The organism is Streptomyces sp. NPDC029956 (assembly GCF_055574655.1).
The window spans coordinates 55,616-96,278 of sequence record NZ_JBVHZJ010000019.1 but is presented as its reverse complement, the minus strand read 5'-3'; the positions used below and the strand labels follow the sequence as shown (position 1 = coordinate 96,278).

The 40,663-nt window shown below is 71.3% G+C and carries 36 protein-coding genes, 8 tRNA genes and 1 other RNA gene; 21 read left to right on the top strand and 24 right to left on the bottom strand.

Going from position 1 to position 40,663, the window contains the following annotated elements; genetic code table 11:
* The 3 genes from ACZ4XX_RS17875 to ACZ4XX_RS17865 form a co-directional block, all read right to left on the bottom strand.
* Nucleotides 1–1,907: DEAD/DEAH box helicase (locus ACZ4XX_RS17875; RefSeq protein ID WP_468508825.1), on the bottom strand; the 1,907-nt coding region annotated here is incomplete at its 3' end.
* Between the two features lie 197 nt (nucleotides 1,908–2,104).
* Nucleotides 2,105–2,812: a hypothetical protein gene (locus ACZ4XX_RS17870; protein ID WP_468508824.1), complete on the bottom strand. Its 708-nt coding sequence runs from the start codon at nucleotides 2,810–2,812 to the stop codon at nucleotides 2,105–2,107.
* A 112-nt stretch (nucleotides 2,813–2,924) separates the two neighbouring features.
* A complete protein-coding gene (locus tag ACZ4XX_RS17865) occupies nucleotides 2,925–3,275 on the bottom strand; it encodes a metallopeptidase family protein (RefSeq protein ID WP_187622110.1) in 351 nt (116 codons plus the stop codon).
* 104 nt (nucleotides 3,276–3,379) lie between these two features.
* On the opposite strand from ACZ4XX_RS17865, the gene ACZ4XX_RS17860 reads away from it, so the two are divergent.
* The 3 genes from ACZ4XX_RS17860 (at nucleotide 3,380) to ACZ4XX_RS17850 (ending at nucleotide 3,662) form a co-directional block, all read left to right on the top strand.
* Nucleotides 3,380–3,452, top strand: a tRNA-Glu gene (locus ACZ4XX_RS17860).
* A 40-nt stretch (nucleotides 3,453–3,492) separates the two neighbouring features.
* Nucleotides 3,493–3,566, top strand: a tRNA-Asp gene (locus ACZ4XX_RS17855).
* 22 nt (nucleotides 3,567–3,588) lie between these two features.
* Nucleotides 3,589–3,662 (top strand) — tRNA-Phe (locus ACZ4XX_RS17850).
* 97 nt (nucleotides 3,663–3,759) lie between these two features.
* Here the strand turns inward: ACZ4XX_RS17850 and ACZ4XX_RS17845 are convergent.
* From ACZ4XX_RS17845 to ACZ4XX_RS17835, 3 genes are read right to left on the bottom strand one after another with little or no spacing between them, the layout of a single operon-like run.
* Nucleotides 3,760–4,602 carry a cytochrome c biogenesis CcdA family protein gene (locus ACZ4XX_RS17845; RefSeq protein ID WP_468508823.1) on the bottom strand — a complete coding sequence of 281 codons (843 nt, stop codon included), beginning with the start codon at nucleotides 4,600–4,602 and terminating at the stop codon, nucleotides 3,760–3,762.
* Nucleotides 4,599–5,399, bottom strand: coding sequence for a DsbA family protein (locus ACZ4XX_RS17840; RefSeq protein ID WP_468508822.1), 801 nt, complete (start codon nucleotides 5,397–5,399; stop codon nucleotides 4,599–4,601). The genes ACZ4XX_RS17845 and ACZ4XX_RS17840 overlap by 4 nt, the downstream gene beginning before the upstream one ends.
* 57 nt (nucleotides 5,400–5,456) lie before the next feature.
* Nucleotides 5,457–5,807 carry a hypothetical protein gene (locus ACZ4XX_RS17835; RefSeq protein ID WP_468508821.1) on the bottom strand — a complete coding sequence of 117 codons (351 nt, stop codon included), beginning with the start codon at nucleotides 5,805–5,807 and terminating at the stop codon, nucleotides 5,457–5,459.
* A 124-nt stretch (nucleotides 5,808–5,931) separates the two neighbouring features.
* Here ACZ4XX_RS17835 and hrpA point away from each other — a divergent pair, with 124 nt between their 5' ends.
* From hrpA to ACZ4XX_RS17820, 3 genes are all read left to right on the top strand, one after another.
* A complete protein-coding gene (gene hrpA / locus ACZ4XX_RS17830) occupies nucleotides 5,932–9,909 on the top strand; it encodes an ATP-dependent RNA helicase HrpA (RefSeq protein WP_468508820.1) in 3,978 nt (1,325 codons plus the stop codon).
* Between the two features lie 140 nt (nucleotides 9,910–10,049).
* A tRNA-Asp gene (locus ACZ4XX_RS17825) sits at nucleotides 10,050–10,123 on the top strand.
* 126 nt (nucleotides 10,124–10,249) lie between these two features.
* Nucleotides 10,250–10,534, top strand: a complete 285-nt coding sequence (locus tag ACZ4XX_RS17820) for a DUF6274 family protein (protein ID WP_468508819.1) — start codon at nucleotides 10,250–10,252, stop codon at nucleotides 10,532–10,534.
* Between the two features lie 340 nt (nucleotides 10,535–10,874).
* On the opposite strand, the gene bldC is transcribed toward ACZ4XX_RS17820, so the two are convergent.
* On the bottom strand, nucleotides 10,875–11,081 hold the full coding sequence (gene bldC / locus ACZ4XX_RS17815; RefSeq protein WP_003949541.1) for a developmental transcriptional regulator BldC: 207 nt from the start codon (nucleotides 11,079–11,081) through the stop codon (nucleotides 10,875–10,877).
* 385 nt (nucleotides 11,082–11,466) lie between these two features.
* On the opposite strand from bldC, the gene ACZ4XX_RS17810 reads away from it, so the two are divergent.
* Nucleotides 11,467–11,661, top strand: a complete 195-nt coding sequence (locus ACZ4XX_RS17810) for a hypothetical protein (RefSeq protein WP_468508818.1) — start codon at nucleotides 11,467–11,469, stop codon at nucleotides 11,659–11,661.
* Between the two features lie 2 nt (nucleotides 11,662–11,663).
* Here the strand turns inward: ACZ4XX_RS17810 and ACZ4XX_RS17805 are convergent, their stop codons facing one another.
* Complete coding sequence (locus ACZ4XX_RS17805) at nucleotides 11,664–12,587, bottom strand: DUF8083 family protein (protein ID WP_468508817.1); 924 nt, start codon at nucleotides 12,585–12,587, stop codon at nucleotides 11,664–11,666.
* A gap of 155 nt (nucleotides 12,588–12,742) precedes the next feature.
* On the opposite strand from ACZ4XX_RS17805, the gene ACZ4XX_RS17800 reads away from it, so the two are divergent.
* Both ACZ4XX_RS17800 and ACZ4XX_RS17795 read left to right on the top strand, forming a co-directional pair.
* Nucleotides 12,743–13,834 (top strand): Leu/Phe/Val dehydrogenase, encoded by a 1,092-nt coding sequence (locus ACZ4XX_RS17800; protein ID WP_468508816.1) that lies wholly within the window; start codon nucleotides 12,743–12,745, stop codon nucleotides 13,832–13,834.
* A 322-nt stretch (nucleotides 13,835–14,156) separates the two neighbouring features.
* Complete coding sequence (locus tag ACZ4XX_RS17795; protein WP_030318267.1) at nucleotides 14,157–14,411, top strand: DUF3073 domain-containing protein; 255 nt, start codon at nucleotides 14,157–14,159, stop codon at nucleotides 14,409–14,411.
* Nucleotides 14,412–14,579: 168 nt separating this feature from the next.
* On the opposite strand, the gene purM is transcribed toward ACZ4XX_RS17795, so the two are convergent.
* The 4 genes from purM to ACZ4XX_RS17775 form a co-directional block, all read right to left on the bottom strand.
* On the bottom strand, nucleotides 14,580–15,647 hold the full coding sequence (purM, locus tag ACZ4XX_RS17790; RefSeq protein WP_468508815.1) for a phosphoribosylformylglycinamidine cyclo-ligase: 1,068 nt from the start codon (nucleotides 15,645–15,647) through the stop codon (nucleotides 14,580–14,582).
* Between the two features lie 57 nt (nucleotides 15,648–15,704).
* On the bottom strand, nucleotides 15,705–17,231 hold the full coding sequence (purF, locus tag ACZ4XX_RS17785; protein ID WP_030318264.1) for an amidophosphoribosyltransferase: 1,527 nt from the start codon (nucleotides 17,229–17,231) through the stop codon (nucleotides 15,705–15,707).
* A 272-nt stretch (nucleotides 17,232–17,503) separates the two neighbouring features.
* A complete protein-coding gene (locus ACZ4XX_RS17780) occupies nucleotides 17,504–18,367 on the bottom strand; it encodes an META domain-containing protein (RefSeq protein ID WP_468508814.1) in 864 nt (287 codons plus the stop codon).
* Nucleotides 18,368–18,445: 78 nt separating this feature from the next.
* Entirely contained in the window at nucleotides 18,446–19,234 is a 789-nt protein-coding gene (locus tag ACZ4XX_RS17775) for a maleylpyruvate isomerase family mycothiol-dependent enzyme (RefSeq protein WP_468508813.1), read from the bottom strand.
* Nucleotides 19,235–19,313: 79 nt separating this feature from the next.
* Between ACZ4XX_RS17775 and ACZ4XX_RS17770 the strand changes: the two genes are divergently transcribed.
* Nucleotides 19,314–19,724, top strand: coding sequence for a nuclear transport factor 2 family protein (locus ACZ4XX_RS17770; RefSeq protein WP_468508812.1), 411 nt, complete (start codon nucleotides 19,314–19,316; stop codon nucleotides 19,722–19,724).
* Here the strand turns inward: ACZ4XX_RS17770 and ACZ4XX_RS17765 are convergent.
* The 5 genes from ACZ4XX_RS17765 to purS all read right to left on the bottom strand — a co-directional run bounded on the left by ACZ4XX_RS17765 (nucleotide 19,712) and on the right by purS (nucleotide 24,405).
* Nucleotides 19,712–20,542 carry a M23 family metallopeptidase gene (locus ACZ4XX_RS17765; RefSeq protein ID WP_468508811.1) on the bottom strand — a complete coding sequence of 277 codons (831 nt, stop codon included), beginning with the start codon at nucleotides 20,540–20,542 and terminating at the stop codon, nucleotides 19,712–19,714. The genes ACZ4XX_RS17770 and ACZ4XX_RS17765 overlap by 13 nt on opposite strands.
* Before the next feature lie 31 nt (nucleotides 20,543–20,573).
* The gene (locus ACZ4XX_RS17760) at nucleotides 20,574–21,131 is read right to left on the bottom strand and encodes an ArsR/SmtB family transcription factor (protein WP_468508810.1); all 558 of its coding nucleotides are present in this window, start codon (nucleotides 21,129–21,131) and stop codon (nucleotides 20,574–20,576) included.
* A 102-nt stretch (nucleotides 21,132–21,233) separates the two neighbouring features.
* Nucleotides 21,234–23,483 carry a phosphoribosylformylglycinamidine synthase subunit PurL gene (purL, locus tag ACZ4XX_RS17755; protein ID WP_468508809.1) on the bottom strand — a complete coding sequence of 750 codons (2,250 nt, stop codon included), beginning with the start codon at nucleotides 23,481–23,483 and terminating at the stop codon, nucleotides 21,234–21,236.
* Complete coding sequence (gene purQ, locus ACZ4XX_RS17750) at nucleotides 23,483–24,163, bottom strand: phosphoribosylformylglycinamidine synthase subunit PurQ (RefSeq protein WP_015035033.1); 681 nt, start codon at nucleotides 24,161–24,163, stop codon at nucleotides 23,483–23,485. The genes purL and purQ overlap by 1 nt, the downstream gene beginning before the upstream one ends.
* Nucleotides 24,160–24,405 (bottom strand): phosphoribosylformylglycinamidine synthase subunit PurS, encoded by a 246-nt coding sequence (gene purS, locus ACZ4XX_RS17745; RefSeq protein WP_017240564.1) that lies wholly within the window; start codon nucleotides 24,403–24,405, stop codon nucleotides 24,160–24,162. Before purS ends, purQ begins: the two co-directional genes overlap by 4 nt.
* 366 nt (nucleotides 24,406–24,771) lie before the next feature.
* Between purS and ACZ4XX_RS17740 the strand changes: the two genes are divergently transcribed.
* The 8 genes from ACZ4XX_RS17740 (at nucleotide 24,772) to ACZ4XX_RS17705 (ending at nucleotide 29,547) form a co-directional block, all read left to right on the top strand.
* Nucleotides 24,772–25,113, top strand: a complete 342-nt coding sequence (locus ACZ4XX_RS17740; RefSeq protein ID WP_030318247.1) for a histone-like nucleoid-structuring protein Lsr2 — start codon at nucleotides 24,772–24,774, stop codon at nucleotides 25,111–25,113.
* 123 nt (nucleotides 25,114–25,236) lie between these two features.
* Nucleotides 25,237–25,308, top strand: a tRNA-Gly gene (locus ACZ4XX_RS17735).
* Between the two features lie 80 nt (nucleotides 25,309–25,388).
* Nucleotides 25,389–25,464: transfer RNA gene (locus tag ACZ4XX_RS17730), tRNA-Gly, on the top strand.
* 155 nt (nucleotides 25,465–25,619) lie between these two features.
* Nucleotides 25,620–26,561: an ABC transporter ATP-binding protein gene (locus tag ACZ4XX_RS17725; RefSeq protein WP_468508808.1), complete on the top strand. Its 942-nt coding sequence runs from the start codon at nucleotides 25,620–25,622 to the stop codon at nucleotides 26,559–26,561.
* Entirely contained in the window at nucleotides 26,558–27,475 is a 918-nt protein-coding gene (locus tag ACZ4XX_RS17720) for an ABC transporter permease (protein ID WP_468508807.1), read from the top strand. The genes ACZ4XX_RS17725 and ACZ4XX_RS17720 overlap by 4 nt, the downstream gene beginning before the upstream one ends.
* A gap of 52 nt (nucleotides 27,476–27,527) precedes the next feature.
* Nucleotides 27,528–28,784 carry a sensor histidine kinase gene (locus ACZ4XX_RS17715; RefSeq protein WP_468508806.1) on the top strand — a complete coding sequence of 419 codons (1,257 nt, stop codon included), beginning with the start codon at nucleotides 27,528–27,530 and terminating at the stop codon, nucleotides 28,782–28,784.
* A complete protein-coding gene (locus ACZ4XX_RS17710) occupies nucleotides 28,781–29,449 on the top strand; it encodes a response regulator (protein ID WP_468508805.1) in 669 nt (222 codons plus the stop codon). The genes ACZ4XX_RS17715 and ACZ4XX_RS17710 overlap by 4 nt, the downstream gene beginning before the upstream one ends.
* A 22-nt stretch (nucleotides 29,450–29,471) precedes the next feature.
* Nucleotides 29,472–29,547: transfer RNA gene (locus ACZ4XX_RS17705), tRNA-Gly, on the top strand.
* A gap of 125 nt (nucleotides 29,548–29,672) precedes the next feature.
* Here the strand turns inward: ACZ4XX_RS17705 and ACZ4XX_RS17700 are convergent.
* From ACZ4XX_RS17700 to ffs, 6 genes are all read right to left on the bottom strand, one after another.
* Nucleotides 29,673–30,581, bottom strand: a complete 909-nt coding sequence (locus ACZ4XX_RS17700; RefSeq protein WP_468508804.1) for a phosphoribosylaminoimidazolesuccinocarboxamide synthase — start codon at nucleotides 30,579–30,581, stop codon at nucleotides 29,673–29,675.
* 88 nt (nucleotides 30,582–30,669) lie between these two features.
* Nucleotides 30,670–32,130 carry a N,N-dimethylformamidase beta subunit family domain-containing protein gene (locus ACZ4XX_RS17695; protein WP_468508803.1) on the bottom strand — a complete coding sequence of 487 codons (1,461 nt, stop codon included), beginning with the start codon at nucleotides 32,128–32,130 and terminating at the stop codon, nucleotides 30,670–30,672.
* 289 nt (nucleotides 32,131–32,419) lie between these two features.
* A complete protein-coding gene (locus tag ACZ4XX_RS17690) occupies nucleotides 32,420–34,504 on the bottom strand; it encodes a M48 family metalloprotease (protein ID WP_468508802.1) in 2,085 nt (694 codons plus the stop codon).
* Nucleotides 34,505–34,755: 251 nt separating this feature from the next.
* Complete coding sequence (gene purD / locus ACZ4XX_RS17685; protein ID WP_468508801.1) at nucleotides 34,756–36,006, bottom strand: phosphoribosylamine--glycine ligase; 1,251 nt, start codon at nucleotides 36,004–36,006, stop codon at nucleotides 34,756–34,758.
* 61 nt (nucleotides 36,007–36,067) lie between these two features.
* Nucleotides 36,068–38,221 (bottom strand): DNA polymerase III subunit gamma and tau, encoded by a 2,154-nt coding sequence (locus ACZ4XX_RS17680; RefSeq protein ID WP_468508800.1) that lies wholly within the window; start codon nucleotides 38,219–38,221, stop codon nucleotides 36,068–36,070.
* Between the two features lie 199 nt (nucleotides 38,222–38,420).
* An RNA gene (gene ffs, locus ACZ4XX_RS17675) (signal recognition particle sRNA small type) lies at nucleotides 38,421–38,519 on the bottom strand.
* A gap of 287 nt (nucleotides 38,520–38,806) precedes the next feature.
* Between ffs and ACZ4XX_RS17670 the strand changes: the two genes are divergently transcribed.
* Nucleotides 38,807–38,894: transfer RNA gene (locus tag ACZ4XX_RS17670), tRNA-Ser, on the top strand.
* A gap of 69 nt (nucleotides 38,895–38,963) precedes the next feature.
* Here ACZ4XX_RS17670 and ACZ4XX_RS17665 read toward each other — a convergent pair.
* Nucleotides 38,964–39,596, bottom strand: coding sequence for a TetR/AcrR family transcriptional regulator (locus tag ACZ4XX_RS17665; RefSeq protein ID WP_468508799.1), 633 nt, complete (start codon nucleotides 39,594–39,596; stop codon nucleotides 38,964–38,966).
* A gap of 132 nt (nucleotides 39,597–39,728) precedes the next feature.
* On the opposite strand from ACZ4XX_RS17665, the gene ACZ4XX_RS17660 reads away from it, so the two are divergent.
* Together ACZ4XX_RS17660 and ACZ4XX_RS17655 are read left to right on the top strand one after the other, a co-directional pair.
* A complete protein-coding gene (locus ACZ4XX_RS17660) occupies nucleotides 39,729–39,944 on the top strand; it encodes a hypothetical protein (protein WP_468508798.1) in 216 nt (71 codons plus the stop codon).
* Between the two features lie 130 nt (nucleotides 39,945–40,074).
* On the top strand, nucleotides 40,075–40,512 hold the full coding sequence (locus ACZ4XX_RS17655; RefSeq protein WP_468508797.1) for a VOC family protein: 438 nt from the start codon (nucleotides 40,075–40,077) through the stop codon (nucleotides 40,510–40,512).
* Nucleotides 40,513–40,663: the final 151 nt, after the last annotated feature.

Genomic DNA, 40,663 nt, shown 5'->3' with positions numbered 1-40,663 from the left:
CGGTTGAAGCCGCCCGAGGGGCGCTCGTCACGACGGAAGCCACCGGACGGACGGTCGTTGTCGCGGCGGAAGCCGCCACGGTCGCCACCACGGTCGTCGCGGTTGAAGCCGCCCGAGGGGCGCTCGTCACGACGGAAGCCACCGGACGGACGGTCGTTGTCGCGGCGGAAGCCGCCACGGTCGCCACCACGGTCACCGCCGCGGAAGCCACCACGGTCGCCACCGCGGTCGCCGCCACGGTCGTCGCGGTTGAAGCCGCCACGACGCTCGTAGTTGCCCCGCTCGTCGCGGGCCGGGCGCTCCTCGCGGCGCTGCTCCTCGACGCGGGCGGCACGCTCGGCCTCCGCGGCGGCGGCGACGACCTCGGCCTCGGCGGCCTCGGTCACCTCGGCGACAGCGGCCTCGGGGTCCTCGCCACGCTCACGGGCGGCGCGGGCCACCAGGCGGTCGGCCTCCTCGCGGAGCTCGACGGCGCGGCGCTGCAGGCGCTCCAGCTGCTTGGTCAGGTCGACGACCTCGCGCTCGGCCTGCTTGGCCGAGTTGTTCGCCGAGTCGGCCTGGACCTCGGTCAGCGAACGGGCGCCGGTGATCTCGGCGACCTCGGGGTCGAACGCGCCGGCACCACCGACGATGTGGCGCGAGGCGTCGACGCCCGCGTCCTCCATCAGACGGAAGATCTGACGACGCTGGTGCGGCAGGGCCAGGGAGACCACGACACCGGAGCGGCCGGCACGAGCGGTACGGCCCGAGCGGTGCAGGTAGTCCTTGTGGTCGCCGGCCGGGTCCACGTTGAGGACCAGGTCGATGCCGTCGACGTGGATGCCTCGGGCGGCGACGTCGGTCGCGACGAGCGCGTTGACGTAGCCGTCCTTGAAGTCGGCCAGGGTCCGCGTACGGGCGCCCTGGGTCATGCCGCCGTGCAGCGCGTCGGCCTTCACACCGGCGTCGCGCAGCTGCTCCGCGATGCGGTCCGCGCCCAGCTGGGTACGGACGAAGATGATCGTGCGGCCCTTGCGGGCGGCGATGGCCGCGGTGACCGGCGCCTTGTCCTTCGGCTTCACGACGAGGACGTGGTGGGTCATGGTCGTGACGTTGCCCTGGGCGCTGTCGACCTCGTGGGTGACGGGGTCGGTCAGGTAGCGCTTGACCAGGGTGCCGATCTCGTTCTCCATGGTGGCGGAGAAGAGCATGCGCTGGCCGCCGCCGGGGATCTGGTCGAGCAGCTCGGTGACCTCGGGCAGGAAGCCCAGGTCGGCCATCTGGTCGGCCTCGTCGAGGACGGCGATCTTGACGTTCTCGAGGGAGCAGGCGCCGCGGTTGATGATGTCGCGCAGGCGGCCCGGGGTGGCGACGAGGACGTCGACACCGCGCTCCAGGGCGTAGATCTGGTTGCCCATGGACGTACCGCCGCAGACGACCTTCATCTTGAGGCCGAGCACGTCGCCGTAGGGCTGGAGGGCGTCCGCGACCTGCATCGCGAGCTCACGGGTCGGCGTGAGGATGATGCCGCGGGGCTTCTTCTTGTCGGTGTGGCCGCCGGCCAGACCGGCCAGGAGCGGCAGACCGAAGGAGAGGGTCTTGCCGGAGCCGGTACGGCCACGGCCCAGGATGTCCTTGCCGGCCAGGGCGTCCGGGATGGTCGCGGCCTGGATCGGGAAGGGGGTGGTGACGCCGTTCTGCGCGAGCTTGCGCACGACGCCGTCCGGCAGACCGAGGTCGCCGAAGGTGATCGTGGGCTCAGCGGGCTCCTCGACGGAGTCGTCGTCGGAGTCGGTGTCGATGTCGAGGGCCTCTACGGCCTCGGCGAGGTCGTCGGTGTCGATCTCGACGATCGCGACAGCCTCGGCGGCGTCGACGATCTCGTCGTTCTCGGGCATGACGGCGTGGTCAGAACTGAAAATGGACATGCGAAATGCGAAACCTTCCGGAGTCTCGGCACGCGCCCGTCAACTCCGTGATTTCGCAAACGACCGCCTCAATGCGGTCAGCCACGGCTAGGGAGAGTACGCGCCACACGGCGCTCTTCTGTGTCGGCGCCGGGCAATGGGATCAAACGATCTACCACCATACGCACCCTCCCCCACCTATGGCAAATCGGACTCCCTCACGCCGGTCCGACCTGCGGAGATGCCACCGGCTCCGGGGGCGCTTCCGGCCCGTCCGCCGCGTGCATCGCACCCATCTGGGTGTCGGGTCCGGGCGACGGCGGATCGGTCGGGTTGGAGGTCGGCTCCGGCGTCGGCTCGGGCGTCGGCTCCACGGTCGGTTCGGGCGTCGGCTCGGGGGTGGGCTCGGGCGTCGGCTCCGGTGTGGGCGTGCCCCCGCCGCCCGGACCGCCGGAACCGCCGCCGTTCGACCCGCCGCCGTTGCCGCCGCCCCCGTTCACGCCGCCCTCGCTGCCGCCGTTCCCGGCGGAGCCGCCCGAGCCGCCGCCCGGGCCGTCCTGACCACCCGTCGGCTGCGGCTTCGACGGGCCGTCGGGACCTCCCGGACCCTCGACCGGCAGCACCGTGCCCGGGGAGGGCTTCGCCGTGCCCGAGGGAGTGCCGCTCCGCACCGGGGACTCCGTACCGGAGCCGGTCACGTCGGGGCCGCCGGCGTCCCGCCGGCCGTTCCACGAACCGCTGTCGCCGCCGGGCTCCCCGGCCGCGCCGCCACCGGACTCGGTCGAGACCCCCCGCTTCCCGCCGGACGCGCCGGGCGCCGGCTTCGCCCCCTCGTCACTCACACTCATACAGCCGCTCAGACCGGCACAGGCCGCGACGGCCAGCGCGGCGGCGGCCCAGCTGACACGGGTGGGCAAATGGCGCACGGGGGCACCTCCAGGACACAACAGGCAGGAACGGAACGCGTTGCACTGCCCAACTCCCCCGGCGCCACAAGGGACACGCCCAAAGGGCCCGGGCGTACGCCCGGGGGGCCGCTCAGCCGTAGCCCAGCGCGTGCAGCCGCTCGTCGTCGATGCCGAAGTGGTGGGCGATCTCGTGCACCACCGTGATCTCCGTCTCCGCGACCACGTCCTCGCGCGACTCGCACATCCGCAGCGTCGGCCCCCGGTAGATCGTGATCCGGTCCGGCAGCACACCGGCGTACCACTCGCCGCGCTCGGTCAGCGGCGTCCCCTCGTAGAGCCCGAGCAGGTCGGGATCGTCCGGGGCGGGCTCGTCCTCCACGAACACCGCGACGTTGTCCATCAGCCGCGTCAGCTCCGGCGGAATCCGGTCCAGGGCCTCGGCGACCAGCTCTTCGAACTCCTCGCGCGTCATCTCCAGCACGCGCCCATTGTCCCCCCGCCGGAAACCGTTTTGGCGATAGCGCCCGGCATCCCATATGCTTCTCACGTCCCCGACGCACTGAGAAGTGCGCAGGTGAGCCTCTAGCCCTCATCGTCTAGTGGCCCAGGACGCCGCCCTTTCAAGGCGGTAGCACGGGTTCGAATCCCGTTGGGGGCACGTATTACCGTGTGCGAGACTAGTGATCGCGCACAAGCTTGGCTCTGTGGAGCAGTTGGTTAGCTCGCCACCCTGTCAAGGTGGAGGTCGCGGGTTCAAGTCCCGTCAGAGTCGCTGAAGCCGGAAACGGCTTCGTGGCTGGGTAGCTCAGTTGGTACGAGCGATCGCCTGAAAAGCGATAGGTCGCCGGTTCGACCCCGGCCCCAGCCACAAACAGAAGGCCCCGTTCGAAAGAACGGGGCCTTCTTCGTGTGTCTGCACGCGGAGAAGCGTACGGGGAGGAGGCCGGCGCCCCCTCCCCGTACCGTCACATCTCCTCGCGCTCCCGCGAGCGGCTCCCCCGCCTGCCCCGCAACGCGAGCACCAGCGCCACCACGGCCACCACCGCGACGAGCAGCGCCCAGTCCGGGACCGCCCGGCCGAGCGAGGCCACCCGCTGCTCCACCGCGAACGAGTCGTCCACCGACAGCAGGCCCGGCAGCGCGGTCGTCCCGTCGAAGACCAGGAAGAGCGTCCCGAGGGCCACGAAGAACAGGCCCGAGAGCAGCGACGTCGAGTGGAGCGTGAGCGGGCCCACCCGGAGCGGCCGGCCGCGCAGCCAGGACCGGCGGCCCAGGTCGTACCGCTCCCAGAGCAGCGCGAGCACGAACAGCGGAACCGCCATGCCGAGCGCGTACACGGCGAGAAGGAGTCCCCCGTACGCCGGGCTGCCGCTCAGCGCCGCGACCGTCAGGACGCTGCCGAGGATCGGACCCGCGCAGAAGCCTGCGAGGCCGTAGACCAGCCCGAGGGCGTAGACGGAGAGCGCCGACGTGGGCCGGATCCGGCCGCTCGCCTCCGCGATCCGCCGGGAGGCGAAGCCCAGGCCGAGGATCTGCAGGACACCGAGGCCGACGATCAGCCAGCCGCCGACGGTGACGAGCAGCTCCCGGTGGCCGTAGAAGAGACGGCCCGCGAAGGAGCCGGCCGCGCCGAGCGGGACGAGAGTGGTGGCCAGACCCGCGTAGAGGATGCCGGTCCTGGCCACCAGCTTCGCGCGCGTGTCGATCGAATACGCGAAGAAGGCGGGCAGGAGCAGGGCACTGCACGGGCTGAGCAGGGCGAGCAGGCCGCCGAGGAAGGCGGCGAAATAGCCGATGCCGGAGGTCACCGCGCCGAGTCCGCCCCGGGCTTCGTGGCGCCGCCGGTCGGCTCGGCCGTCTTCGGTGCCTTGTCGTCCTTGGCGTCCTTGGCGTCCTTGGCGGCCTTCGCCGCCGCCTCGATCACCTCGGTGAAGGTCTCCAGCGGCTGCGCGCCGGCGATCGGCCGGCCGTTGATCAGGAAGGAGGGCGTGGAGGTGGCGCCGAGGGAGTAGCCCTGCTCCTGGTCGGCGCTCACGGCCGCGCGGGCCGCCGCCCCCTCGCTGTCCTTCTCGAACCGGGCCGCGTCGGGCACGCCCGCCTCCTTCGCCAGGGCCGCGATCCGGTCCTTGCCGAAGCCCTTCTCCTTGGCGCCCTCCGCGTAGGCGGCCTTGTGGAACTGCCAGAACCGGCCCTGCTGCCCGGCGGCCCAGGACGCGCGGGCGACCGCCTCCGACTCCTCGCCGAAGATCGGGAAGTTCCGCCACTCGATGCGCAGGGTCCCGTCCTCGACGTACTTCTTCATCAGGACCGGCTCGGTGTCCCGGGCGAACTTCCCGCAGTAGCCGCACTTGAAGTCGGCGTACTCGATGAGCACGACGGGCGCGTCGGCGCGGCCGAGGGCGAGCTTGTCGGAGGCGTCGCGGCGGGCGTACGCCTCCAGTTCGGCGTAGACGCCGGCGGACGGGTCGGCGGAGACCTCGGCGACGGAGGAGGAGCCGGACGCGCCGGGGGACGCGGGCTTGGTGGCGGTGTACGAGACGACCCCGAGCAGGGCGGCGGCGACGGCCACCCCGGCGACGATCACGAGCGGCTTGGACTTGGGCATGCGGAACTGCTCCTGAGGAGAAGGGAGGCGGGAGGGACGGCGGAGGCGGCCGTCCGTCTACACCCTCAGGACGGACAGCTCCACGGGAGACAGCGGTGCGCGCGCGGGGGGCTCCCGCCCCGGCGCCGCGCCCCGGCCGCCCGGATCCGGCTCCCGGGTCCCGCAGGGGGTCCGGTCGGCGGCGAGCGAGGGCAGCAGCTCCGCGAAACCGTGCGCACGCGGCGGTACGACGGGACCTGCGGCCCCCTCGTCGACGGGGTGGCCCGGGTCGCAGCCGGGGACGGCGGCGCCCAGGACGACCGGGGCCGTCCCCGCGGGCGTGGCCGTCGTCGCACCGCACGCCAGGAGTCCGAGGACCAGCGCCACGAGCGCGGCGAACGCCACCGGCACACGGGCGGTGCAGAACATGCGAAACCTCTCCGGTCCGGTCGACGTGTCCGAAATAGTACGCACCCCTCTTCACGGCCCCCGGGCGAGCCACTCGTAAATCGGTTCGCCGCTTCTCGGCCGCAGGTGCGATCCTGGATTCCGTATGTCTACTTCCTTCGCCGCCCTCCAGTCCGTCCTGGCCGAGGTCTCGCTGCGGGACTCCCACCGGCTCGGCCGCCGTCTCGAAGGCGCCCGCCGCATCCGCAAGCCCGAGGCCCGCGCGGCCGTCCTGGACGAGATCGCCGTCGAGGCGGCCAAGGCCAAGGAGCGCGTCGACGGGCGCGCCTCCCGCGTGCCCGCGGTCACGTATCCCGAACAGCTGCCCGTCTCGCAGAAGAAGGACGAGATCCTGGAGGCGATACGCGACCACCAGGTCGTGATCGTCGCCGGTGAGACCGGGTCGGGAAAGACGACCCAGATCCCGAAGATCTGTCTGGAACTCGGCCGGGGCGTCCGGGGCATGATCGGGCACACCCAGCCCCGCCGGATCGCCGCCCGCACGGTCGCCGAGCGGGTCGCCGAGGAGCTGAGGACCCCGCTCGGCGAGGCCGTCGGCTGGAAGGTCCGCTTCACCGACCAGGTGAACCCCGACGCGACCTTCGTGAAGCTGATGACGGACGGCATCCTGCTCGCCGAGATCCAGACGGACCGCGAGCTGCGCGCCTACGACACGATCATCATCGACGAGGCCCACGAGCGGTCCCTCAACATCGACTTCCTGCTCGGCTACCTGGCCCAGCTGCTCCCCAAGCGCCCCGACCTCAAGGTCGTGATCACCTCCGCGACCATCGACCCCGAGCGCTTCTCCCGCCACTTCGGCGAGGCACCGATCGTCGAGGTCAGCGGCCGTACGTACCCGGTGGAGGTCCGTTACCGGCCCCTCCTCGAAGAGGACTCCGAGGACAGCGACCGCGACCAGATCACCGCGATCTGCGAGGCCGTCGACGAACTCCAGTCCGAGGGCCCCGGCGACGTCCTGGTCTTCCTCTCCGGAGAGCGCGAGATCCGTGACACCGCGGACGCCCTCCTCAAGCGGCAGCTGCGCAACACCGAGGTCCTCCCGCTCTACGCGCGGCTGAGCCACGCCGAGCAGCACCGGGTCTTCCAGGCGCACTCCGGCCGCCGGATCGTCCTCGCGACGAACGTCGCCGAGACCTCGCTGACCGTCCCCGGCATCAAGTACGTGATCGATCCGGGCACCGCCCGCATCTCCCGCTACTCGCACCGGACCAAGGTGCAGAGACTGCCGATCGAGCCGGTCAGCCAGGCCAGCGCCAACCAGCGCAAGGGCCGCTGCGGCCGTACGTCCGACGGCATCTGCATCCGGCTGTACTCCGAGGACGACTTCGTCACCCGGCCGGAGTTCACGGACGCCGAGATCCTCCGTACGAACCTCGCCTCCGTCATCCTCCAGATGACCGCGGCCGGTCTCGGCGACATCGAGAAGTTCCCGTTCATCGACCCGCCGGACCACCGCAACATCCGGGACGGCGTGCAGCTCCTCCAGGAACTGGGGGCGATCGAACCGGAGGAGAAGTCCCCCCAGGAGGGGAAGCGGGGGCAGCGGCTCACGCAGCAGGGGCGGAAGCTCGCCCAGCTGCCCGTCGACCCGCGGCTCGCCCGGATGGTCCTGGAGGCCGACAAGAACGGCTGTGTCCGCGAGGTCATGGTGATCGCGGCCGCCCTCTCCATCCAGGACCCGCGCGAGCGGCCGGCGGAGAAGCAGGCGCAGGCCGACCAGCAGCACGCCCGGTTCAAGGACGAGACGAGCGACTTCCTCGCCTTCCTGAACATGTGGCGGTACGTCCGCGAGCAGCAGAAGGAGCGCGGCTCCAGCTCCTTCCGCCGGATGTGCAAGCAGGAGTACCTGAACTTCCTGCGCATCCGCGAGTGGCAGGACATCTACGCGCAGCTGCGGACGGTCGCGAAGCAGCTGGGCATCCATGTGAACGAGGAGGACGCGCCGGAGCAGTCCGTCCACGTCTCGCTCCTCGCCGGCCTCCTCAGCCACATCGGCATGAAGGACGTGAAGGACGCCGGGAAGGAGGGCGGGAAGAACACGGCGAAGAACGACTACCTGGGTGCCCGCAGCGCCAAGTTCGCGATCTTCCCCGGCTCCGCGCTCTTCAGGAAGCCCCCGCGCTTCGTCATGTCCGCCGAGCTGGTGGAGACCTCGCGCCTCTGGGCCCGGGTCAACGCGCGCGTGGAGCCCGAGTGGATCGAGCCGCTCGCCCAGCACCTGGTGAAGAAGACGTACAGCGAGCCGCACTGGGAGAAGGACCAGGCGGCCGTGATGGCCTTCGAGAAGGTGACGCTGTACGGCGTCCCGATCATCGCCGACCGCAAGGTCAACTACGGCCGGATCGACCCCGAGGTCTCCCGCGACCTGTTCATCAGGAACGCGCTCGTCGAGGGCGACTGGCGCACCCACCACAGGTTCTTCGCGGACAACCGCAAGCTCCTCACCGAGGTCGAGGAGCTGGAACACCGCGCGCGGCGCCGGGACATCCTGGTCGACGACGAGACGCTCTTCGACTTCTACGACAAGCGCGTCCCCGAACACGTCGTGTCCGGAGCCCACTTCGACTCCTGGTGGAAGCACAAGCGCCACGAGGAACCGGAGTTTCTCGACTTCGAGCGCGAGATGCTCATCAACGAGAAGGCCGCCGGGGTCACCAAGGACGACTACCCGGACTCCTGGCGGCAGGGTCCGCTGAAGTTCCGGGTGACGTACCAGTTCGAGCCCGGCGCGGACGCCGACGGTGTGACCGTCCACGTCCCGCTCCAGGTCCTGAACCAGGTCACCGACGACGGCTTCGAGTGGCAGATCCCCGGTCTGCGCGGCGAGGTCGTCACCGAGCTGATCCGCTCCCTGCCGAAGCCGATCCGCCGCCACTACGTGCCCGCGCCGAACTTCGCGTCCCGCTTCCTCGACGCGGTCGTGCCCGTGCAGGAGCCGCTGACGGGGGCGCTCGCCCGCGAGCTCCAGCGGATGGTCGGCGTGCCGGTGACGGCCGACGACTTCGACTGGGCGAAGGTCCCCGAGCACCTCAAGGTGACCTTCCGGATCGTCGACGAGCGGCGCAGGAAGCTCGCCGAGGACAAGGACCTGGAGACGCTGCGGCTGCAGCTGCGCCCGAAGGCCCGCAAAGCCCTCTCCCAGGCTGCCGCGGCGGCCACCGCGGGCCCGGACGGTTCCGGTCCCTCCCTGGAGCGCACGGGGCTCACGGACTGGACGATCGGGACGCTCACGAGGGTCTTCGAGACCAAGCGGGGCGGGCAGCCGGTCAAGGCGTACCCGGCGCTCGTGGACGAGGGCGCGACCGTCGCCGTACGGCTCTTCGACACGGAGGCCGAGCAGGCGCTCGCGATGTGGCGGGGCATCCGGAAGCTGATCATGCTGAACATCCCGGTGAACCCGGCGAAGTTCGCCTCGGACAAGCTGACCAACCAGCAGAAGCTGGCCCTGTCCTCGAACCCGCACGGCTCGATCCAGGCCCTCTTCGACGACTGCGCCACCGCGGCGGCCGACAAGCTGATCGCGGAGCACGGCGGCCCGGCGTGGGACGAGGAGTCGTTCAGGAAGCTGTTCGACAAGGTGCGCGCGGACCTGGTGGACACGACCGTGCGGACGGTGGGCCAGGTCCAGCAGATCCTGGCGGCCTGGCAGGCGTGCGAGCGCCGGCTGAAGTCGACGAACAGCCTGGCGCTGATCAACAACCTGACCGACGTGCGCGCCCAGCTGGCCTGGCTGATGCCGGCGGGCTTCGTCACCCGGACGGGTCTGAAGCGGCTCCCGGACCTGATGCGCTATCTGGTGGCGGTGGACCGGCGGCTCCAGCAGATGCCGACCGGGGTCCAGCGGGACACCACCCGGATGGAGAAGGTCCAGGAGATGCAGGACGAGTACGCCTGGCTGCTCGAACAGCTCCCCAAGGGCCGCCCGGTGCCGTCCGAGGTGACCGACATCCGCTGGATGATCGAGGAGCTGCGGGTGAGCTACTTCGCGCACGCGCTGGGCACGGCGTACCCGATCTCGGACAAGCGGATCGTGAAGGCGATCGACGCGGCGGCGCCCTAGGTCCGGTCGTCGAACTCCTGTCGCGGGGCAGACGGGAGTTCGACGGCAGGGCCTGGCGGGGCGCCCGTCGGTGAGTTCGACCGGACCGCTGACCTGCTGTACAGTGTTCCTCGCAGCCACTTACGAGGGGCAGCACGCAAGGACCTGTGGAGCAGTTGGTTAGCTCGCCACCCTGTCAAGGTGGAGGTCGCGGGTTCAAGTCCCGTCAGGTTCGCCTTCAAGAAAGGCCCGCATCGCGAGATGCGGGCCTTTCTTTGTGTTCCGTGTCTTGACGGGGCCACGCGCCCGCCGGTACCCCGGACATCAGGGATTCGGGGGCCCACACCGGAGGTGGTCGCGCATGGCCGCGGCATCCGCAGCACGGCACGAGACGAGAGCACTGCTGCGCGCCCATCTGGCGGCCGCGTCCCGGTACGGACACCTCACCCGCCATTGCGTGGTCTGCCATCGCCTTCTGCGGCTCTCCATGGACCTTCCGGAGCCCGAGGGGCCCGAGGAAGGACCGGAGGGGCCCTGCGATGGACCGCAGAGGCCCGGAGAAGGGCCCGAAGGGCAGGAAGGCCGGGCGGACGGGCCCGCGGCGCCGGCGGGCGGCAGTGGGGACGAAAGTCCCAGCGACCCATGACCAACGGCGGGCCGAGGCCGTTCCGCGAAGTGGGAGGCTGTTCTTTGGCAAGAGTTCGCCAGTGTGACGGGAGTCACTGAGGCAGTTTCAGAAACCGCTTCACTTACACCCTCCCTACACCGGTCCGATTTAATATGTGCAATTGCACCGCTCTCCGAAGAGTGGCGCCGGACACAAAAGAAGATCGCGCCAGACCCGGCGGAGTCCAGCGCGATCGTTGACGAAGGCCTGTTGGGGCAGGAATCCGTCGGCAGAGCTAGGTGTGGGCGACCGGATTGGGGGATCCGGACAGGCCCGGTGTTACGGGGTACTGCGGGTACTGCGGGGTGTTTGCGCGACCTCAGGCCTCGCTGCGCTGCTGCGGAATACCCGCCAGCAGAGCGCGAACCTCAGCTTCGCGGTACCGGCGATGCCCACCCAGGGTGCGGATGGACGTGAGCTTCCCGGCCTTCGCCCAACGGGTCACCGTCTTCGGGTCCACACGGAACATCGTGGCAACCTCGGCAGGGGTCAGCAGCGGCTCGGCATCAGGGGTGCGAGCGGTCATGAGCGGCCTCCTCGGGAGAACCGAACCATCTCGGTTCTTTCCTCTAAATTCTGCACCTTGACCCGCGTTGCCCGAAATGGCAGAAGCGGGCCGAGTCGGTTATAGGACGAACGGCTTGTCCTCGGCACTACAACTACACCATCCGTCCAGCCACGTCGGCCAAACCGATGGAATTGCCCTCGCAGGTGTTCATCAGCGGCGGAAGTCGATGGACCATGCCATAACGGACAGTCACGCCACTGTGACGATCAGTCACAGGGCGATCAGGAGTCCTCAGACCCCCCATAGAGTGCAATGCTGAGCGTTCCGCCCATAGATGGACGGAAGGAACCCTCCCCGGACTCCTTGTCCTATTTTGGCACGAGGGTGGGTGATGGACGCAAGGGTGCGTTACGTGCTGTCCGTCACGCTTGAGCCAAAGGCCCGGATCGGGACCAACGTCCCCGCCCAGCAGGTGCCGAAAGACCCGACACCGCTCGGCATTCAAAACCGGGCAGGCGGTATCCGGACAACCATGAAGATCATTTACACCCGTCGGACATGTCTTGTCGATACCGACCTGACGAAGATGCCCGGCTGATGTCAATTCGCGAAGCGAAGATCCCTGACCGCCCGCCAGCGCTCCGCGAGCCGCCCGTACGCGTCGCTCGCCCGCTCACCGTCGCCGGCCCGCAGCGCCGCGAACCCCTCGGCCAGCTGCGCCGCCGACCGGTCGGCCGCCAGCCACTCCTCCGGCAGCGCGTGCACCAGACCGCCGAAGTCCAGCTCCACGAGCGCCCGCGGATGGAACTCCTCCAGCCAGCGCCCCACGTCGATCAGGCCCTCCGTCATCGGACCGTCGTCGATCGACTCCCGCAGGGCCCGCAGCGCCCGCGCGAGACGGCGGCGCGCCTGCGCCATCGTCGTCCGGTAGCGCAGCACCGGAGCCTTCCCCACCCCGTTCGCGCCCGCACCGGCCACACCGGACACGCCGGCCGCACCGGCCCCGTCGGCGCCCGCGTCGGCGCCGGACGGCCGCTCTCCCGGCTCGTACTCCCGGTCCTCGTCCCCGAAGAGCGCGAACCAGCGCAGCGGCACCTGCCAGACCGCCGTACGGATCCACGGACGCGCGTCCGGGTTCCTGCTCAGCCAGCGCTCGTAGTCGCTCTCCACCTGGACGCGCACGACCGGCGGCAGCATCGCGTCGAGCACCGGCCCAGGGAACTGGCCGGCCAGTTCCTGGAGCGCCAGCCACCCCCGCAGCCGGGTCCGCCACGGACAGATCACCACCACCCCGCCCAGATGGGCGACGAAGGCCTCCCCGCTCTCGTGGACCGGCACCGGGACCGGTGGCGTCGGCAGCAGGTCGGCCAGCGAGCGCCGCAGCTCCTCCTGCGCCCCCGGAGTGCGCGGCCGGCGGGCGTACCCGGCCCAGTGGGTCCGCTCCGGCTCGGGGAACGCGGCCAGCGGCTCGTACACCCGCAGATAGGACGCGTAGGGAATGAGGACCGAGGAGGCGACCGACATGTCGCGAATCCTTCCACGGAGGTACTCCGGGAGGGGGTGATCCTGAGCACTGCTGCCGATCTACGCCCAGGTAGGACTTACTCTCTTGCCGAACTGGTCCTCCCCCACCCACAGGGAGGTCCGCAACCGCCGCTTCGTACTTGGGAGTCACCACCGTGACCGATGTGACCGGCGTTCCTGCTGATGTACTGCACACCTTGTTCCACTCGGAGCAGGGTGGCCACGAGCAAGTCGTGCTCTGCCAGGACCGCGCCACCGGCCTCAAGGCCGTCATCGCCCTCCACTCCACCGCCCTCGGCCCCGCCCTCGGCGGCACCCGCTTCTACCCGTACGCCACCGAGGCCGCGGCGATCGCCGACGCCCTCAACCTGGCCCGCGGCATGTCGTACAAGAACGCCATGGCCGGACTCGACCACGGTGGCGGCAAGGCCGTCATCATCGGCGACCCGGAGAAGATCAAGACGGAGGAGCTCCTCCTCGCCTACGGGCGCTTCGTCGCCTCCCTCGCCGGCCGGTACGTCACGGCCTGCGACGTCGGCACCTACGTCGCCGACATGGACGTCGTCGCCCGCGAGAACAAGTGGACCACCGGCCGCTCCCCCGAGAACGGCGGCGCCGGCGACTCCTCCGTCCTCACCGCCTTCGGCGTCTTCCAGGGCATGCGCGCCTCCGCGCAGACCCTCTGGGGCGACCCGACGCTCCGCGGCCGCAAGGTCGGCGTCGCCGGCGTCGGCAAGGTCGGCCACTACCTCGTCGAGCACCTCCTCGAGGACGGCGCCGAGGTCGTGATCACCGATGTGCGCGAGGAGTCGCTGCGCCGGATCACCGACAAGCACCCGCAGGTCACCGTGGTCGCCGACACCGAGGCGCTGATCCGCGTCGAGGGTCTCGACATCTACGCGCCGTGCGCGCTCGGCGGCGCGCTGAGCGAGGAGACCGTCCCGTTCATCACCGCGAGCATCGTCTGCGGAGCGGCGAACAACCAGCTCGCCCACCCGGGCATCGAGAAGGACCTCGTGGAGCGCGGGATCCTCTACGCGCCCGACTACGTGGTCAACGCCGGAGGCGTGATCCAGGTCGCCGACGAGCTGCACGGCTTCGACTTCGACCGCTGCAAGGCGAAGGCGACGAAGATCTTCGACACCACGCTCGAGATCTTCGCACGTGCGAAGGCTGACGGGATTCCGCCGGCCGCTGCGTCCGACCGGATCGCCGAGCAGCGCATGGCGGACGCGCGACGCGCCTGAGCCGTGCCGGGGGCCGACCCGCCGCAGGGTGACCGTGAGGCGTCCACGGGAGGGCCGTGAAGCGGCCACGGGGAGACTTCCCTCACGCCCCTCGGCGGGTCGGCCCTCAAGAAGAGGTTAAAATCGCGATTGACCAGCGAGGAAAGGGCGCCTCGATGGTTCTGTACCGGGGTATGTGATGCGCGCGGCGTACCGTAGACCCGCGGAAACAGGTACCGTTGAAGCCCTACGGACCGGTCTCTCTTTCGAGAGTCCGTTCCGAATCATGAACGCGTGTCAAGACTCTGGGGCCATCGAGCCCCGTCACCGAGGGGGTCGAGCCATGGGGCGCGGCCGGGCAAAGGCCAAGCAGACCAAGGTCGCCCGCCAGCTGAAGTACAGCAGCGGCGGGACAGACCTGACGCGTCTGGCCAATGAGCTGGGCGCTTCGACTTCGAACCAGCCGCCGAATGGCGAGCCGTTCGAGGACGACGACGAGGAAGACGACCCGTACGCCCAGTACGCGGATCTCTATAACGAGGACGACGAGGACGAGGACGACGAGTCCGGTCCGAGTGCGTCCCCGCGTCGCGCTTGACCTTCTGAATCGCATGGCAGAAACCCGGTCCGGGATCACCCGGCCGGGTTTCTGTGCTGTCCGCGTCCGGGCGCCGCAGGGCCCTGTACGACCCGTACGGGGGCGGCTCCCCCCGACGCGAACGGGGCACTCCCTCAGGAGCGCCCCGTCACCTCGTACCGCCGAGGACTACTTCGCGTAGTCCCCGACCAGCTCCGCGCCCGTGGTGTGCGCGCCGCGCTCGGTGATCTCGCCCGCGACCCAGGACTCGACGCCCCGGTCCCCCAGCGTCGTCAGGGCCGCGTCCACGAACTCGGCCGGCACGACCGCCATCATGCCGACACCCATGTTCAGGGTCTTCTCCAGCTCCAGGCGCTCCACCTGACCGGCCTTGCCGACCAGGTCGAAGATCGCGCCCGGCGCCCAGGTCGAACGGTCGACCGTGGCGTGCAGGCCGTCCGGGATCACCCGGGCCAGGTTGGCCGCCAGACCGCCGCCCGTGATGTGGCTGAACGCGTGGACGTCCGTCGTCCGGGTGAGGGCCAGGCAGTCCAGCGAGTAGATCTTCGTGGGCTCCAGGAGCTCCTCGCCGAGCGTCCGGCCGAGCTCGTCGACCCGCTGGTCGAGCGTCATGCCGGCGCGGTCGAAGACCACGTGCCGGACGAGCGAGTACCCGTTGGAGTGAAGACCCGAGGAGGCCATGGCGATGACCGCGTCCCCCGTACGGATGCGATCGGCGCCGAGCAGCCGGTCGTGCTCCACGACACCCGTGCCCGCGCCGGCGACGTCGAAGTCGTCCGGGCCGAGGAGGCCCGGGTGCTCCGCCGTCTCGCCGCCGACCAGCGCACAGCCGGCCAGGACACAGCCCTCGGCGATGCCCTTGACGATGGCGGCGACCCGCTCGGGGTGGACCTTGCCGACGCAGATGTAGTCGGTCATGAAGAGCGGCTCGGCGCCGCAGACGACGATGTCGTCCATGACCATCGCGACCAGGTCGTGGCCGATCGTGTCGTACACGCCCATCTGGCGGGCGATGTCGACCTTCGTACCCACGCCGTCGGTGGCGGAGGCGAGCAGCGGACGCTCGTAGCGCTTGAGGGCGGAGGCGTCGAAGAGGCCGGCGAAGCCCCCGAGGCCACCGAGGACCTCGGGGCGCTGCGTCTTCTTCACCCACTCCTTCATGAGCTCGACGGCGCGGTCACCCGCTTCGATGTCGACGCCCGCGGACGCGTAGCTGGCACCGGTGGTCTCAGGCATGGCTGGGAACTTTCGTGTCGTACTGCGGTTGCAGCGGGGTCTTACGGGCGACGGCGCTCACGGGCGGCGGAGCGCGTCGGAGGCCGCCGTGGCAGCGGGACCCGCGGCCAGTTCGGTCTCCAGGAGCTGCTTGCCGAGCAGCTCGGGGTCCGGCAGCTCCATCGGGTACTCGCCGTCGAAACAGGCACGGCAGAGGTTCGGCTTCTGGATCGTGGTCGCCTCGATCATCCCGTCGATCGAGATGTACGAGAGCGAGTCCGCGCCCAGCGACTTGCCGATCTCCTCGATCGACATGCCGTTGGCGATCAGCTCCGCGCGGGTCGCGAAGTCGATGCCGAAGAAGCAGGGCCACTTCACCGGCGGCGAGGAGATCCGGATGTGGATCTCGGCCGCGCCGGCCTCGCGGAGCATCTTGACGAGGGCGCGCTGGGTGTTGCCGCGGACGATCGAGTCGTCGACGACCACCAGGCGCTTGCCCTTGATGACGTCCTTGAGGGGGTTCAGCTTCAGCCGGATGCCGAGCTGGCGGATGGTCTGGGAGGGCTGGATGAAGGTGCGCCCGACGTAGGCGTTCTTCACCAGACCCGCGCCGAACGGGATGCCCGAGGCCTCGGCGTAGCCGATCGCGGCCGGGGTGCCGGACTCCGGAGTCGCTATCACCAGGTCGGCCTCGACGGGCGCCTCCTTCGCCAGGCGGCGGCCCATCTCCACGCGGGAGAGGTACACGTTCCGGCCGGCGATGTCGGTGTCCGGGCGAGCCAGGTACACGTACTCGAAGACACAGCCCTTGGGCTTCGCTTCCGCGAATCGCGAGGTGCGGATGCCGTTCTCGTCGATCGCGATCATCTCGCCCGGCTCGACCTCGCGGACGTAGCTGGCGCCGCAGATGTCGAGGGCGGCGGACTCGGAGGCGACCACCCAGCCACGCTCCAGGCGGCCGAGGACCAGCGGGCGGATGCCCTGCGGGTCACGGGCCGCGTAGAGCGTGTGCTCGTCCATGAAGACGAGGGAGAAGGCGCCCCGGACATCGGGAAGGACCTTGGCGGCACCCTCCTCGATGGTGAGCGGCTTGCCCTCGTCGTCGACCTGGGCGGCGAGGAGCGCCGTGAGCAGGTCGGTGTCGTTGGTGGCCGCGACACGGGTGCTGCGGCCTTCCTTCTTGGGCAGGTCGGCGACCATTTCGGCGAGCTGCGCCGTGTTCACCAGGTTGCCGTTGTGGCCGAGCGCGATCGAGCCGTGGGCGGTTGCCCTGAACGTCGGCTGCGCGTTCTCCCACACGGAGGCCCCGGTGGTCGAGTAGCGGGCGTGACCGACCGCGATATGACCTTGGAGGGAACCGAGAGAGGTCTCGTCGAAGACCTGGGACACGAGGCCCATGTCCTTGAAGACGAGGATCTGGGAGCCGTTGCTGACCGCGATTCCCGCGGATTCCTGGCCCCGATGCTGGAGGGCGTAGAGCCCGAAGTACGTGAGCTTTGCGACCTCTTCACCCGGAGCCCAGACACCGAAGACGCCACAAGCGTCCTGGGGGCCCTTCTCACCGGGAAGCAGGTCGTGATTGAGTCGACCGTCACCACGTGGCACGTTTCCGAGTGTAGACGGGCTCGACCACTGGTCCGAATTGAGGAAATGCGGGACCCCCCTCGCTCGTGCGATCGCACGAAATGATCATCTCCGGCTTGGAGAGGGCTACGAGGCAGGCGCGGTAAGGGATTCCCGGCCCGGACCCCTCCCGAGCGGACGCTCGTACCAGGACGGCAGTTCCGTCGCGATGTGACGGAGGGCACCCTGGAGAGGGTCGTTCACCGGGACGCCGGGGGCTCTTGGCCCTCCGTTCCGCCCGCACCCTCGGAGGATCAGCCAGTCGCGCCGGGGGTCGCCTTCGCCCCGCTGGCCGCTGTCGCCCCCAGGCCCTCGCCCTCGGCATTGGCGAGGGTCAGCGACCGGTGGTCCAGGCGATAGGTCAACGGACCGTCGAGGAGCTCGTACAACCGGGTCTCCAGCTGCATCTGCGGGCCGGTGCACATCATCCGGGTGGTCGCCGCCGGGCCCTCGATCGTGAGCGTCTTCCCCTCGACACGGGCGGTCGCGGAGAAGTTGTTGCAGCCCAGGTTCCCGGTGACCCGGCCGTCCGCGCCGAGCACGAGACGGGCCTTCTCGCCGCTGCCGGCGGGCAGCGAGGACGCGGTGTCCCCCGAGATCAGCCCGTCGATCTTCCAGGTGGTGCCGCGCAGCGGGAGGTCCGCCTCTGCGGTCAGCTCCAGGCCGTTGCGGCCGTCCGGGGAGGTCAGGGTGAGGGCCTCGCCCTTCTGCTTCCCCTTGAGCGGGCCGGTGAAGGCCTCCACCAGCGCCGTCTCGAAGCGCTGCCGGTCCCCGGGACAGCCCATCTCGGTGATCTCCTGCGGGGTGACGGTCAGGGTGTCCCCCTGCACGGCGACGGTCGCGCCGAAGGTGTTGCAGCCGCTGTTCCCGCGGGCGCGGCCGTCCGCGCCGAACTCGACGCGGGCGCCGTCCGGGGCGGCGGACCTGCGGCCGTCGAGCGTGACGGCGCCGATCGTCCAGTGGGTACCGGCGACGGGCAGGTCGGGGGAGACGGTGTCGGAACCGGAGCCGGAGCCCGCTCCCGTGGTGCCTCCCTCCGTGCCGCAGGCGGCGAGGAGGAGGGCCAGGGCGGCGGCGGATGCGGCGGATGCGAGGGTGCGCGGCGTCGGCGTCTGCATGACGGTGGGACGGGCCGCGGCGGAAGTCGGTTCCGCGGCCGGTTCCGGTTCCGCCGGAGCCGGTTCCGGCGGGTCGTCTCAGCCCATCAGGGGCAGGAGGTCCTTCAGGTCGGCCCGTTCGCCGCTCGCGCCGACCCGGGCCTCGTCCAGCTCCGTCGCCCATTCCGCCCGCCCGGTCGCGAGGCGGATCCAGGTCAGCGGGTCGGTCTCGACCACGTTCGGCGGGGTGCCCCGGGTGTGCCGGGGGCCCTCCACGCACTGCACCACCGCGTACGGCGGGATCCGCACCTCGACCGCCCCGCCCGGTGCCTTCGCCGCGAGGGCGTCGGCGAGCAGCCGGGTGCAGGCGGCGAGGGCCTGCCGGTCGTAGGGGACGCCGGCGCCGGTCGCGGCGTTGAGGTCGTCGGTGTGGACGACGAGCTCGACGGTCCTGGTGACGAGGAACTCGCCCACGGTCATCGCGCCGAAGCGGGTGGGGACCAGCCGCTCGTCGGAGACGCCCGCGAGCGCCGCCTCGTACCGCGCGGCCGTCTCCGCGAACAGCGCCGGCAGATCGGCCGTGTCGATCGCCCGGGTGTCCTCGTCGATGCTCGCCGCCTCCGTCGCCGTGGCCAGGGGCCAGTCGAGCAGGGTGAGCTCCCGGTGGGCCGGCTCGGGCTCCCCGAGCTTCCGGGCCATCGAGGCGAGCACCATCGTCAGATGCGCCGCCAGGTCCCGTACCGTCCACTCCCCCAGCCGGGTCGGCCGGTCGAGCTGCTCGGGCGTGAGCGCCGCGACCGCCTCCCGGACATGGGCGAACTGGGCGAGCACGGCTGCCCTGGTCCTGACGGGGTCGTAGCGACGGGTGCGCTTCTTGGCCGGTGGCATGGGGGCGAGGGTAGTCGGAGACTGGTAGGGGGAGGGCTTCCGGCAGCGCACCCGTTCGACCGAGAGGGGTCGATGAGCGATGGCTGAGCACCCTGACGCCGCCCTGATCCGCCGGGGCTTCGCCGCGTGGACCAAGGGAGACATGGAGGCCGTCGGCGAGCTGATGACGGCGGACTGTACGCACCACTCGCCCGGCGAGAGCCAGATATCCGGGCACATCAAGGGCCGGGACAACGTCCTCGACATGTACCGGAAGATGTTCGAACTCACCCGCGGCGAGATGCGGGTCGAGCTGCAGAGCGTCTCCGTCGACGGGCGCGGCCATGCCGTGGCGGCGAACCGGTTCTACGCCACGCGCGAGGACAAGGGCATGGGCATCGAGATGAACGGCGCTCTCGTCTTCACCATCATCGGCGGCAAGATCTCCGACATCGACGAGTGCGTCGAGGACATCGACGTCTCCGACGCCTTCTGGGGTCAGGCCGGGTAGACGGAGTCGCGCGGCACCTCGAACCGCTCGCCGTTCTTCGGTACGCCGACACCGCGCCAGGTGAACGGCACGCCGCTCGCCGTGTCCACGTCCGGGCCGTCCATCAGCTGGAAGTGCACGTGCGGCTCGGTGGAGTTGCCCGAGTTCCCGCACCGGGCGAGTTCCCGGCCGGCCGTGACCCGGTCGCCCGGGCGGACGGCGAGGGAGCCGCGCCTCAGATGCCCGTACATCGCGTACGTACCGTCGCCGAGGTCGAGGACGAGGTGGTTCCCGGTGATCCGGCGGGCTCCCCCGATGCTCCGCGCGCCGGACTCGATCAGCAGCAGATAGAGGACACCGAGGAGCGAACTGCGGCTGAGGTGGTCGCGCTGGCCGTCCTCGGCGTGCACGACGGTCCCGTCGGCGACCGCGAGCAGCGGCGCGTCGAACGCCGGGAAGTCCTCGCTTCGCCGGACCACCGGCCACAGCCACGCGAAGCCCGGGCGGGGCCGCGCCTCGTCCTCCCGGGTGATGTCGATCGCGTACGTCTGGCCCAGCTGGTGGGTGCCGTGACTGGGCGTCCGGTCCGCCGGGCTGTTCAGCGCCGACCAGAGGCCGGTGACCGGCGGGTCCACCTCGACCGTGGCGCGGGGCGTGGCCATGACCCGGCTGCGGGCGGTCCGGGAGAGACCGATGCCGAGGAGCATCGCGACGATCACGGGCAGCCAGCCCGCCCAGTACGGGTACGGCAGTTCGACGACGAACGAGGCGATCACCTGGACGACGAACGCCAGCCAGAGCACGCGGTGGAGAGCCGCCACCAGTTTGCGCGAGGACATCCGGATTTCCCCCTGTGGATCGTGGTGTGGGTTACGGGCGGGCCGCGGTGAGGACCACCAGGAGCGGGACGACCCGGGCTCCCGGGACCTCGTAGCGACCGCGTCCGACGGTCCTGAGCCATCCCGCGCCGGTCAGCTGGCGCAGGTGGTGGTAGATCTGGCCGGTCGTGCCGATCTCCTCCAGGTCCGCCAGTTCGGCGGCCGTGCGCCGGCCGCCGAGGATCTCCCGCAGCAGACGGAGCCGTACGGGATGACCGAGCGCGGCGAAGGACTCGGCGGCGTCCGCCCAGTCCTCCTCGAACAGCTGCCCGGTGAAGGCGCCGAACTGCCACTCGTACCGCTCCCGGGTCGGCAGCCCGACCGTTCCGGTGAAGACGACCGCACCGTCCTCGCCCCGGTCCCCCGGGTCCGCCGCGAGCTGCGCCTTGAGGCCTTCGAGGGCCCAGAGCGGGCTGTCGGTGGCCTCGGATGCGGGGCGCTCCGGGCTTTCGGCCGTGCATCCTGCCGCGCCTTCGGCCGTGCTTCCGGCCGCGTTCTCCAGGGCCGCGATACGCCGTTCCAGCGCGGCGACCCGCTCTTCCAGCTCCATACCGTTGAGATTACGTAATTACGTAATCACTCGCAAGAGGAGAACGCGAAAGCCCCCGCCCGGACCTTTCGGTCCGGACAGGGGCTTCCCCGGTGCTCCGTATCAGGCCAGCAGGGCCGGAATCGTCGCCTCGTGCGCCGTGCGCAGCTCCGTCAGGGAGAGCGCGAACTCACCCTGGACGTCGACGGCGTCTCCGTCGACGACACCGATCCGCGCCGCCGGCAGGCCCCGCGCACCGCACATGTCGGTGAAGCGGAGCTCCTCGCTGCGCGGAACGGCCACGACCGCACGGCCCGCCGACTCGCTGAAGAGGAACGTGAACGCGTCCAGGCCCTCCGGGACGACCAGGCGCGCGCCGTTCCCGCCCCGCAGGCAGGACTCGACGACCGCCTGGACGAGACCGCCGTCGGACAGGTCGTGCGCGGCGTCGATCATGCCGTCGCGCGAGGCCGAGATCAGGATCTCGCCGAGCAGCTTCTCCCGGTCGAGGTCCACGGCCGGCGGCAGACCGCCGAGGTGCTGGTGGACGACCTCGGACCAGGCCGAGCCGCCGAACTCCTCACGCGTGTCGCCGAGCAGGTAGAGGAGCTGGCCCTCTTCCGCGAAGGCGATCGGCGTACGGCGGTTGACGTCGTCGATCACACCGAGGACGGCCACGACCGGCGTCGGGTGGATCGCGACCTCACCGGTCTGGTTGTAGAGCGAGACGTTGCCGCCGGTCACCGGGGTGCCGAGCTGGAGGCAGCCGTCCGCGAGACCACGGGTGGCCTCGGCGAACTGCCACATCACGGCCGGGTCCTCGGGCGAACCGAAGTTCAGGCAGTCCGAGATGGCCAGCGGCTTCGCACCGGAGGCGGCGACGTTGCGGTACGCCTCCGCCAGCGCGAGCTGCGCCCCCGTGTACGGGTCGAGCTTGGCGTACCGGCCGTTGCCGTCGGTCGCCATGGCCACGCCGAGGTTGGTCTCCTCGTCGATACGGACCATGCCCGCGTCCTCGGGCTGTGCCAGGACCGTGTTGCCCTGCACGAACCGGTCGTACTGGTCCGTGATCCAGGACTTCGACGCCTGGTTCGGGGAGGAGACCAGCTTCAGGACCTGGTCCTTCAGCTCCTCGCCCGTCTGCGGCCGGGGCAGCTTGCCGGCGTCGTCGGCCTGCAGCGCGTCCTGCCAGTCCGGACGCGCGAACGGCCGGTGGTAGGTCGGGCCCTCGTGGGCGACGGAGCGCGGCGGCACGTCGACGATCTGCTCGCCGTGCCAGAAGATCTCCAGACGCTCGCCCTCGGTCACCTCACCGATGACGACCGCGATGACGTCCCACTTCTCGCAGATCTCCAGGAAGCGGTCGACGTGCTGCGGTTCGACGATCGCGCACATGCGCTCCTGCGACTCGCTCATGAGGATCTCCTCGGGCGAGAGCGTGGCGTCGCGCAGGTGGACCTTCTCGAGGTCGACGTGCATGCCGCCGGAGCCCGCGGAGGCCAGCTCGGACGTGGCACAGGAGAGCCCGGCGCCGCCGAGGTCCTGGATGCCCGCGACGAGCTTCTCCTTGAAGATCTCCAGGGTGCACTCGATGAGGAGCTTCTCCTGGAAGGGGTCGCCGACCTGGACCGCCGGACGCTTGGTCGGCTTGGTGTCGTCGAAGGTCTCGGACGCGAGGACCGAGACGCCGCCGATGCCGTCGCCGCCCGTGCGGGCGCCGTACAGGATCACCTTGTTGCCGGGGCCGGAGGCCTTGGCGAGGTGGATGTCCTCGTGCTTCATCACGCCGATGCAGCCGGCGTTGACCAGCGGGTTGCCCTGGTAGCACTCGTCGAAGACGACCTCGCCGCCGATGTTCGGCAGGCCGAGGCAGTTGCCGTAGCCGCCGATGCCGGCGACGACACCGGGCAGCACGCGCTTGGTGTCGGGGTGGTCGGCCGCGCCGAAGCGCAGCGGGTCGACGACCGCGACCGGACGGGCGCCCATGGCGAGGATGTCGCGGACGATGCCGCCGATGCCCGTGGCCGCGCCCTGGTAGGGCTCGATGTACGAGGGGTGGTTGTGCGACTCGACCTTGAAGGTGACCGCGTACCCCTGGCCGACGTCGACGACGCCGGCGTTCTCACCGATGCCGACGAGCATGGCGTCGTTCTCGGGGACCTTCTCGCCGAACTGCTTCAGGTGGACCTTGCTGCTCTTGTAGGAGCAGTGCTCGGACCACATGACGGAGTACATGGCGAGCTCGGCGCCGGTGGGTCGGCGGCCGAGGATCTCGCGGATGCGCGCGTACTCGTCCTCCTTGAGGCCGAGCTCCTTCCAGGGCTGCTCGCTGTCCGGCGTCTCGCTCGCGTGCTTGACGGTGTCGAGGCTCATCAGGCGTTGACCAGCTTCTTGAGGATCGAGGTGAAGAAACCGAGGCCGTCCGTCTTGCCCGTGCCGACGAGCGGCTCGACGGCGTGCTCGGGGTGCGGCATGAGGCCGACCACGTTGCCCGCGGCGTTGGTGATGCCCGCGATGTCACGCAGCGAGCCGTTGGGGTTCATGTCCAGGTAGCGGAAGGCGACCCGCCCCTCGGCCTCGAGCTCGTCGAGCACCCGCTCGTCGGCGACGTACCGGCCGTCCATGTTCTTGAGCGGGACCTCGATCTCCTGGCCCTCGGTGTAGTCCGAGGTCCAGGCGGTCTCCGCGTTCTCCACCCGCAGCTTCTGGTCGCGGCAGATGAAGTGGAGGTGGTTGTTGCGCAGCATCGCGCCCGGCAGCAGGTGCGCCTCGGTGAGGATCTGGAAGCCGTTGCAGATACCGAGGACGGGCATGCCCGCCTTCGCCTGCTCGATGATCGTCTCCATCACCGGCGAGAAGCGGGAGATGGCTCCGGCCCGCAGGTAGTCGCCGTAGGAGAAACCGCCGGCCAGGACCACGGCGTCGACCTGCTTGAGGTCCTTGTCGCGGTGCCAGAGCGATACGGGTTCGGCGCCCGCGAGGCGGGCGGCACGCAGCGCGTCCTGGTCGTCGAGCGTTCCGGGGAACGTGACGACGCCGATGCGTGCGGTCACGACTCCACCTTCACGATGAAGTCTTCGATCACGGTGTTGGCAAGGAAGGTCTCGGCCATCTCATGGATGCGGGCGAGGGCGGCGTCGTCGACGGGTCCCTCCACCTCCAGCTCGAAACGCTTCCCCTGACGGACGTCGGCGATTCCGGCGAATCCCAGGCGGGGCAGTGCACGCTGCACCGCCTGCCCCTGAGGGTCGAGGATCTCCGGCTTGAGCATGACGTCGACTACGACGCGTGCCACTGGCACTCCCGGTGGTGTGTTGCGTGGGCGGTTCCCTCAGCGTACCTGTCTCCAAATTCTACGCGGGTAGAGATCTGAAGGATCCTACAAAAGCCAGGCCAGGGCGGCGCCCCGCCAGGGATCGCGACCGACGCCCCCACGGGAGCACACCCACGCAAAATTCCAGTGAAATATTGCGGACCTCATTGCGGCGGGACACGCTGAAACAATTGCCAGGGCTTCACAATGCGACGCCCACCGCTGTACAAAGGAATCGAGAAGAAATCAGCATTGTCGCGGCACAGCCGTACGGTCGGCATCGCCGCACGTCAGAGGCGCCACAAGCGCCCCCTCTGCGGTACCGACCGCAGGAAAGGACCGATATCCGTGGCTCAGCGTGTGGTGGTCACAATCTCCGACGACATGGACGGCGGAGAAGCGGCTGAAACGGTCGCGTTCGGCCTCGACGGGAAGATGTACGAGATCGACCTGAATGCTGCCAATGCAAAGAAACTCCGCAAGGCACTCGCCCCGTACCTCGCCGCCGGACGCAAGTTGCCGGCGAAGGCCGTGACCGGCCGGAGCGCCTCCCTGGAGTCGTACACCCACACCTCCCTCGCGCCCGACCCGGCGGCGGTCCGCGCCTGGGCGCAGTCCAACAAGATGGAGGTGCCGGCCCGCGGCCGGATCCCGAAGCGGGTCTACGAGGCCTTCCGCGCCGCGAGTTGAGCGGGCCGGCCCCCGGCCGCCGACGCGGCGCGCCGGAGCCGATTTGCATTGCACCCCCCATGATCCGCTAAAGTCTGGAACACGCCGAGGGGCGAGGCCGCAAAGCCCCACCTCACGCAGCGTGCGGGTGTAGTTCAGTAGTAGAACATCCCCCTTCCAGGGGGAAGGCGCAGTGTGCAATTCCTGTCACCCGCTCTGCATCGCAAGACCAAGCACTCCGGTGCATCAGGTAGAGTGGTGCTCGCACCGCCCAGTGAGAGCTGAGCGGCAGCAATGCGGACGTGGCTCAGTTGGTAGAGCATCACCTTGCCAAGGTGAGGGTCGCGAGTTCGAATCTCGTCGTCCGCTCCAGATCGAAGGCCCCGGTTCTCTGGAACCGGGGCCTTCGTCGTGTCTCCTGATCGCGAGCGATCCGGCGAACCCCGGTCCGCCCCATGACATTTGTCAGAAGCGGGTGGTGACAGCGCGCACTGCCGGACGGACCCCGCCGCCGGAAACCTGGACACATGACCAACGCGATCGAAGCGGAAGGCCTGCGCCGGGGCTACTCGGGCGACTTCGAGGCCGTCCGCGGCATCTCCTTCACCGTCCCGCACGGCGAGATCTTCGCCCTCCTCGGCACCAACGGCGCCGGGAAGACCTCGACCGTCGAACTCCTCGAAGGCCTCGCCGCCCCGAGCGCCGGCACCGTCCGCGTCCTCGGCCACGACCCGTACCGCGAACGGGCCGCCGTCCGCCCCCGGATCGGCGTGATGCTCCAGGAGGGCGGCTTCCCCTCCGAACTGACCGTGGCCGAAACCCTACGGATGTGGGCGGACTGCACCACCCATGCCCGCCCCGCCGCCGAAGCACTCGGCGCCACCGGCCTCACCGGACGCGAGGACGTACGGGTCAAGCAGCTCTCCGGCGGCGAACGACGCCGGCTCGACCTCGCCCTCGCCCTCCTCGGCCGCCCCGAGGTCCTCTTCCTCGACGAACCCACCACCGGCCTCGACGCCGAGGGCCGCCGCGACACCTGGGAACTCGTCCGCGCCCTCCGTGACGGCGGCACCACCGTGCTGCTCACCACCCACTACCTGGAGGAGGCCGAAGCCCTGGCCGACCGGCTCGCGATCATGCACCGCGGGGAGATCGTCCTCTCCGGCACCCCGGCCGAGGTCACCGCCGCCCGGCCCGCCCGCATCCGCTTCACCCTCCCCACCGGGGTCCCGGCCGCCCGGCTCCCGCTGCGACTGCGGGCCGCCGAGGACGGCGGGCGGGTGGAGATCCGTACCGAATCCCTCCAGGACGACCTCGCCACGCTGCTCGACTGGTCCCGGGACGAGGGCGTACGGCTCGACGGGCTCGACGCCCGCTCCGCCTCGCTCGAAGAGGCCTTCCTCGACATCGCCGCCGCGGCGGACACCGTGACAGAAGCCCGGACCCCGGAACCGGAGGCCGTTCGATGAGTTCCCCCGCCCAGCTCCCCCCGCCCACGCCGCTCCCTCCCGGCGCACCCCTCCCTCCCGGCGCACAGCTTCCTTCGCGTACGCCACGACCGTCGCGTACGCCACGTCCTTCGCATACGCCGCTCCCTCCCCGAACGCCGCTCCGAGGGCGGCTCCCCTCCCGCAAGCGGCTCCTCGCCCTCGGGCGGGCCGAGCTCACGCTCCTCGTCCGCAACCGCACCGCACTCTTCGGCGCCCTCCTCGTCCCCCTCCTCATGGTGGAAGCGGTCCGCAGCTCCCTGAAGAGCGTCGACCTCGGCAAGGCCGGCACGAGCATCGCCGAGGTCGCCGTGACCGGAGCCATCGGCATGGCCCTCCTCATCGGCGTCTACAGCAACCTCGTCGCCGCCTTCGCCGCCCGCCGCGAAGCCCTCGTCCTCAAACGGCTGCGCACGGGAGAGCCGACCGACCCCGAGATCATGACCGGGATCGCGCTGCCGGCCACCACGCTCGTCCTCGCCCAGAGCGCCGTCCTCACCATCGGCGGCATCGCCGTCCTCGACCTGCCCGTACCCGCCCGGCCCGATCTGCTCCTCGCCGGCGTCGTCCTCGGCAGCATCCTGCTCACCACCGTCGCCGCGGCCACCTCGGCCGTCACCCGCACCCCCGAGAGCGCCCAGCTCACCGCGCTGCCGCTGGTCCTGATCTCCTCCCTCGGCTCCGGGCTCTTCGTCCCCCTCTCGATGCTTCCCGACGGACTCGCGTCCGTCTGCGAACTGCTGCCGGTGACCGGGGTCATGACGTTCGTACGGGCCGGCTGGTCGGGCGGCGTGGAAGCCGGAGACCTGCTGGGCGCGGCGGCCGTCACGGTGGCCTGGACCGTGGTCTCGGTGTTTGCTGTCCAGCGGTGGTTCCGCTGGGAACCCCGGCGCTGAGGAACCCGGCGCGAGACCGAGAGAGGACGGACCCGCGCCCGTGAAGAGGCACGTGAAGAGGCCCGTGAAGAGCTGGAACGGCCGGAGCGGCCTCGCCAAGGTCGACCTCTACACCCGCGTCACCGCGTACATGCTGCTGTGGGCCGCCGTCCTCGTCCTCGGCCTCCTGCTCCTGATCCGGCCGATCCGGCACGAGGCCCCGCTGCTCCTCGTCGTCGTCGCCCCGCTGCTCAACCTCGCCAACGGGGTTCTCTGCCACCGCTTCCTGCGCCGCGCCATGGACACCTACCTCAAGCCCGGGACCGTGCTCCCGCCGCGCGAAGTGCTTCCCGCCGCGGCGGTCGCGGCGGCGACCGCCGGAGCCGTCCTCCTCGAAGCGGCCACCGCCGACCTGACGGACCTGCTCCCTCCGATGCTCGGAGCGGCGCTCGTGCCCTTCTTCGCCGGGCACTGCCTGATCCTTCCCGGCCGGACCGTGGCTCTTCACCAGGCCCTGCTCGCCGGGGTCCTCCTGGTCCTCGTACCTCTCACCGGCCGGGGCGCGGAACAGAGCATCGCGTCCGTGCTCACCGCCGTCTCCCTCACCGGCTGGCTCGCCGTCACCGTCCGGCTGTCGCTCTGGGTGCTCGGCGTCGTCTTCGAACTGCGCGAGGCGCGCGACGTGCAGGCCCGGCTCGCCGTCGCCGAGGAACGGCTGCGCTTCGGGCGCGACCTGCACGACATCCTCGGCCGGAACCTCTCCGTGATCGCCCTCAAGAGCGAGCTCGCCGTCCAGCTCGCGCGGCGCGAACGCCCCGAGGCGGTCGACCAGATGATCGAGGTGCAGCGCATCGCGCAGGAGTCCCAGCGAGAGGTACGGGACGTCGTGCGCGGCTACCGCGAGGCGGACCTGCGGGTGGAGCTGGAGGGCGCGCGGGGCGTGCTCGACGCGGCCGGGATCGACTGCTCCGTCGACTCCCCGGGGCCTGCGCTCGACCTGCCCGACGAGGTCCAGGCGGCGCTCGGGTGGGTGGTCCGGGAGACCACGACGAACGTACTGCGACACGGGGACGCGCGGCGCTGCGCCATCGCCGTGCGGGAGAAGGAGGACACGGTGCTGTTGACGGTGGAGAACGACGGCGCGAGCGGCGGGACCGCGAGCGGCGGGACGAAGGGGGTCGGCGCCGGCTCGGGGCCCGGCACCGGGCTCGTGGGGCTGCGGGAGCGGCTCGCCGCGGTCGGCGGGACCCTCGAAGCGGGGCCGGGCGACGGCGGTACGTTCCTCGTGACGGCCCGGATTCCGGTGGCCCGGGCGGGGGTGCGGCGATGACCGCGCCCGGAGCCGCGCCTGTGCCGGGACCCGTACCCGCGTCCACTCCTGCACCCGCGCGCGTACGCGTGCTGCTCGCCGACGACGAGCATCTGATCCGTGGCGCGGTCGCCGCACTGCTCGGTCTCGAGGACGACCTCGTCGTCGTCGCCGAGGCCGCGACCGGGCCCGAGGCCCTCGCCATGGCCCGCGCCCATCGCCCCGACGTCGCGGTCCTCGATCTGCAGATGCCGGGGGCGGACGGTGTGAGGGTCGCCACAGTCCTGCGGGACGAACTGCCCGGCTGCCGCACCATGATCGTGACAGGTCACGGCCGCCCCGGACACCTCAAGCGGGCCCTCTCGGCCGGCGTCCGCGGCTTCGTCCCGAAGACCGTCAGCGCCCAGCGGCTCGCCGAGATCATCCGTACCGTGCACGCCGGAAACCGTTACGTGGACCCGGAGTTGGCAGCCGACGCCATCGCCGCCGGGGACTCCCCGCTGACCGCTCGGGAGGCCGAGGTCCTCGAGTTCTCCGCCGACGGCGCACCCGTCGCGGAGATCGCCCGGCGCGCGTCACTCTCCCCCGGAACCGTCCGCAACTACCTCTCGTCGGCGGCCGCGAAGCTCGGTGCCGAGAACCGGCACACGGCGGTGCGTCTCGCGCAGGCGAAAGGTTGGGTATAGTTAGCTCCGCGCCAAGGCGCATGCGGACGTGGCTCAGTTGGTAGAGCATCACCTTGCCAAGGTGAGGGTCGCGAGTTCGAATCTCGTCGTCCGCTCCATGAAGAAGCCCCCGGTCGAATCGACCGGGGGCTTTCTCGTGTCCCGTTCCATTCCGTTCCCGCGGTGCGCCCCGAGGCGTACGCCGGGGAACGGGCACACACCTCGGGGCACACGCGTCGGGGGCTCAGAAGCTGTCGGACCAGGACTCGCCGGTCAGCAGCTCGTACGCCTCCAGGTACTTGGCGCGCGTGGCGGCCACGATCTCCGGCGGGAGCGGCGGCGGGGGCTGCTCGCTCTTGCGGTCCCAGCCGGAGGCCGGGGAGGTCAGCCAGTCCCGGACGAACTGCTTGTCGTACGAGGGCTGGGCACGGCCCGGCTCCCACTGGTCCGCCGGCCAGAAGCGCGAGGAGTCCGGGGTCAGGACCTCGTCGCCGAGGACGAGCGTCTCCCCGTCGAACCCGAACTCGAACTTGGTGTCCGCGAGGATGATCCCGCGCTCGCGGGCGATGTCCCTGGCCCGGCTGTACACGGCGAGGGTCGTCTGCCGCAGCAGCGCGGCCGTCTCGGAGCCGACCTGACGGGCGACCTCCTCGTACGACACGTTCTCGTCGTGGTCGCCGACCGCGGCCTTGGTGGCCGGGGTGAAGATCGGGGCGGGCAGCTCGGAGCCGTCGCTGAGCCCCTCGGGGAGCGCGAGGCCGCAGACCGTGCGGGACTCGTCGTACTCGAGGAGACCGGAGCCGGTGAGGTAGCCGCGGGCCACGCACTCGACCGGGACCATGTTCAGCGACTTGCAGACCGTGGTGCGGCCCGCCCAGTCGGCGGGGGCGCCGGCCGGCAGCTCGGTCGAGATGACGTGGTGCGGGACCAGGTCGGAGAGCCGGTCGAACCACCACAGGGAGAGCTGGGTGAGCACCCGGCCCTTGTCGGGGATCTCGGTGGGCAGCACCCAGTCGTACGCGGACATGCGGTCGCTCGCCACCATCACGAGGTCGCCGTCCTCGTTCCGGTACAGGTCGCGCACCTTGCCCGTGTGGAGATGGGTGAGGCCCGGGACCTGGACGGGCTCGGGCTTTTCTACGAATCCGGACACGGTTCCTCCGCGTAGGTTGATCCAGGAGCGAGTCCGATTCTCTCGCACATCCGGGCGGCCCCGGCCGCCCGGCCCTGTGACCCCCCGCTCAGTCCCTCTTGCAGATCCGGTCGAGGAGGTTCGCGGTGGCGCGCTGGACCCGGGCGTCGACATGGCCCGGCCGGTCGAGCGACGGCGACCAGGCGAAGGTGCCGGACGCGAAGACCCAGGCTCCCGAGGGCGCCCGGTAGAGGCTCGTCTCCTGATGCCGGAGCGCCCCCTCGCCATCGCGGTAGGGCGAGTGGGCGAGCAGGATGCGGCCCTGGTGCTCGGGGAGCGCCGTCCGCGGGAAGTAGCGGTCGGCCTCGCCCGCGACCAGGCCGGGGAGCTCGTCGCCGTCACCGGCGCCGGTGGCCTCCCAGAGCCAGTGCTCGGCGTTCCGTACGACCAGGGGGTGCGGTTCGGGCACCCGGCCCGCGTACTGGATGCCGAGGAGCTGCTGCTCGGGCCGGTCGACCTCGCGCCAGAGCGCGGGCCGGCCGGGGCCGCGGCGCTTGCGGCAGGTGAGGAGCCGGTCCGGCACCCCGGACGGCGAAGGCCCCAGCTCCACCTGCCAGTACATGGTGTTGGCGGAGAGGAAGACCAGGGACGTGCCCTGGTCGCGGGCGAGCTCGACGGTCTTGCGCATCGGCACCGACCAGTACTCGTCGTGCCCGGGGAAGACCAGGCCCCGGTAGCGGCTCGGGTCGACCCGGCCCGCGTGCAGATCGCGGGTCTCGGCGTACGCCAGGTCGTATCCATAGCGCTCGGCCCAGCGGATGAAGTCGTACGCGTGCCCGACGTGGAGCGGCAGCCCCGCGCCCGCGTACGGACGGTCGAAGGAGACGGTGACGGCGGCGTCCTGCTCGCCGAGCAGCCGGCCCTCCTCGTCCCAGGCGTGGTAGAGGCTGGCGCCGGTGTGGCCGTCCTCCGGATAGAGGTTGTACGCCTGCCAGGTCACGTCCGGGAGGACGAGGAGCAGATCCGCCGGGTGGTTGTCGCGGACCGTGAAGGGGATGTGCGAGCGGTAGCCGTCGGCGGTGGTGAGGACTGCGACGTACGCCCCGATCGACCAGTAGCTGGGGACCTGCAGCCGCCAGGACTGCCACCAGTGGTGGCAGGAGACCGTGCGGTCGGCCGTCAGCGGGGCCGGCTGGACGATCCCGGAGAGCCGCGGGCTCGTGGTGATCTTCGCGGCGCCGTCGCCGCCGTAGTGCCCGATCCGGTAGACGTCGACCGAGAACTGCTGCGGCGGGTCCACCGTGATGTGGAAATCGATCGACTCGCCCGGCGCCACGGCTCCGTCGGAGGCGAAACCCTTGATCTGGCGCCGGACGTCGTCGGCCGTGCGCGGGCCGCCGCTGCCGCCCCGGGCCAGGATCTCGTCCGCGTACCAGGGGACCATCTGCCCGGTGTCGTCGAAGTAGTTCTCGGAACCGCGCAGCCAGGGCAGCGGGCCCTGGCCGAACGGATCGGTGACGGCGTGCGCCAGCGCACCCGACTCCCACCGCCTGATCTGATCCGCCCCCATGCTGCGCCCCTCCCTCGACTCCCCCGGGTCGGCTGGTCAGTGCCTGTCTGCTTGTACCGGTTCGTGCCTCTGGTTCGGGCTCCTGGTGCGTGCCTCTGTCAGTGGCGGTCTCCAGCACATCACATAACGCACGCACTCCGTCACCGTTCGTCGTGAATTGGCGAGAGTGGAAGACGGGGCTCCGAAACGGGGGTGGTCTCCAGCCGGCCTCCAGGGCTTCCCCGGAGGCCTCGGACCGGCCTCGGACCGGCCTCAGACCGGACCGGCCTCAGACCAGCTCGGACCGGCTTCAGACCAGGCGTACGGGCTTCTCGGCCCGCACCCCCGTGCGGGCCAGCCAGACCCGCAGCGGCTCCGGGTCGCCCTCCTCGACGAGCGCGAGGACGCGGGGGCCGAGGTCCGTCGCCCGCTCGCCGCCGACGAGGAGCGCGGGACCGTCGAGCCAGTCGAGACCGGGGGTTGCCTCGGCGGTGTCCACGGCCGCGCAGCAGACCATCGCGGTGACGTGGTCGGCGAGCAGGTCGCGTCCGGAGCGGGGCGGCTGGAGCGGGAAGAGCGGCAGCGGGCCGTCCGGGCCGCTGACGACCACGGGGGGCGCGGTGCCGGAGTGCCGGTCGTCCTTCTTCTCGGCGCCCTTCTCGGCGCCGCGGGCCGCCGCCTCGGCGGTCAGGGCGGTGGCGACCACGCGCGCCTCCCGGGCGGCCTCCTCACGCGCGAGGAGCACGCTGAGCGCGGCGGCGAGCGCCTCGGCGGCGGGGTTGACGGCCTCTTCGTCGCCTTCGTCGTCCCCGGTGACTTCGTCGTCCCCGGTGACTTCGTCGTCCCCGGTGCCGAGGTCGAGGTCACGGCCGAGGTCACGGTCGAGGTCCGTGGCGGACACGGTGTCGACGTCGGCGGCGATGCCGGTGTCGGCGGCAGCGGTGTCGGCGGCGGTGATGGGGGTGTCGTCCACCGGGAACGAGTGCTCCCGGGGCACGTCCTCAAAGGCTGCCCCATCGACGCCGGCACCGGCACCGGCGTCAGCGGCGGTTTCGGAGTCAGCGGCGGAGTCGGCATCGGAGTCGGCATCGGAGTCGACGGGCTTCGTCGGCTCCGTGGAGAGGTGGGCGATCACCCGGGTCAGGGTCGGGCCGTCGGAGACGCCCTCACCGCCCCCGCCCGCGGCGGCGGACTCCGCCAGTCCGAGGCCGTCGAGGACCCGGTGCAGCCGGGCCGCGTCGGTGCGCCACTTCCGGTCGACGACCTCCTCCGGGTACTGGCTCCACTCCACCGGGGACCAGTCCGGGCCGGGCTCGGCCGGCCCGCCGTGGAAGAGACGGGCGGCGAGCAGCGAGGTGGCCTCGTCGACCGCTCCCGGCTCCTCCAGGAGGTCGCAGGCGGGGCGCTCGCCGAGCCGGGAGGAGAAGCCGTCCGCGAGCCGGTCGCGGCGGGAGAGCTCGGTCAGGGCGGAGACCACACCGGCGTCGAGCTTGGCGGGCCAGCGGCCCATCCGCCAGGCCGGCAGCGCGACTCGGGTCAGGAGCCGGTCCCAGCCCGCGTACGCCAGGCCGACCTGCTCCTGGGCGACGATCCGTACGCCGTAGTCCACGGCCTGGGCGCGCTCCGAGCCGGCGGCGGCGACCCCGCGTTCCATCTCGGCGACGTGCCCGCGACAGGCGCGGAGGAGGACACGGGCGACCTGCCCGACGCCGTGTGCGCCGAGGCGGCGGACCGGGTCGAGACCGGGGGTCTCCGGCACGGCCACGGCGGCGTCCAGGCCCCGGACGAAGCGGCGGGCCGCGGCTATGTCGGGGTGTGCGGCAGGGCCCGTACCGGCGACGACGGGGGCGAGGACCGCCCGGAGCTCGCCGACGCGCATCCACCACAGGAAGGGCGAACCTATGACGAGGACGGGGGCGCCTTCGCCCTCCCCGTCGCCGCCCGGTGTGCGCAGCGCGCGGTGGGCCCGGTGCGTGCGGTCCTCGAGCCAGCTGTCGCAGTCCGGGGTCAGGGCTATCGCGGCGGGCGCCGGGACGTCGAGCCGGTCGGCCAGGTCCCGGACGAGCCGGTAGAGGTCGGGGGCGGCGGTCTCGGAGAGCTCCACCGTCGGTGTGGCGGCCGGACGGGCCCGGGCGACGACGAGGGCGACGGCGGTGGCGGCGAGCAGGACGACGACCGCGAGGACGGTCACCGTCCAGCGGGCCGCGTCCCAGCCGGAGCCGGTGAAGTGGCCGGTGACCCCGCCCGCGTAGAGGACGACGGCCACGGCGGCGGGCAGGACCGCGAGGCCCAGCGCCCTGCCGCGGACCCGGAGGACGGCGAGGGCCCGGGAGCGCGCGGCGCGCGCTCCCCACTCCTCGCCGACAACGGAACCGGTACCGGACACGCCGTACATCACCCCCTCCTGCCCACGTCGGGACTGCCTGTGGCGGTGTTGCTCACTCCCCCACTGTGGCACCCGCCACCGACATCGCAATGCCGGTGGGCCAAGTGCCGGAACGCCTTCGCCGCACCCTAGTTGGGGCTTCGGCGGACGTCATGCGGATGGCCCAGCCGTCACTCGAAGGTATGGCTTTGGGCAAAGGTGATGGATTTCGTGCGGCCGTACGATCCACCGCACGGCCGCACGAGAAATCAGCGGCCCTGTCAGGCCTCGGCGGCCTTCCGCGCGATGTCGGTGCGGTGCTGGGAGCCGTCAAGGCGGATACGGCCGACCGCCGCGTAGGCACGCTCGCGGGCCTGCGCCAGGTCCGTTCCGGTCGCGGTGACCGAAAGGACGCGGCCGCCCGCGCTGACGATCGCGTCGCCGTCCCGCTTCGTCCCGGCGTGCAGGACGTACGCGAGGGGGGCGTCCTTCTCGGCGACCTCGTCGAGGCCCTCGATCGGGTCGCCCGTACGCGGGGTCTCCGGGTAGTTGTGCGAGGCGACGACCACGGTGACCGCGGCCTCGTCGCTCCAGCTCAGCGGGGCCTGGTCGTCCAGGGTGCCGTTGGCGGAGTTCAGCAGGACACCGGCCAGCGGGGTGCGGAGCCGGGCCAGGACGACCTGGGTCTCGGGGTCGCCGAAGCGGGCGTTGAACTCGATGACCCGGACGCCGCGGCCGGTGATCGCCAGACCCGCGTACAGCAGGCCGGAGAACGGCGTGCCGCGGCGGCGCAGCTCGTCGACGGTCGGCTGGAGGACGGTCGCGAGGACCTCCTCGACCAGCTTCGGGTCGGCCCAGGGCAGCGGCGAGTAGGCGCCCATGCCGCCGGTGTTCGGGCCCTCGTCGTCGTCGAGCGCACGCTTGAAGTCCTGCGCGGGCTGGAGCGGGAGGACGGTGGTGCCGTCGGTGATGGCGAAGAGGGAGACCTCGGGGCCGTCGAGGAACTCCTCGATGACCACCCGGTCGCACGCGAGCGCGTGGGCCCGGGCCTGCGCGAGGTCGTCGGTGACGACGACGCCCTTGCCGGCGGCGAGGCCGTCGTCCTTCACGACGTACGGAGCGCCGAAGGCGTCGAGCGCCTCGTCGATCTCCTCCGGGGTCGTGCAGACGTAGCTGCGGGCGGTGGGCACCCCCGCGCCGGCCATGACGTCCTTGGCGAACGCCTTGGAGCCTTCCAGCTCCGCCGCTTCCCGCGACGGGCCGAAGACGGGGATGCCGACCGCGCGGACGGCGTCGGCGACACCGGCGACGAGCGGGGCCTCCGGGCCGACGACGACCAGGCCGGCGCCGAGCTCGGTGGCCAGGCGCGCGACGGCGTGGCCGTCCAGCTGGTCGACGGGGTGCAGCTCGGCGACCTCCGCGATTCCGGCGTTGCCGGGCGCGCAGTGCAGAGCGGTGACGTCGGGATCGAGGGAGAGAGAGCGGCACAGGGCGTGTTCGCGGGCGCCGCCGCCGATGACGAGGACCTTCACGCGAGCCAGAGTAGCCCGACGACCGGGATGCCCCTTGTGCGGGCCACTGAACGAGACGCCCCTACTCGTTCGTGTATTCCTCCACAACCGTGGCTCCGAGCTCGCGCACGATCAGGTCGTGCCCGGAGAGGGCGGAGTCGACGAGGTCCGGATCGTCCTCCTCCGGCACGTCGTCCTCGGGCGCCACGGGCTGCGGAGCCGGCGGCGTGTACGCGGGCGCGGGGGCGGGCGGCGGGGCCTGCTGGAAGGAGGAGGGCGCCGGTGCGGACGCGGGCACGGACTGCGCCTGCGGCTGTACGGGGGCGGACGGCGGCGCCTGCTGGAAGGACGGCGCGGGAGCGGCGGCGGACGCCTGCGGGCGGCCGAAGCCTCCGGTGCCGCCCGATCCGCCGAAGCCGGTCGCGGCGGGCGGCGGCGAGGCGCCGCCCGAGGGGTCGATGATCGCCTCGACCTTCCAGTTCACGTTGAACTGCTCGGCGAGGGCCTGCTTCAGGACGTCCTCGCTGCCGCTGCTCGCGAAGTTGTCGCGGGCTCCGGCGTTGAGGAAGCCGAGCTGGAGGGTCGTGCCGTCGAAGCCCGCGACCTGCGCGTTCTGGCTGAGCAGGATCCAGGTGAAGCGGCGCCGGTTCTTCACGGCGTCGAGGATCTGCGGCCAGAGGTTGCGCACCTGGGCGGTGTCACCGCCGCCGCCCGAGGCGACGGGAGCGGGCGCGGGGGCCTGCGGCGCGGGCTGCGCGTGGACGGGAGCGGGCGCGGCCGGCGTGGCGGCCGCCGCGGGCGTGGAAGCGCCGGGCCAGGCGCCGGGAGCGCCGCCGCCGGGCGTGGCGGCACCGGGCCAGGCGCCGGGGCGGGGAGCGGAGGGCTGCGCCTGAACCGGCTCGGGTGCGGGGACCGGTGCCGGAGCGGCCTGCGCATGAGCCTGTACGGGCATGGGCGCGGGGGCAGGTGCGGGGGCCGGCGGGGGCGGGGCCATCGGCGTGTGGGCGTCGGGCCCGGGGACGTACCCCATGGCGGGCGCGGGCGCTCCGGGCGTGAAGACGGGCGCGGGCCCGGTGGCCGCACCACGCTCCAGCCGGTCGAGGCGCGCCTGCACGGAGCGCTCGTCGTCGAAGGCGGCGGGCAGCAGCACGCGCGCGCAGATCAGCTCCAACTGGAGCCGGGGCGAGGTGGCTCCCCGCATCTCCGTCAGACCGGTGTTGACCAGATCGGCGGCCCGGCTGAGCTCGGCGGCACCGAACACGGACGCCTGCGCCTGCATGCGCTCGATCACGTCGGACGGGGCGTCGATGAGCCCCTTCTCGGCGGCGTCGGGCACGGCGGCCAGGATCACCAGGTCGCGCAGCCGCTCCAGGAGGTCGGCGACGAAGCGGCGCGGGTCGTTGCCGCCCTCGATGACCGTGTCGACGACCTCGAACGCGGCAGCGCCGTCACCGGCGGCGAAGGCCTCCACGACCGCGTCGAGCAGCGAGCCGTCCGTGTAGCCGAGCAGGGAGGTGGCCATGCCGTACGTCACACCGTCGGCGGCGGCTCCGGCGAGGAGCTGGTCCATCACGGACATGGAGTCACGCACGGAACCGGCGCCGGCGCGCACGACGAGCGGAAGCACGCCGTCCTCGACGGGGATGCCCTCGCGCCCGCAGACGTCGCGCAGGTACTCGCGCAGGGTGCCGGGCGGGACCAGCCGGAAGGGGTAGTGGTGGGTCCGGGACCGGATCGTCCCGATCACCTTCTCCGGCTCGGTCGTGGCGAAGATGAACTTGAGGTGCTCCGGCGGCTCCTCGACCACCTTCAGCAGGGCGTTGAAGCCCGCCGGGGTGACCATGTGGGCCTCGTCGATGATGTAGATCTTGTACCGGCTCGACGCGGGCCCGAAGAAGGCCTTCTCGCGCAGGTCACGGGCGTCGTCCACACCACCGTGCGAGGCGGCGTCGATCTCGATGACGTCGATCGACCCCGGCCCGTTCCGCGCGAGGTCACGGCAGGACTGGCACTCCCCGCAGGGCGTGGGCGTGGGCCCCTGCTCGCAGTTCAGACACCGCGCGAGAATGCGCGCACTGGTCGTCTTGCCACAGCCGCGGGGCCCGCTGAACAGGTACGCGTGATTGACCCGGTTGTTCCGCAGGGCCTGCTGCAACGGGTCGGTGACATGCTCCTGCCCGATGACCTCGGCGAAGGACTCGGGGCGATAGCGGCGGTAGAGCGCGAGAGACGACACATGTACGAGGTTATAGGCGCCCACCGACAACCCGGGAAAAACCCGCCACCGGGGTCCAGTGCCCGGGGGGCGGCTGTCGCCGGGGCCGACTGCCCCGGGCAGGCCTTGCGGGTACGGCCCCGGGGTACTGCACCAGGCGCTGCCGTGACCTTCTGCCGCTGCCGACCGCCCGGCCTGCCTCTGCCCCGCCCCGCAGGGGAACGCAAGCGCCCCCCACGCACCTGCCAGAGCCGACCTACCCTTGCTGCCTTCCGGCCCTGGGGGAGTTCAGTCAGATAGCACCGCGTGAGGGGCTTCGCCCAGAGTACCCGATGGCGAACACCCCGAAGCCCCGCGCCCCCTCACTCCCTGCCGGACACCCACCGGGCATGCGGCTGGAGCCCTCACCGGGCACCTCCCCGGGCGCCCCACCAGGTATCTCCCCGGGCGCCCCCGGACAGAGAGCACGAGACCTCGCTGAAGACGTCACCGAACACGACAGAAGACGTCACCGAGCACCCCGCCGGACACGTCGCCGGGCGCCTCACCACCCCCCACCAGGATCGAGTTCGCGAGCACCCTCTCCGGTCATGTAATGTTCGCCGCGGAGGATTCGCCTAGAGGCCTAGGGCGCACGCTTGGAAAGCGTGTTGGGGGCAACCCCTCACGAGTTCGAATCTCGTATCCTCCGCCAGTGCCTCACCGGGCACGATGTCGAAGGCCCCGCTGCTTGCAGCGGGGCCTTCGACGTTGTCCGGGGCGGTCAGCCCTTCCCGGCGGGGAGGCCGGCTTCGAGGAGATCGAAGACGTACGCCGCCTCCGGGGCCACGGTGGCCGCGATCCGGGCGTCGGGCTCACCGGCGAGGGTGAGCTCCTGGATGCGCTGGAACAGCAGGCGGTGGGCGGCACCGAGGAGCGCCGCGGCGGCCCGGGGGGCGATATCCGGGGCCTGGTCGGGGGCGACGGCCTCCAGGGCTTCGGCGAGGGCCTCCTCGCGCAGGTCGTGGAGTTCGCGCAGGCGGGTGCTCAGCGTGGGACTCTCGGCGACCATGCGGGCGAACTCCGGGCCGGCGAAGCCCGCGACGGGATCGCACTTCTCGACCGCGGCGGCGAACTCGCGCCGCAGCGCACCGAGCGCCGACTCGCCCGCGGCCCGGTCGGCGACCGCGCGGGCCAGGGTCGCGATGAACGCCTCGTGGTGGTCGAGGGCCAGGTCCTCCTTCCGCGGGAAGTAGTTGGTGACCGTCTTCTTGGCGACGCGGGCCGCCGTGGCGATCTCGGCGATGGTCGTCTGCTCGAAGCCCTGCTCCATGAAGAGGCGGGTGGCGTGGTCGGAGATCAGCTGCCTGGTCTCCTGCTTCTTGGACTCGCGAAGTCCCATGCTCTCGATACCCATGAGCGAATCTTACATGCGACGTAAAAATATGCTTGACGCACTCGCGCGGTCGTGCGTAAAGTTACGTCCGTCGCAAAAATCGCCCCGTGGAATCACAGGGCGGCCCACGAGCCAAAGGGGAAGAGGCCGCGCATGCCGAAGCAAGATCTCGCCGCGATCCGTACCGCGCTCGGCGCCGCGTTCGGTACCGCGTCCGTCGGTACCGCGTCCGTCGGCACCACCGAGCGCGGCGCGGTCCAGGACACCGGGCCGGCGCCCGTCACCCGGCGCCCCCCGCTGCGCGACCTGCCGCGCACGGGCCGCGGCGGGGCGCGTCACCGGATCCAGGCGCCGCGCCGCACGTACTGATTACGGACCACCTGGCTGCACGCCTGTCACCTGCTCGCCTACTCGGCTGTACGCCCGCCGACATCCCGACCCGCTGATCCACTGATCCGCTGACCTGCTGACCTGCTGACCTGCTTTCCGAGGAGCCACCGTGAACGTCTCCGCCTCCACCCTCTCCCTCACCGTCGCCGACGTGGACGCCTCCCGGGAGTTCCTCACCACGCACCTCGGGTACCAGGTGGCCATGGCCGCCGACGGCTTCGCATCGCTGACCCGCGAGGACGCCGCCGTCGACATCGTGCTGCTGCGGCGGGGCACCGACGTCCTGCCGCCCGAGCAGCGCGACCAGCAGGCCGCGGGCCTGATCCTGGCGTTCACCGTCACCGACCTCGCGGCGGAAGAGGCCCGACTGAGGGCCGAGGGCGCTCCCCTCACGATGCCGCTGCGCGAAGAGCCCTGGGGTGAGCGGCTGTTCCAGCTGACCGACCCCAACGGCGTCGTGGTCCAGCTGGTCGAGTGGGTCACGCCCTCCGCCGACCTCGACCCCGCGGCAGAGGAGGCGCCCACCGCGCAGGTGGCCGCCCCGTAGCCCGAGCCCGTCGGCGGGCACGCGGGTGCCGCTCTGGGCTGCATGGTGCTGCCCTCCCCCGTAAATGCCGGTGGGGGGGGGGGGGGGGGGGGGGCGGGGGCGGGGGGGGGGCGGGGGGGTGCACCGGGGGAGAGAGGGGAGAGAGGAGGGG

What these genes read in the sequence shown, in the direction of transcription:
- ACZ4XX_RS17720 (WP_468508807.1), top strand. Translation starts at nt 26,558, where the DNA reads ATGAGTTCCCCCGCCCAGCTCCCCCCGCCCACGCCGCTCCCTCCCGGC.
- ACZ4XX_RS17835 (WP_468508821.1), bottom strand. Translation starts at nt 5,807, where the DNA reads ATGTTCTGCACCGCCCGTGTGCCGGTGGCGTTCGCCGCGCTCGTGGCG.
- hrpA (WP_468508820.1), top strand. Translation starts at nt 5,932, where the DNA reads ATGTCTACTTCCTTCGCCGCCCTCCAGTCCGTCCTGGCCGAGGTCTCG.
- ACZ4XX_RS17840 (WP_468508822.1), bottom strand. Translation starts at nt 5,399, where the DNA reads ATGCCCAAGTCCAAGCCGCTCGTGATCGTCGCCGGGGTGGCCGTCGCC.
- ACZ4XX_RS17710 (WP_468508805.1), top strand. Translation starts at nt 28,781, where the DNA reads ATGACCGCGCCCGGAGCCGCGCCTGTGCCGGGACCCGTACCCGCGTCC.
- ACZ4XX_RS17665 (WP_468508799.1), bottom strand. Translation starts at nt 39,596, where the DNA reads ATGGGTATCGAGAGCATGGGACTTCGCGAGTCCAAGAAGCAGGAGACC.
- ACZ4XX_RS17795 (WP_030318267.1), top strand. Translation starts at nt 14,157, where the DNA reads ATGGGGCGCGGCCGGGCAAAGGCCAAGCAGACCAAGGTCGCCCGCCAG.
- ACZ4XX_RS17765 (WP_468508811.1), bottom strand. Translation starts at nt 20,542, where the DNA reads ATGTCCTCGCGCAAACTGGTGGCGGCTCTCCACCGCGTGCTCTGGCTG.
- ACZ4XX_RS17690 (WP_468508802.1), bottom strand. Translation starts at nt 34,504, where the DNA reads ATGTACGGCGTGTCCGGTACCGGTTCCGTTGTCGGCGAGGAGTGGGGA.
- purM (WP_468508815.1), bottom strand. Translation starts at nt 15,647, where the DNA reads ATGCCTGAGACCACCGGTGCCAGCTACGCGTCCGCGGGCGTCGACATC.
- ACZ4XX_RS17805 (WP_468508817.1), bottom strand. Translation starts at nt 12,587, where the DNA reads ATGTCGGTCGCCTCCTCGGTCCTCATTCCCTACGCGTCCTATCTGCGG.
- bldC (WP_003949541.1), bottom strand. Translation starts at nt 11,081, where the DNA reads ATGACCGCTCGCACCCCTGATGCCGAGCCGCTGCTGACCCCTGCCGAG.
- ACZ4XX_RS17775 (WP_468508813.1), bottom strand. Translation starts at nt 19,234, where the DNA reads ATGCCACCGGCCAAGAAGCGCACCCGTCGCTACGACCCCGTCAGGACC.
- ACZ4XX_RS17725 (WP_468508808.1), top strand. Translation starts at nt 25,620, where the DNA reads ATGACCAACGCGATCGAAGCGGAAGGCCTGCGCCGGGGCTACTCGGGC.
- purL (WP_468508809.1), bottom strand. Translation starts at nt 23,483, where the DNA reads ATGAGCCTCGACACCGTCAAGCACGCGAGCGAGACGCCGGACAGCGAG.
- ACZ4XX_RS17780 (WP_468508814.1), bottom strand. Translation starts at nt 18,367, where the DNA reads ATGCAGACGCCGACGCCGCGCACCCTCGCATCCGCCGCATCCGCCGCC.
- ACZ4XX_RS17760 (WP_468508810.1), bottom strand. Translation starts at nt 21,131, where the DNA reads ATGGAGCTGGAAGAGCGGGTCGCCGCGCTGGAACGGCGTATCGCGGCC.
- ACZ4XX_RS17660 (WP_468508798.1), top strand. Translation starts at nt 39,729, where the DNA reads ATGCCGAAGCAAGATCTCGCCGCGATCCGTACCGCGCTCGGCGCCGCG.
- ACZ4XX_RS17770 (WP_468508812.1), top strand. Translation starts at nt 19,314, where the DNA reads ATGGCTGAGCACCCTGACGCCGCCCTGATCCGCCGGGGCTTCGCCGCG.
- ACZ4XX_RS17820 (WP_468508819.1), top strand. Translation starts at nt 10,250, where the DNA reads ATGGCCGCGGCATCCGCAGCACGGCACGAGACGAGAGCACTGCTGCGC.
- ACZ4XX_RS17695 (WP_468508803.1), bottom strand. Translation starts at nt 32,130, where the DNA reads ATGGGGGCGGATCAGATCAGGCGGTGGGAGTCGGGTGCGCTGGCGCAC.